Consider the following 57,671-nt stretch of genomic DNA (forward strand, 5'->3'; position numbering starts at 1 on the left):
TTGTGGGGGGGGGGGGGGGGTGGTTTCCTGGGGGGGGGGCAATCGGGGGCCATGCCGGCTCCTACTGGCGGGGGCTTGCCCCGCGAAGATTTACTCGGCGAGTTTGTAAGCGATTATGTAATCACCCATCTTGGTCCCCAGCGAGCCGTGGCCACCGGCGGTCACCAGCACGTATTGCTTGCCGCCCTTGCCGGTATAGGTCATGGGCGTTGCCTGGCCACCGGCCGGCAGGCGCGATTTCCACAGCTCCTTGCCGGTGTTGGTGTCATAGGCACGCAGGTACTGGTCCAGGGTGCCGCTCAGGAAGCCCAGGCCACCGGCGGTGACGATCGAACCGCCCATGCTTGGTACGCCGATCGGCAGACCGATGGGGATGGGCGAGCTGTCACGGCTGGTGCCGTTCTTGTGCTTCCACACCACTTTCTTGGTCAGCAGGTCGATACCGGCCACGTAACCCCAGGATGGCGCCTGGCACGGAACGCCCAGCGGCGACATGAACGGGTGCATGATCACCGCGTACGGCGCGCCGGTGTTCGGCTGCACGCCGCTGGTTTCGCTTTCGCGCTTGCTACCGGCGGCAACGTCGGCGCGTGGCACCATCTTCGACACGAAGGCCATGTAGTTGGGGCTGGTAAACAGCAGCTGGCGCACCGGGTCGACCGAGACGCTGCCCCAGTTGAACACGCCGACGTTACCCGGGTAGACCAGGCTGCCCTGGAGCGACGGCGGGGTGTACTGGCCTTCGTAGCGCAGCTCGCGGAACTGGATGCGGCAGAGCATCTGGTCGAACGGGCTGGCGCCCCACATGGCCTGTTCGGTCAGGTCCGGGCCCAGCAGGTTGAGGTCCGAACGGGCCTGGGTCGGTGCGGTGTGGTCACCTTCGACGGCGCCTTGCGGGGCCGGGATCTCGCGGATCGGCACGATCGGGGTGCCGTCGCGACGGTCGAGGACGTACAGGCTGCCTTGTTTGGTCGGGGCGATCAGCGCAGGTTTGAAACGGTCGTCGGTCTTCATGTCGACCAGAGTCGGCTGGCTGCCGACGTCCATGTCCCACAGGTCGTGGTGGGTGAACTGGTAGTTCCAGCGGACCTTGCCGTTGGCCAGGTCCAGGGCGACGATGCCGGCGCTGAATTTCTCGGCGCCCGGGGTGCGGTCGGCACCCCACTGGTCCGGGGTCTGGTTGCCCAGGGGCAGGTAGACCATGCCGAGCTTTTCATCGACGCTGGCCAGCGACCACATGTTGGCCGAGTTGCGGCTGTAGGTCTTGCCGGGGGCCAGGGGCGCGGTTTCGTCCGGGTTGTTGCTGTCCCAGTTCCACACCAGGTGGCCGTCGTGCACGTCATAGGCGCGGATCACGCCGGACGGCTCGTTGGTCGACTCGTTGTCGGTGACATGGCCGCCGATGATCACCAGGCTACGGGTGATCGCCGCCGGCGAGGTGGAGTAGTAGCCGCCCGCGGTGAACGGGCCGATGCCGGTGGTCAGGTCGATCACACCCTGGTTGCCGAAACCTTCACAGACCTTGCCGGTGTCGGCGTTCAGGGCGATCAGGCGGGCGTCGGCGGTCGGCAGGTACAGGCGACGCGGGCAAGCGCGGGCCACGGCCATGCCGGCATCGGAAATTTTCGGTGCCGGGCTGCCATCCATGCTGACGTAGTTGTTCTCGTCATAATACGAGACGCCACGGCAGGTCATGTGGGCAAAGCCCTTGAAGCCCACGGGGCTCTTGATCTGCGGGTCGAAGCGCCAGATTTCGGCACCGGTGTCCGGGTCCAGGGCCAGCACCTTGCTGTGGGCGGTGCAGGCATAGAGCATGCCGTTGACCTTGAGCGGGGTGTTCTGGTTGGTCAGCTCCACCGGGTCGTTGTCGGTCGGCAGGTCGCCGGTACGGATGCGCCAGGCTTCTTCCAGGCGGTGCACGTTGTGCGGGGTGATCTGGCGCAGCGGCGAATAGCGGTCGCCGTACTCGGTGCGGCCATAGGCCTGCCACTCGCCGTCGGGCATCTGCGGCGCATTGCTGGCGAACTCGGTGGTGTCGCGGCCCAGTTCACCCTTGACCTCGCCCGGGTGGGTGAACTGGCTGGCCACGGCGGTGGCCCCCGACAGCACCACGGCCAGGCTCAGCAGGCCGGTGTTGACCTTCGACGGGTTGCCGAGCAGCGGGCGACGGGCCCAGGGCAACAACAGCACCACGCCCAGGGCGAACCACAGGGCCAGGCGCGGCACCAGTTGCCACCAGTCCAGGCCGACTTCCCACAGTGCCCACAGGGTGCTGCCCAGCAGCACCAGGCCATACAGGCCCAGGGCGTTGCGGCGCAGGGCCAGCAACAGGATGCCGGCCAGGGCGAAGCCGAGTCCGGCGATCAGGTAATACAGCGAGCCGCCGAGTTGGCTCAGCTTGATGCCACCTGCCAGCAGGGCCAGTCCCATCAGCAGCAACAGCACGCCAATCAGGCGCGGCAGCCAGCGGGTTCTACTCAAGGCACCTTCTGTGCTCATCGTGTTGTCTCCGTTAGATCAAAAATTGTCGGTAGTTGGCTTAGAAGCTGCTCTGGATCTTGATCCCGCCGATCAATGCGTCATCGACCTGCTCCACGCCACCGGGATGGCGGATGTACTGCAGGTTCGGGCGCACGGTCAGCCAGTCGGTGACGTGGATGCCGTAGTACAGCTCGGCGCTGTACTCGGTGTCCTGCACCGGCCGGTAGGCGGGATTGTCGTAGTCGTCCAGGCCCTGGGCCTGGTTGAGGGCCTGGGCGTTCTTGCGGTAGGCGGGGTTGACGTGCACGCGGGCGAGGGCGAAACCGATGTCGTCCCTGGCGCGGGCATCGAAGGGCCCCTTGTACACCACACCTGCCTGAACATAGTTGTCGATGGCATTGGTCTTCTTGTCGTGCAACGTGGCGTTGGCAAACACGCTCAGGCCACGGGAATGGTCGGAGGCCAACGACGTCACCTGCTGCTGGGCACCCAGCCACATGCCATGCTTGCTCGAGCTGCTGCGATAGGGTTGGCCGCTCAGTGCCGCCGGTTGGTCGTTGCTGTCCTTGTAGACATCAGTTGCCTTGGCATTACTGTAGTAGTAACCGGCCCGATATTCCCCTTTCAGGCCCGCAACCTGCGGGCTCCAGACCAGCTCGATGGGGAACAGCGCGCCCTGGGTGCCGCTGCCGCTGAGCTTGAAGCCGTTGTCACGGTCAAGGTTCGAAGGGTTCTGCTCGAAGGCACCGATCTGCGCGTAGAGCTCGGGGGTGAGGTTGTACTTGACCCGCAGCGCCCACTGGCTGACCGGCCAGTTGTACCAGATGTCACCGGCCCAGTTGCCCACCTGGGAGCCGCAGAACGCCAGGTTCTGGAAGTCGCAGGGGAAGCTGTTGAAGTCCTCGCCCTGGCCGAAGCGACCGAATTTCACATCCAGGGCACCGTCGAAGTATTTCTGCTTGATCCACATCTGGGTCAGCCGCCAGGTCTGGCCGCGCCCCCAGACTTCCTGGGCCGAAGTGAAACCGCCGACCCGCGGATCGTTGATGCGGTCGTTGCTGATGTTGTTGCCGTGGCGCTCGGTGACGGTCAGCTGGAACTCGGCATCGTGCCAGTCGAGGAGCTTCTGCAGGTCCAGGTGGGTGCCGAAGGTGAACTGGTCGCTGTAGCGCGCCGTCTTGTCGTCGTCATAGCCGCCGTGCAGGTTGGCGCCCATCTCGCCGGTGTAGCCCAGGGTGAAGTCGTAGCCGCGTTCCGCCAGCTCAGTGCGGGTACCGCCCCAGTCGCCGAGCATCCACGGCGAGTCGCTGGCGAACATGGCCGCGGCCTGGGTGCAGGGGGCAAGGCTGGCGATGGCCAGGCCGGAGAACAGGGAAAAGCGGAAACGATGAATCTGAGGCATGAGATAGCGCTATCTTTTGATTATGGAAAAAACGGCAAGTGCGCCGTGCTCTGGTGAACGTCGGCGATAAAGCTACAGGGGAGCTAACTGAAGCGGTTCAGCTTGCGGCGGGGAGGATATAGCTGAATTTGTAAGAAAAAAAGTCAATTCAACAAGAGGCACCGTTGCCGGATCGGTAACAGTGCCAGTGGGAACTACTGTATAAGAGGTGGGAACGGGCTTGCCCCGCGATTGCAGTGTGTCAGTCGCATCGCATCGCGGGGCAAGCCCGCTCCTACAAAGCCAGTTGTTCCCGGGTTGAATCAGAAGCTGGTACGCAGGCCAACCTCGACACTGCGCCCCGGCGCCGGGGCGATATCGCGCAGGATCGAGCTGGCGTAGCGCACGGTCTGGTCGGTGAGGTTCTCGCCGCGGACAAAGGCCAGCCACTGGCTCTGGCCGATGTCGAAGCGGTAGCCAAGGCTGGCGCCCAGGGTGGTATAGCCGTCGGTGCTGGTTTCGTTGGCCGGTTTATGGTGCTGGGCGCTGGCATGCTGCACATCGAAACGGGCCTGCCAGCGGTCCATCTCCCACAGCAGGCCGCTGTTCAGGCGCAGTGGGGCAATGCGTGGCAGGTCTTCGCCGCTGTCCAGGTTTTTGGCCCGGGTGTAGTCGCCGGACAATTCCAGGGCAAAGCTGCCGTAGCGGTTCTGCGCCAGTTGCCAGCGATCCTGGGCCTCGATGCCGTAGAAGCGTGCACGCACGCCACGGTACAGGTACTCGGGCACGTCGGCGGCGTGTTCGTGGTCATGATCGTGGTCGTGGTCTTCATGGCCGTGGTCATGGCCTTCGCGCAGGTTGCCGCTGGCCAGCAGGCCGATGTAGTTGCGGAAATGGCTGTAGAACACCCCGACACTGCCTTTGTGCACGCCGTTGTCGAAGCGCAAGGCCAGGTCGCTGGATATCGCCTTCTCCTTGCTCAGCCCCGGATCGCCGATCTCGAAGGTACCTGTGGCGACATGGACGCCATTGGCATACAGCTCGTAGAAGGTCGGCGCGCGTTCGGTGTAGCCCAGGGTCGCAGCCAGCGACCAGATCGGCGTCAGCTCGAAGACCGCCCCGGACGACAGGCTGGCCGCCGTGAAGCTGCTGGCGCTGTCGGCATGGGCAAAGCGCTCGCTGCCCAGGCTGTCGGGATCGACCCGGGTGTGCTCCAGGCGAGCGCCGAGGCTCAGGTTCAGGCGTTCGCTGGCCTGCCATTGTTCAAGCATGAACAGCGCCAGGCTGTCGGTATCGGTTTGCGGAACGAAGGCTTCCTCGCCCAGGGCAGAAAACTCGCTGCGGCTGACCTGGGCACCGATCACGCCTTCAACTGGCCCCAGGGGTTGGTGCCGGGCCTCGACCCGGGCCTCGTAGCCCTTGTTCTTGAAGGTGGTGTGCACCTCGCCGCCTTCTCGTTCGCGGTGCTGGTAGTCGGTGTAGCCCAGGTCGAACTTCAGTGCACTGAAGGGGCCGTCCAGGTCCTGCAGTTCGGAGGCGAAGCCGTACTGGTCCTGCTGCATGTCCAGGCGCACACCAGGCTCGGCCACCGAACCGTAGTTGGAATCGTAGCGGCTGTAGGAAAGGCCGGTGTAGCCATGGTCCCAGTGGTAGGCCCCACCGATTGCACCGCCATCCTGACGGCCATCGCTGTTCTCCAGGCGATGCTTGCTGCCCGGTTCGTCGGCATCGCGGACCTTGGCGCTGCGGGCGTAACCGGGAATGCGCAGGTCGTTGAACTGCCGACTGTTGGCGTCCAGGTGCAGGGCAAAGCGCCCATCGCCGGCTTCCAGCTTGCCGGCACTGCTGCGGGTGGTGTCGGCGCCGCCATAGCGCAATTCACCGGCGCCATGGATGCCGTCGACGGGCGAAGTGGGAATACGGTTGTCGAAGCTGTTGACCACGCCGCCAATGGCGTTGCCACCGTAGAGCAGGGCAGCGGGGCCGCGAACGATTTCGATACGCTCAACCGTCGCCGGGTCCAGCGGCACGGCGTGGTCATAGGACAGCGACGAGGCATCCAGGGCGCCGACGCCGTTGCGCAGGATGCGAATGCGGTCGCCATCCAGGCCGCGGATCACCGGGCGGCTGGCGCCGGGGCCGAACCAGGTCGAGGCGACCCCGGGCTGGTTGTTCAGGGTCTGGCCGAGGCTGCCTTTTTGTTGCAGGGTCAGGTCGTCGCCTTCGAGCACGCTGGTGGGGGCGGCCAGTTCGCTGTTGCCCAGCGGGTTGGCGGTGATGACCTGGGTGTCCAGCTCCAGTGCCTGGCTCAGCGGCGAGGCGAGCCAGAGGGTGGCGGCGAGGGGAGAGAGTCGCAGGGGCAGGTGACGCATGGGCAGCAAGGTTCCTTGGCAGTGTTCTAGTGTTGATACAATATAACATTGCATTCATCAATTAAACGCCCACCCGCTGGCTAGAGCCTTTGCCCACACTAGAATGTTTGTTATCCGGACCTTGATTGTGAAAAGTCTGAAGACTTGCCACCCGTCACTGGGCTAAGGTGCGCACCTTTGATTCGCTGGAGCACAGGCATGAGTACCGCCAACCCCGATCCGCTGCATGGCGTGACCCTGGAGCAGATCCTCACCGCGCTGGTGGCGCACTACCAATGGGAAGGGCTGGCGCAGCGCATCGACATCCGCTGCTTCAAGAGTGACCCGAGCATCAAGTCGAGCCTGACCTTCCTGCGCCGCACGCCCTGGGCGCGGGAAAAGGTCGAGCGCCTGTACCTCAAGCTGCAGCGCGGTCGCTAGGCCGGTGATGCGCCGCGAAGTGGCCATCGGCCTGGCCGCCTGCCTGGGCTGGAGCGCCCTGGCGATCCAGATGTACCTGGTGTTCTGGGTGCGCTGGCAGGAGCAGGCCAGTCTGTTGGGCGGCCTGGTCAACTTCTTCAGCTATTTCACCGTGTTGAGCAACACCCTGGTGGCCGTGGTGCTGAGTCATGCGGCGTTCGGCCGGGAATCGGCTGCACGACGCTTCTTTCTATCCCCGGCGACCAGCTCGGGCATCGCCGCCAGTATCGTCCTGGTCGGGCTGGCCTATAGCCTGCTGTTGCGCCACCTGTGGCAGCCAGAGGGCTGGCAGTGGCTGGCCGATGAGTTGCTGCACGATGTCATGCCGCTGCTGTTCGTCGTCTACTGGTGGTGCTGCGTGGACAAGGGCAGCTTGCGGCCCCGGCACCTGCTGGCCTGGCTTCTGTATCCGCTGGTGTATTTCGCCTATGCGCTGCTGCGCGGGCACACGATAGGGTTCTATCCCTATCCGTTCATCGATGTGGCAAGCCTGGGCTTTACCCAGGTGCTGATCAATGCCCTGGCGATCCTGCTCGGCTTCATCGCCATCGGCCTGCTGTTGCTCGGCCTGGATCATTGGCAGGGCGGGCGCCTGGCCAAGGCCAGGACGCAACCCTGAAGGTGGCGGATCAGGCGTCGTCGTGCGGGTCGAGGCGCCAGTAGGCGGCGGCCTTGATCAGATCTTCCTGCACGCCCTTGTCCTCGATCAGCAGGCGCTTGGCCTGGCGCGTCAGGGCTTTTTCCAGGGCAACCCAGGTGTAGAGCCGACCTTCGGGCAATGGCAGTGCCTTGAGCACCTCAAGCAGATCCTGCCGATGCCGTTGTACCCAGATCACCTCCACGTGTGCCGAACTCTGCAACGTCTGTTGTTCCCGGACATCTTCGACCTCGATGAGCGCCACCACCTTGCGCGTGGCAGGCAACTCTTCCAGACGCCGGGCAATGGCCGGAATCGCGGTTTCGTCACCGACCAGCAGGTAGCTGTCGAAGATATCCGCAACCACCATCGAACTACGCGGGCCGGCGATGTTCAGCACCTGGCCGACCTGAGCCTGGGCCGCCCAGGTGGAGGCGGGGCCGTCGCCGTGGAGGACGAAGTCGATGTCCAGTTCGCCGGCCACCAGGTCGATCCGCCGTGGCGTGTATTCGCGCATGGTCGGGCGTACGCCGTCGCGGCTGAAGTCGAGGTTGTCCAATGCCGCCTGTTCTTCTGCCGAGCAGGCGAACAGCAGTTTGACGTGGTCGTCGCTGCCCAGGCTGGTGAAGCCCTGCAGTTGCGGCCCGCCCAGGGTGATGCGGCGCATGCGCGGGGTCAGGTCGGTGACCCGCAGCACATCCAGGCGACGGTGTTTGATCTCGTGGTTGACGCGATGAATCGCGCTGGTTTCGCTGACACTCATTCGGGTTTCTCCGTAGGAGCCGTGGCCGGTCCGGCAACGATGGCCTTGGCGGTGGTGTTGAGCAGGTTGCGCACCCGCTCGATTTCTTCCGGGGTCCAGCGGCCGCTGTGCATCTGCAGGGCATGGCGCAGGTTGTGCACCGCTTCGTGGATTTCCTGCGGGCGATCGTGCCCGCGCAGGGAACGTTTGCTGACCTCGATGCGCATGCGCACGCCATCCAGGGCAACGGCCTGCTCATTCAGGTGCTCAAGCCCTGCCGGGGTGACGCTGTAGCGCTTCTTGCTGCCGTGGACCTGGCCAGTAATCAGCTCGCTTTCTTCAAGGAAGGTCAGGGTCGGGTAGATGACCCCGGGGCTTGGGCTGTAGCTGCCATCGAACAGGGTTTCGATCTGGCGGATCAGGTCATAGCCGTGGCAGGGCTGCTCGGCGAGCATCGACAACAGCAGCAGTTTCAGGTCGCCGGGGGCGAACACCCGGGGGCCGCGGTCGCCACGCTCGCGGCTGTGGCGACGCTCGAAACCGTCGTGGCGTTCGCCGTGGTCACGGTGGGGGTGGTGGTCACGCATGGGGAATCTCCGTTGTGTACGATGTATCTTTAGATATTACTCAAGATATATCTTAACGCAAGCATGAGAGTGAGAATAATTCTCATGGCGTGACCGGCGGTAAGTCGAGCCGGGCGCAGCAGGTGCGCCCGGGGACTGTTTCAAGGGGTTATTTCTGCGCGACGTCTGGCGATTTGCACAGGGTGTGGCTGCCCGGCTGCAGGTAGGGCATCAGGATCGGAGCCATGCCCTTGAGCACCTGCACCGGCAGGGCCGAGGTGAACTTGAAGGACTCGGCGGCCTGGCCCGGTACGAAGGCGGTGAGGGTGCCGAAGTGGTTGTCGCCGAGGAAGAACACGAAGGTGGCCGTGCGGTTGATCGCTTTCGACCCGATCAGGCGTCCGCCGGCACCGAAGCTTTCGATCCGGTTGTCGCCGGTGCCGGTCTTGCCGCCCAGCACCATCGGGGTGCCGTCGTTGAGTTTGAAGCTGCCCGATACCCGCCGCGCGGTACCGGCGTCGACCACTTGCGACAGGGCGCCACGCAGGGCCCGGGCGACTTCCACCGAGAGCACCCGCTGGCCCAGGTCGGGGTCGCCGGTCAGGCGCGTCTCGTAAGGGGTGTCGGCAGCAAAGTGCAGGGTGTCGATGCGCAAGGTCGGCAGCTTGATACCGTCGTTCTGGATGATCCCGACCAGCTCGGCCAGGGCCGCCGGGCGATCGCCGGAGCTGCCGATGGCGGTGGCCAGGGACGGTACCAGGTGATCGAAGGGATAGCCGACGCTTTTCCAGCGCTGGTGGATATCGAGAAACGCCTCGATCTCCACCAGGGTACGGATGCGGCTGTCGCGGGCGCCCTTGTGCTTGCTCTTGAACAGCCAGCTGTAGACTTCCTGGCGCTCGAACTGGCTGGCCTGTGCGGCGTCCTGGAAGCTGGCGCTGGGGTGCTTGAGCAGATAGCCCAGCAGCCACAGGTCCAGCGGGTGGACCTTGGCGACGAAGCCCTGGTCGGGCAGGTCGAACTTGCCAGGGCCGTAGGCATAGTACATGTCGTCCAGGCGCTCGTCGGTCACCGTGTCCTGCTTGGTCGGCTTGCGCTTGGTTTCCTCCAGGTTCTTTTTCAGGTGGGCGCGGACGAAGGCGTTGAAGGTGGCCTGGTCGGCTTCGGGGAACAGGTAGCGATGCACGGCAGCCAGGCGGATCGGGGTCACTCGCAGGCTGTCCATGAAGGTATCCAGGCGCTGTTGCGAGGTCTTGTTGCGGTACTTTTTCCAGAACCTGCGCAGGTAGTCGGTGCCTTCCTTGTCGGCGAAGCGGGCCAGGTACTCCTGGCGGCGCGGCTCGCTATCGTCCCTGAGCAGCTTGGCGCTGTTGCCCGGGGCCTGGTAGGTGCTGTAACGCACCAGGTCACGCATCAGGCGGATGAACGGCAGGTTGATCGATTCGCGCAGTGCGTCCTTGAGGGTAGGGATGCGGTTGTTGTCCTCCTTGCGGAAGTTGGCGAACACGTGAATGCCGCCACCGGTGAAGAAGCCTTCGTAGGGGCTGGCCGAGTACTTGCGGTTGAGCGCCGCGTCGAGCATCGCAGTGATGTTGCGGTCCTTGTTCTGGATCAGGTAGTCGATGGCCCAGCGGGTGATGAAGTCCAGCTCTGCCACTTCGACTTTCTTCAGGTCCGCAGCCGGGGTCTCGGCGTACTTGTCGTGCAGTTCGGCGATGATTTGCAGGTAGGTGGTCAGTACCCGCAGCTTGGCAGTGGAGCCCAGCTCCAGCTTGCTGCCTTCGTTGATGTCGAACGGCTGGTCGGTGCTGTCGGTCTGCACCCGTACCCGGGAGCCGTTGGCCGTGCGTTCGAGCAGGGTGAAGCTGTAGCGCACCTGGGTGGTGGTGGTCGGGGTCAGCAGGCGCTCGCCGAACAGGCCGGTCTTGGCGGCGAATTCCGGGTCGGCAAGGTCCTTGAGGTACTGGCTGACCTGCCCCTGCAGGTCGGACTGCAAGGTGCTGGTGGCCGACAGGTCGAGGCGGTCGAGGTCGTACAGCGGCCGGGCCAGGGCTAGCGACAGGCGGCTGCGGGCGACGCTGATGCCCTTGTTGGTGACGATCGGCACGATGGTGGGCTGGGCGACCCAGTCGCGGAAGGTGGCCTTGCTGGCCAAGGCGGCATCGGCTGTCGGCCGATCGACGATGCTGGCGGCGGCCAGGATGCGGATATGGCTGTCAGTCAGATCGGCCAGCTCGTTGCGGCCCTTGGTCAGAAAGTGCGACGGCCGCCGCTGGGCGATCATCAGCGACAGCACCTGGCGCAAGGCCAGGCCGCGTGCGGCCAAGCTCGCCGGGTCGCTGGCAGACGATGCCAGGGCCTGGTTGACCTGGGCGAAGTCGGCGCCGTACCAGACCCGCAGGCCCTCGGCCATGCCATGCACCTCGCCATGGCCGGGCACCGCCGAGAGCGGCACGCTGTTGAGGTAGTCACGCACGATGCGCTGGCGTGCTTCAAGGGTTTGTGGCCCGCCCTGGTAGGCACGCACACTGGCGGAAATCATCTGGCGGATTTTCTCGCTGCCCGAGACGGTCAGGCCTTCGGGGGAGTGCCGGTACTTCTCCAGCTGGGTCGCCAGGGTACTGCCACCGGCCGACTGGCCGGGCAATGCCAGGTACTTGGCCACCTGGCTGTAGGCCGCCTTGGCGAAACGCGGCCAGTCCACGGCGGGGTTGGCGTAGGGGTCGTGGGGATCGAGCAGATCGCGGTTCTCGATGAACAGCAGGCTGTTGACGATGACCGGCGGGATGGCGTCGAAGTCCGGGTACAGGTACTGCGGGTATTGATATTGGTAGAGGATGTCGCCCTTGCAGTCAGTGATCGACAGGCCGGTCTGGATCTTTTCCTTGTAGGGCACGAACAGGCCGTGCTCGGTGTAGTCCATCAACGCCGGCGAGAAACGCACCTGGTCGCTGATCACATAGTCGCGCTTGAGCAGGCGCGGCAGGAACTCGCCCAATGCGCTGTAGCCCAGGCGCTGGTCGAAGGGCCCGTTGCCGGGGTAGATGATCGCGTCGCTGGGGCCCGGTTGCAGGGAATAGGTCAAGGTCGAGGCGAACTGGCTCAGCTCGCGCGATTGCAGGCGCGAGGTCTGCAGTTCCTTGGCGACGGCAAGGCCCAGTGCGATCAGGGCGAGCAGTAGCACCAGCCATACGAGCCGCCACCACAGATGACGTTGGCGGGGGCTTTTTGGCGTAGGCGATTCTTCGAGAGATTCAGGGGGAGCTTCCTTGCTTTCAGGTTCCGATTGCCACAATGCGCCCATATTCTTCAGCCCGGCTACGTATTTTCGTCTTGCTTGCCTGAAGCTTAGACGGTGCCCGGGTTCGGTGAAAAATTTGTGCTGATTGTCAGGCACTTCCTGAAACAGCGTAGGGCATGCGTCTTTGGTTGAGGTTGTAATGCCCTGTTTTGGTGCTATGTTAGCCGCCCTGTTGACTGCAGTGGAGAAAACACGGGGAATGCCCCTCCGTGAATAGGGTTTTTGCCGAGAGTTCTCGCCAAATATCCTGCTCTTTATAGTGAAATGCCCTACAGAGGCCTTCCTATACTGCTCGGCCCTTTCGCTCTGCCTGCGCCCGGTGCTCTGGCAGGCGGGTCCCGCTCACAAGGCGGTGCCCGGCAAGGCAGCGTATTCGCCTATCGGCGGTGCCTGGCCTGCACGAACGGTTTATATCCAATAACAAAATGAGGTTGTATTTCTATGCCAGTCGGCAACCATCCTTCTCACGGTGAGACCGTCCAGGGCGGCCCACTCAAGCGAGAACTCGGCGAACGGCACATTCGCCTGATGGCGCTGGGCGCCTGTATCGGCGTCGGCCTGTTCCTCGGCTCGGCCAAGGCGATCGAAATGGCCGGTCCGGCCATCATGCTGTCCTACATCATCGGCGGCCTGGCGATCCTGGTGATCATGCGCGCCCTCGGTGAAATGGCCGTCCATAATCCCGTTGCAGGCTCCTTCAGCCGTTACGCCCAGGACTACCTCGGCCCGCTGGCGGGCTTCCTCACCGGTTGGAACTACTGGTTCCTGTGGCTGGTGACCTGCGTGGCGGAAATCACTGCGGTGGCCATCTACATGGGCATCTGGTTCCCTGACGTACCACGCTGGATCTGGGCCCTGGCGGCCCTGGGCAGCATGGGCGCGATCAACCTGATCGCGGTCAAGGCCTTCGGTGAGTTCGAGTTCTGGTTCGCCCTGATCAAGATCGTCACCATCATTGCCATGGTCCTGGGTGGTATCGGCATCATCGCCTTCGGCTTCGGCAACGACGGTGTGGCGATGGGCATTTCCAACCTGTGGAGCAATGGCGGCTTCATGCCCAATGGTATGACCGGCGTGCTGATGTCGCTGCAGATGGTGATGTTCGCCTACCTGGGCGTAGAAATGATCGGCCTGACCGCCGGTGAAGCGCGCAACCCGCAAAAAACCATTCCACAGGCCATCGGCTCGGTGTTCTGGCGCATCCTGCTGTTCTATGTCGGTGCGCTGTTCGTGATCCTGTCGATCTACCCCTGGAACGAAATCGGCAGCCAGGGCAGCCCGTTCGTGATGACCTTCGAGCGTCTGGGCATCAAGACCGCCGCCGGCATCATCAACTTCGTGGTGATCACCGCGGCGCTGTCGTCCTGCAACGGCGGCATCTTCAGCACCGGGCGCATGCTCTACAGCCTGGCGCAGAACGGCCAGGCCCCGGCCACCTTCGCTCGTACCTCGAGCAACGGTGTGCCGCGCAATGCGCTGCTGCTGTCCATCGCCGCCTTGCTGCTGGGCGTGCTGGCCAACTACCTGGTACCGGAGAAGGTCTTCGTCTGGGTCACCGCCATTGCCACCTTCGGCGCGATCTGGACCTGGGTGATGATCCTGCTGGCCCAGCTCAAGTTCCGTGCCGGCCTGTCCACCGCCGAGCGCCAGGCGCTCAAGTACCGCATGTGGCTGTGGCCGCTGAGCTCCTACCTGGCGCTGGCGTTCCTGATCCTGGTGGTCGGCCTGATGGCCTACTTCGAGGAAACCCGCGTGGCCCTGTACGTCGGCCCGGCGTTCCTGGTCCTGCTGACCGTGCTGTATTTCGTGTTCAAGCTGTCGCCCAAGGCTGACAACGCCCAACTGGCACGTTCCGCGTCCTGATGTAACAAGCCCGCTCCCGTAGGAGCGGGCTTGCCCCGCGATGAAGCCCGACCGGGCAATACACCTGACGAGTGCTGCGCCCTCGATCGCGGGTCAAGCCCGCTCCCACCGGCCATGGCGACCCTGCTGGCTTGTCGCCCGGTGCATGATGAGACAGTTCAGGCAACTGTCATTTTTATCAGTTTCTCTTCCTGTGTTTCAGACGCATGCTACTAACTCCTTACGTCGTAAAGGAGCACCGTCACATGCCCAAAGCCATGATTGCGACGTTGCTCATCGGCTTCATGAGCGCAGCCCCCGCCAACGCCGGGACTTGCCCTGCTGCAGCCAGTATCAGCCAGGCGCCGAAGGGCCTCGGATTCTCCTACAGCGCCCCTGGCGGCTGGGAGGGCGAAAGCCCTTCGGCGGACGAAGGCGACCTGAAGACCTTTACCTTTGCCAATGCCTCGATCAAGTCGGATGCCGTGGTATGCAAGTACAAAGGCGATAACCAATCCAGCATAAGCTTGACCCTGAAAAAGAGCGTAATGCCGGTTGGCGGCTCCAGTTGGCAAGGGGGGACGTGCGCAGGGTCCGATCCTGCCGAGTGTGCATTCGACTGACCGGTATCGGTGTTGCACACCATCGATGCACAGTGCGCTGCCCGCGATGCTGTCAAAGCGGGTTCAACGCCCGGTTCTCCAGGGCATCGAGCAAGGCCTCGACCAGCCCCTTGGCCATCTCCACCGAATGCAGGGTCGACCACAGGAAACCCTTGGCCGATGTGTCGACGCCGTCGAGAGACTTGTACGCAGTGTCGTAGGCACAACGCAGGTACAGCGAGGCATGCACCAGCGCGTCGTGCGGGGCGATGCCGGCGTTTACGGAAAAGAGTTGCGGGTGGCCGGCGGCGTAGTCGCCGAAGGGTTTGCCGAGGGTGGGGTAGAGTGAGGTGGGTGGATCTGGAACGATCTTTTTCATTCTGACTCCTGTATGCATAGGAGCTGCTCCGTCCGTTTCCACACGTAAGGTGGCAGCTGTACGCGGGGTGGAAAACCGAGGCATACAGGAAACTCGGCAGGCCAATAGCCTCCCGCGCACAGCCGCCATAACGGCAAATCCTGAATGACTCTCGGGTTTCCACACCCGATCGCTGAACCGAAAGCGACCCACGGAGCCTAGAAGGACCGGTTTCCGAGGGCAATCAGAACGGGATCGACAGACGCGGTAGGGTATTTCCTAGGACCAAAATTGACCAGCCTGAAAACATCCGGAAGTAACAATGCGCCCCTCGGTAGGAGCGGGCTTGCCCCGCGATGCGATGTGCCAGACATACCGCTATCGCGGGGCAAGCCCGCTCCTACAGGGGGACCTGCACCGGCATGGGCTTGTTCAAGCGCTTGTTCAGGTCCAGCCAGGCAGCCAGCAACACCATCAACCCCACCCCTGCCAATGCAGTGAGCAACTGCATCGACCAGTGCTCATCGGCCAGGGCATTGGCCATGTCTGCCAGGGGCGCGAGCAGCACGCCAAAACAGAACACCTCCAGCGAATAACGTCCCATCCGGCAGCTTTGTTGCGCCAGCCAGCCCTCTACCCAGGCGCCACGAGGCAACAGCTTGGCCGTGCAGTAGGCCAGGGCGAGGAAGTGCAGCAGCCGCGCCGGTGAAAGGTTGGTCTTGCTGATCGGGTACAACCACTCGGCCAGCTGTTTGGGCATCAGCGCATCGTGCACGGCGGGCCAGCGCCAGGACAGGGCGATGGCGGCGCACACCAGCAGGTAGGCGGCAGCGCCGATGAACAGCGGCTGGCGCCAGGCCGGGCGAGTCTCGGCGGTTTGTGCGCGCTGTGAATGGATCGCCGCCGCTCCACCCAGGATGAACAGCAATTGCCAGGCCAGCGGGTTGAAGAACCACACCCCGCCTTCCTGGGCGGCCAGGTTCCACTGGAACATCGGCGCCAGCAAGTACAGCGCCACCGACAGGCCGACCACGTATTCGACCTTGCGCAGCATCGCCGGCAACACCAGCGGCAGGCCGAGCAGCAACAGGATGTACAGCGGCAGCGGGTCCATCAGGTTGGGTTTGAAGCGCAGCAGCAGTTCGTCCACCAGCGCCTGTTGCGGGTTGCTGAGGAAGTAATAGAGGCCCATCTCCTGGATCATGTCGCGGGTCTCGACATGGTTGTTGGCGACGAAAACGATGCCCATCAACAGCACCAGCAGGAAGATGTGCACCACATACAGCACCCAGGCCCGGCGCAGGATGCGCACACTGGCCACCAGCCAGCCGTCGCGCAAGGCGATCTTGCCGTAGGCGAGCACGGCGGCGTAGCCGGCCAGGAACACGAAGATCTCCGCCGCGTCGCTGAAGCCGATATTGCGCACGGTGAGGTTGGCCAGCGGGTTGCCGGGGATGTGGTCCCAGAAGATGAAGATCAACGCCAGTCCGCGAAAGAAGTCGATGCGATGGTCGCGACCGTTGTTCATGAGCAAAGCCTTGGCCAGGGTGTTTCAGTAGAGGATAGGTGCCCGCAGGCAAAGGTTGCGCGCCGACCGGGCAGGCCGATCGGCGGCGGGGAGGGTTGCAAGTTTTGTCGGCGAATGCAAAGTCAGGGTATTACCGAATGTCTCTGCCTCAGGCCGCCACCTCGGTATTGGGTTCGAAGCTGTCCGCCCGGGCCATCTGCCACATCCGCGAGTAGAACTCGCCACTGATGTTGCCGCTGAGCAATTCGCCGGGCTTGAGGAACACATGCATCTGCGAGAACAGCTTGATCTCCGTGGCCGAGACCCGGCGCACCAGGTGTCTGGCCTCCAGTTGCGAAGGGTGTTCGAGGCCGGCGGCGGCGAGCATTTCGGCCAGTGCCTTGAGGGTGCTGTGGTGGAAGTTGAAGACCCGCTGGGCCTTGTCCGGCACCACCAGGGCGCGCTGGCGCAGGGCATCCTGGGTGGCGACGCCGGTCGGGCATTTGTTGGTGTGGCAGCTCTGCGACTGGATGCAGCCAATGGCGAACATGAAGCCGCGCGCGGCGTTGGCCCAGTCGGCGCCGATGGCCAGCACGCTGGCGATGTCGAAGGCACTGACGATCTTGCCGCTGGCGCCCAGCTTGATCTTGTCGCGCAGGTTCAGGCCCACCAGGGTGTTGTGAACGAACAGCAGGCCTTCGCGCAGGGGCACGCCGATATGGTCGGTGAACTCCACCGGGGCGGCGCCGGTGCCGCCTTCCTTGCCGTCGATGACGATGAAGTCCGGCAGGATCCCGGTTTCCAGCATGGCCTTGGCGATGCCCATGAACTCCCAGGGGTGACCCAGGCAGAACTTGAAGCCCACCGGCTTGCCGCCGGACAGCTCACGCAAGCGGGCGATGAACTGCATCATCTCGATCGGGGTGGAGAAGGCGCTGTGGCGGGAGGGTGAAATACAGTCTTCACCCATGTTCACCCCACGGGTCTCGGCGATTTCGCGGGTGACCTTGTGCTTGGGCAGGATGCCGCCATGGCCCGGCTTGGCGCCCTGGCTCATCTTGATTTCGATCATCCGCACCTGGGGGTCGCGGGCCTGTTCGGCAAAACGCTCGGGGTCGAACTGGCCGTCGGCAGTGCGACAGCCGAAGTAACCGCTGCCCAGCTCCCAGGTCAGGTCTCCGCCGTTTTCGCGGTGATAGGGGCTGATGCTGCCTTCGCCGGTGTCATGGGCAAAGTTGCCCAGTTTGGCGCCCTGGTTCAGGGCGCGGATGGCGTTGGCGCTGAGCGAGCCGAAGCTCATGGCCGAGATGTTGAACACCGACGCCGAATAGGGCTGGCTACACTGCGGGCCGCCGACGGTGACGCGGAACGAGGCTGGGTCGCTCAAGGGCGCCGGGCGCATGGAGTGACCGATGAACTCGAAACCCGACTGGTAGACATCGATCAGGGTGCCGAACGGCTTGTCGGAGGCTTCGTTCTTGGCCCGGGCATAGACCAGCGAGCGCTGCGCCCGGGAGAAGGGCAGGGCGTCGCTGTCGGCTTCGAGCAGGTACTGGCGGATTTCCGGGCGGATGCCTTCGACCAGGTAGCGGATGTTGCCCAGGATCGGGTAGTTGCGCCGTACGGCGTGGCGACTTTGCAACAGGTCGAATACACCGATGAGGCTGAGGATGGCGGTGGTCAGGGTGAACGGCCACAGCCATTCATGGTGAAGGAAAGGCAGGCTCACCAGGGTGAACAGCACACAGGCGGCAAAAAAGGCGTAGCGGCTGAGAAGTGACAGGCTCATGCGGGCTCCTTGCGATGGCGCGGTCAGGCTCAGGGCCTGGGCAATCCTTGACCTTAGCCCGGTTGGGCGCGCTTGCGCCAGTGCGCAAAGATGAAGCTTTGCGCCGGGTCAGCTGAAGAATGATTCATCGGCAAGCCGGGGATTCACCAAAGCCCCGGCTCGCGGATCAGCCGGTCACGCACTTCACCCTGTTCCTGCGGATCGACCTGAGGCTCGTAGTGCAGCTTGCCGGCCACCAGGCTCGCGACCGCCACGCCATCGCGGTAGAGCAGGCGATTGCCGCTCAGGGCCGGCACCTTGGTGCCGGGCAGCAAGGTGCCGACCAGGTTCAACGGGTCGCTGGCGCTGAGGGCGACCAGGGCGCCGTCCGGCGCCCGCCGGCGCACTTCACGCAGCAACGCCACGGCTTCGGGCAAGGCAAACTGTTCGCCGGCCAGGCCGCTGATGAAGCGCCCGCCACGGATTTCGCCGCGGGCTTCCAGGCGATGGTAGCAGCGCAGCAGCTCACGCCAGCCGGGCAGCCAGTCGGCCTCACGTTCCAGCAGTCGCCAGCAGATCACGCCATAGCGGCGCAGCAAGGTACGGGCGATGTGCTCCAGGCTCTCATCGCGGTTGTCGACGGCGCTGGCCTTGCGCAGCAGGGCCCAGCGCCCGGCGTCCTCCATGCCGCCGAACAGCGGCCCGCGCCCACGGCGATGGCTGCGGCCCTGACGCTTGCTGGCCGGGGTGATCAAGGCGCGCAGGCCGGCGAAGCTGTCGGCGCTGACCAGGCCGGCGGCCACCAGCTCCTGCAGGGCGGTTTCCAGTTCGCTGGGCAGCAGGTGGGCGTCTTGCACCAGCTCGTCGAAGAACAAGGCGCCGTGTTCGCCCAGGGCCGTGTGCACGCGCTGCGCCCGGGGGCTCAGGTGTTCGCTGTCCAGGGCCGGGCCGAAGGCGCGCCACAGGTTCAGGCGCGGGCGCGGCAGCAGCACCAGCGGCGTGCTGCGCAGGGTGCTGCTGGCCGCGACGGGGGCCAGGCGCGCCCAGACGTGCTTGCCGGCGCGGCAGCTCTCGTCCAGCCAGCGCGGGCTGTAGTCCTTGATCCGGCTGGGCAGCAGATCGCTTTCCCAGGCACTGGCTGCCGCCGGATAGCCCTCGAACCGCTCCAGCACTTCGCTGACTGCTGCCGGACCTTGCAGGCGTGTGGCGGGCGAAAGGTGCTGCCAGTCGAACAGAAAACGCATGAAGTCCTGCAGGCTGACCGGTTCGATCTCCCGGCGCAGGCGCTTGACCGTGTAGCGGTGGATGCGTGCCAGCAGATGCCGCTCGCACCATTGCAGGTCCTGTTGGCCCGGGCTGAAGTAGCCGCGCATCACGTAGCCTTCCGTCTCCAGGCGAACCAGGGCCTGTTCCAGCGCATTGACCGGCAAGCCCAAGGGCGCGGCGATCTGCGCCAGGGTCAGCGGACCGAAGCCACTCAGGCGCGCCCGCAATACCTCGACCAGCGCCGTGTCACTGTCCACGGAGTGCTCGAACCCCGGCAGCGGGGGAACATCCGGGGACATGTCAGCCTGCGGATAAACCGCCCGTAGCACCATCAGGCGTTCGCGGGCCAGCCACAGGCTGGGCTGTGCAGCAAGGTGCAGGCAAACCGCCCGCCCGGCAGTGGCAAGCTGTGTCAGCCAGGCCTGCCAGTCGTGATGGGCCTGCACTTCTTCCTGGCTGATACAGGCCAGGCTCATCAGTGCCTCATGCATCTCGTCGCAGCGGCTGGGGGCAGGCCAGGCTTCGGCACGTACTGCGCTGATGGCCTCGGGGTCCAGGGCGCCCAGGTCATCACTGCTCTGCACCTCGCTCCAGCGCCGGTTGAGCACGGCCTGGGTGCGGCGTTCTTCCAGCGGCGCATCGTCGAGAAAGGTGTAGGGCCGGGCATTGAGAATGGCCGCAGCCAGGGGCGAAGGGGCTGGCAGGTCGCGGCTGATCAGGCTGACCTGGCCCTGCTCGATACGTCGCAGCAAGGCCAGCCAGCCGTCGCAGTCCATGGCCTGGTGCAGGCAGTCGTCGAGGGTTTGCTCCACCAGTGGATGGTCGGGAATCTGCCGTTCGCCGACGAGGTTTTCCAGACAGGCGATCTGGTCGGGGAACACCGCGGCGATCAGGTCTTCGCTTTTCATGCGCTGGATCTGTGGCGCCACCTTGCGTCCGCCGACATAGCGCGGCAAGGCCAGCGCAGTGCCGGCATTCCAGCGCCAGCGCACGCCGAACAAGGGCGCATCGAGCAGGGCCTGGACCAGGATCGATTCGGCCGTGTTGCTATGCAGATAGCGCCACACCTCGTCCAGGGCGAAGCTGTGGCTGGCCGACAGCGACAGGACGATGGCATCTTCGCTGGCCGCCGCTTGCAGTTCGAAGTTGAAGGTGCGGCAGAAGCGCTTGCGCAGGGCCAGGCCCCAGGCACGGTTGATGCGGCTGCCGAAGGGGGTGTGGATGATCAGCTGGGTGCCGCCGGATTCGTCGAAGAAGCGCTCCATGATCAGGGTCGACTGCGAGGGCAGGGCACCGAGCACCTGGCGGGTACGGCTCAGGTAGTCGAGCAACTGGCCGGCGCTGCCCGGGTCCAGGCCGATCTCTTGTTGCAGCCAGTCGAGCGTCGGCTGCAACCGGCCTGCCGATTCAGCCAGGCGCCGGTCGATCTCGCCTTGCAGGCGGGCCACACCGAAGGACAGTTCATCGCTGCGCCCCGGGGCCTCGCCCAGCCAGAACGGAATGCTCGGCGGCAGGCCCCGGGCGTCCTCGACCCGGACCTTGCCGCTTTCCACCCGCAGGATGCGGTAGGAGGTGTTGCCCAGCTGGAAGATGTCGCCGGCGATGCTCTCCACGGCGAAGTCTTCGTTGACGCTGCCAATGTTCAGGCCCTGGGGTTCGAGCAGCACGGCATAGTCGGCGTTGTCGGGGATGGTGCCGCCGCTGGTCAATGCGGTCAGCTGGCTGCCGCGCCGCCCGCGCAGGCTGGCGTTGACTGCATCGCGGTGCAGGTAGGCGCTGCGCACGCCCTGGCGGCCGTTGAAGCCTTCGGCGAGCATGCGCAGCAAGGCCTGGTAGTGCGCCTGGTCGAGGTCGGCGTAGGGCATGGCCTGGCACAGGCACTCGAACAAGGCCTGCTCCTGCCAGGGCTGGCAGCTGACCTCGGCGACGATCTGCTGGGCCAGCACGTCCAGTGGCGCCCTGGGCACGTGCAGCAGGTCCAGCTCGCCGCGGCGCACGCAGTCGAGCAGCGCCGCGCATTCGATCAGGTCGTCCCGCGACAGGGGAAACAGACGGCCTTTGGGCGTGCCCTCGACCTGGTGGCCGGCGCGCCCGACCCGCTGCAGAAAGGCGGCGATCGAGCCAGGCGTGCCGATCTGGCAGACCAGTTCGACTTCGCCGATGTCGATGCCCAGTTCAAGCGAGGCGGTGGCCACCAGCACCTGCAACTCTCCGCGCTTGAGGCGCTGCTCGGCATCCAGGCGATGTTCCTTGGCCAGGCTGCCGTGGTGCGCGGCGACCGCGTGCAGGCCCAGGCGCTCGCTCAGGTGCCGGGTCAGGCGCTCGGCCAGGCGCCGGGTGTTGACGAACACCAGGGTGGTGCGGTGTTCGCGGGCCAGCGCTGCCAGGCGGTCATAGACCAGCTCCCAGACATCCGTGGCCATCACCGCAGCCAGCGGCACCGGCGGTACCTCCAGGGCCAGGTCGCGGGTGCGGGCATGGCCGATATCGACGATGGCACAGGTGCGTCCGCTGCCCATCAGAAAGTCCGCCACACGCTCCACCGGGCGTTGGGTCGCCGACAAGCCGATGCGCCGCAAGGGGCGGCCACACAGGGCCTGCAAACGCTCCAGGCTCAGCGCCAGGTGGCTGCCGCGCTTGTTGCCGGCCAGGGCATGGATCTCGTCGACGATCACCGTGTGCACGCTTGCAAGGCCCTGGCGCCCGGATTCCGAGCCCAGCAGCACATACAACGACTCCGGCGTGGTCACCAGGATATGCGGCGCCTTGCGGCGCATGGCCGTGCGTTCCTTCTGCGTGGTGTCGCCGCTGCGCACCGCGGTGCGGATGTCCAGCGCCTCGGCGCCGTGCTCGATCAGGGCTTCATTGATACCGGCCAAGGGCGCCTGCAGGTTGATCTGGATGTCGTTGGACAGCGCCTTGAGGGGCGAGACATAGACCACCTGGGTCTGGTCCGGCAGCTCGCCGCCGGCCAGGCCCTGCTCGAACAGTTCATCGAGAATCGCCAGGAAGGCGGTGAGGGTCTTGCCCGAACCGGTCGGTGCGGCCACCAGCAACGACTGGCCACGGCGAATCAACGGCCAGGCCCGGGCCTGGGCGGCCGTCACGGTGGCAAAGCGACGCTGGAACCAGGCGCGTACGGCGGGGTGGAAGGCGTCCAGTGCCGGGTGGTTCAGGGCGGGCAGGTTCATGGGCTGTTTATGCGACCAACGGCGTGGGGTTGCAAGGGGCGTTCGTCAGGCGGTGGTGGCCTCCTGTGGGAGCGGGCTTGCCCCGCGATGCGTTGTGACGGACAGTCCTTGATCGCAGGGCAAGCCCGCTCCCACAAGATTTGAAAGGCCTGCACCAACATGTGATCCTTGCCCGCTTTCCCCGTCACGAGCCTCCCATGAGCAAAACCATCCGCATCGCCGCCGCCCTGCTGATCGATCCGCAAGGTCGCACCCTGCTGGTGCGCAAGCGCGGCACCAAGGCCTTCATGCAACCTGGCGGCAAGATCGAGGCCGCAGAGTCGCCGGTCAGCGCCCTGGCCCGTGAACTGTTCGAAGAACTGGGCCTGGTGATCGATCCGCAGGAGGCACGGCACCTGGGCCAGTTCAGTGCCCCGGCGGCCAACGAGCCGGGTTTCGAGGTCCAGGCCGAGCTGTTCCAGGTGCACACCGTGATGCCGGTCGAGCCCGCCGCGGAAATCGAAGAGGCGGTCTGGGTCTCGGCGCGCAAGCCGCTGAGCCTGGAGCTGGCGCCCTTGACCCGGGACTTGATTCTGCCCCTGTTTCGGACGTTAACTAAGTCCCCCGCCTGATCTCACTTGCAAAGGAATGCTGATGATCCCTGTTCACGAATGGCTGTTGTTTATCGGTGCCGCGCTGCTGATGGTCCTGACCCCGGGACCGAACATGATCTACCTGATCTCCCGCTCGATCTGCCAGGGACGCCTGGCGGGTGTCACCTCGTTACTGGGGGTGGTGGGCGGTTTCCTGGTGCACATGACCGCCGCGGCCGTCGGCCTGACCGCGCTGTTCATGGCCGTGCCCCTGGCCTACGACCTGCTCAAATGGGCCGGCGCCGGCTACCTGTTGTGGCTGGCCTGGCAGGCAGTCAAACCCGGTGCACGCTCACCGTTCGAGCCCCGTGAGCTGGCCCCGGACTCGCCGTCCCGGCTGGTGCTGATGGGTTTTCTGACCAGCTTGCTGAACCCCAAGGTGGCGGTGTTCTACCTGTCGGTGCTGCCGCAGTTCGTCTCCCCGGAAAACGGCTCGGTGCTGCTGCAGAGCCTGGCCCTGGGCCTGACCCAGATCGCCGTGAGCTTTTCCGTCAACCTGCTGATCGCCCTGTTCGCCGCAGGCATCGCCGGCTGGTTCGTGCGTTACCCGCTGTGGATGGTGCTGCAGCGTTATGTCATGGGCTTCGTGCTTGCCGGCCTGGCGCTACGCCTGGTCCAGGAGCAACGCCGGACCATCTGAGGCTCAACGCACCGCGCTGACGCCGTCGAGGGTGGAGAAGGACGTGTCCTTGGCGGTCAGCAGGAAGTCGCGCATGTAGGGCGCATCGAGCATGTCGGTGCGCACCGCCGCGTACAGGGTGGCGAACAGGCCTTTCTCGCCCAGGCGCTTGCCCTTCACATAGCCGCGCGAGCTGTACTCGTGCAGGGCCCAGTGCGGCATGCCGCAGACGCCGCGGCCGCTGGCCACCAGCTGCATCATCATCACCGTCAGCTCCGCCGTGCGCACCTGCGCAGGCTCGACGTCGGCCGGCTCCAGGAAGCGGGTGAAGATGTCCAGGCGATCGCGCTCCACCGGGTAGGTAATCAAGGTTTCGCTGGCCAGGTCGTCGGGCACGATATAGGGCTTGCTGGCCAGAGGGTGCTGGTTGGCCACCGCCAGCATGGCTTCGTAGGTGAACAGCGGCACATAGGTCAGGCCGGGCAACTCCAGCGGGTCGGAGGTCACCACCAGGTCCAGGTCGCCGCGGGCCAGCGCCGGCAGCGGGGCGAAGGCGAAGCCCGAGGCCAGGTCCAGTTCCACCTCTGGCCAGGCGTCGCGGAACTGGTCGATGGTCGGCATCAGCCACTGAAAACAGCTGTGGCATTCGATGGCCATGTGCAGGCGCCCGGCCGTACCGCCGGCGAGGCGGGCGATATCGCGTTCGGCCGTGCGCAGCAGGGGCAGGGTGGCGTCCGCCAGTTGCAGCAATCGCAGGCCGGCACTGGTGAAGCGGATCGGCTTGGTCTTGCGCATGAACAACTGCATGCCCAAGCGTTCTTCCAGTTCCTTGAACTGATGGGACAACGCCGACTGGGTCAGGTGCAGGCGCTCGGCGGCCTCGACCAGACTGTCGGCCTCGCGCAGGGCATGCAGGGTTTTGAGGTGACGGATTTCCAGCACAGCGTTCTCCATGAACAATTCTAAAGACGAACACGAATTTATTGAGTTTGTCTCAAGTTACCCTGGCTGTCGACAATAGCCTCATCTTTTACAAGGAGCTCGATTGTCATGGCACTGGCCCACAACCTCGGTTTTCCGCGCATCGGCGCCGACCGCGAACTGAAAAAAGCCCAGGAAGCCTACTGGAAAGGCGACCTCGACCAGGCCGGTCTGCAGGCGGTAGGCCGTGAACTGCGTGCCCGTCATTGGCAACTGCAAAAAGACGCCGGTATCGAGTTGCTGCCGGTGGGCGATTTTGCCTGGTATGACCAGGTCCTGACTCACTCACTGACCTTCGGCGCGATCCCCGAGCGCTTTGCCAAGGCCCTGGATGCCAACGGCCTGCCTACCCTCGACACCTTGTTCGCCATGGCCCGTGGCGCCACCACCTGCTGTGGCGGTGAGCACGGCCAGGCGCAATATGCGCAAGAGCTGACCAAGTGGTTCGACACCAACTACCACTACCTGGTCCCGGAGTTTTCCGCCGACCAGCGCTTTTTGCTCAGTTGGGAGCAACTGTTCGAGGAAGTCGCCGAAGCCCGCGCCCTCGGCCATGCGGTCAAGCCGGTGCTGATCGGCCCGCTGACCTACCTGTGGTTGGGCAAGGCCAAGGGCGGCGAGTTCGACAAGCTCGACCTGCTGGAGCGCCTGCTGCCGGTCTACGGCGAAATCCTCAGCCGCCTGTCGCGCCAGGGCGTGGAATGGGTGCAGATCGACGAGCCGATCCTCGCCCTGGACCTGCCCCAGGACTGGAAGAACGCCTTCGAGCGTGCCTACCACATCCTCCAGTACTCGCCCTTGAAGAAGCTGGTGGCGACCTATTTCGGTGGCCTGGAAGACAACCTTGGCCTGGCCGTGGGCCTGCCGGTAGACGGCCTGCACATCGACCTGGTACGTGCGCCCGAGCAATTGCCGACCGTGCTCGATCGCCTGCCGACCTACAAGGTGCTGTCCCTGGGCGTGGTCAATGGCCGCAACGTCTGGCGCTGTGACCTGGACCTGGCGCTGGAGCAACTGCAACTGGCCCGCCAGCGCTTCGGCGCCAACCTGTGGGTGGCCGGCTCCTGCTCGCTGCTGCACAGCCCCGTGGACCTGGCGCGGGAAGACAAGCTCGATACCGAGCTGAAGAGCTGGCTGGCGTTCGCCGTGCAAAAGTGCGAAGAGATCGCCGTATTGGGCAAGGCTGTCGACTCCCCGCACCTGCCGCTGGTGCAGAACGCCCTGGCCACAAGCCGCGCCGTGCAGCGCAGCCGCAGCGAGTCGCCGCGCATCCACAAGCCCGAGGTGCAAGCCCGTCTGGCCGCAGTGACTGCCGCCGACCGCCAGCGCCAGTCGGTCTTTGCCCAGCGCATCGAGGCGCAACGCCAGCGCCTGCAGTTGCCTGCGTTCCCGACCACCACCATCGGCTCGTTCCCGCAGACCTCGGCCATTCGTCTGGCACGCCAGGCCTACAAGCAAGGCAAGCTATCGGCCAACGACTACACCGATGCCATGTACAGTGAGATCCGCCACGCCGTGCAGGTACAGGAGCAACTGGGCCTGGACGTGCTGGTGCACGGCGAAGCCGAGCGCAATGACATGGTCGAATACTTTGCCGAGCAACTGGACGGCTACCTGTTCACCCGCTTCGGCTGGGTGCAGAGCTATGGTTCGCGTTGCGTCAAACCAGCAATCATCTTCGGCGACCTGAGCCGTCCGCAACCCATGACCGTGAGCTGGATCGAGTACGCCCAGCGCCAGACCCGCAAAGTCATGAAAGGTATGCTGACGGGCCCTGTGACCATGCTCATGTGGTCCTTCCCGCGCGAAGATGTGTCGCGCCAGACCCAGGCCGAGCAACTGGCCCTGGCCATTCGCGACGAAGTGCAGGACCTGGAGGCGGCGGGTATCAAGATCGTGCAGATCGACGAAGCCGCCTTCCGCGAAGGCCTGCCCCTGCGCCGGGCACACTGGCAGGCTTACCTGGACTGGGCCGTGCAGGCCTTCCGCCTGTGCTCCAGCGGCGTGCGCGATGAAACCCAGATCCACACCCACATGTGCTACAGCGAGTTCAACGACGTGATCCAGGCCATCGCCGCCATGGACGCCGACGTGATCACCCTCGAGACCTCGCGCTCGGACATGGAGTTGCTGGAGGCGTTCGAGGCTTTCGACTACCCCAACGACATCGGTCCGGGAGTCTACGACATCCACTCGCCACGGGTGCCGGACACCGCCGAGATGGTCAAGTTGATGAGCAAGGCGGTGAAGCGCATTCCGGCCGAGCGCTTGTGGGTCAACCCTGACTGTGGCCTGAAGACCCGTGCGTGGCCTGAGACCGAGGCGGCCCTGGTGAACATGGTGGCGGCGGCGCGGCAACTGCGTAGCGCACTGGCCTGAGACAAACGACGGCGAGCTTGTGGGCTCGCCCTCGTTTGAGCCAAGGTCTACAGGTCCGCGAAATACTGGTTTGCCACTTCTGCCCTGATCACCCCGCGCCAGATGTCATCCGGGGGGTTGCCGCCTCCGGTCTGGGTCTGTTGCCATTGCGGGCCCTTGAAGCGATCCTCCACCCGTTTGAGATGAGCGGCACTGAAGCGCTCGAACGGTGTATCAAGGTCGCGGTAGTGGAAGTGCGCATACCACAAGACAGGCTCGCCAGCCGATTTCAGGTCTACAACCTCATACTCCTGGAGATAGTCGCGGGTACGCAGCAACTGGCGGTTGTTCGGTCGCTGGATCCTGATCTGGCCATGAGTGAGGAGGTCGACCAGATAACCTGCATTGGGTTGCTGACTGGCCTTGATCTGAGCAACGAGCAACGCTGTACCTTCCTGACGCAGTAAGGTTGCCTGCTGGCGTAAATCAGCTGTATCGGTGAGTGTGCCGCCTAGCGCCTCGATACGATTGGCACAGCTTTCCAGACTATTGGCCTTGATGGTCATCATGTCGTTGAGTTGATAGGGGCTGCTGGTCGGTTTGATGCTGGTGTGTACATTGCGACGGAAGCTGTCCAGATCCTTGAGCAACGCGGCGGCTGTTTGTTTGAGGTTGCGCAGCTCGTGTGGCCGAGCGGGGGGGGGAGTGATCAAGGGTCTCCAGCGTTCGCCAACCGGCTCGAATTGTCTGACAGCACCGCCGTCCGGGTTGTGCGCGGTGATGCGTGCAGGCGCGCTGCCTGTGGCGGGAGTGAAATCGCCAATATAGAAATTGCCATCCTCTACCTGAAACAGCCGTGGGCTGCTTCGCCCGCGGGAGGGGCGTGGCTGGCCGGGCAATCGCCGAATGTATTTTTCGGTCTGCAGGAGCAACTCATCGAGATTCTCATGTAGCTGCTTCAGGTAGTGCCCGTCGAACAGTTCGGGAAAACTGGCATGGGTGCTTTGCAGTTCCAGTTTGTACTGGCGGTACACGCGCAGGGCACTGTCTTGAATCGCTCGACGCTGTTCGGAGGAGGTGGTCACCTCATACATGTCTGCCAGGGTACCCTGGACTTGCGCCACGTCTTCTTCGATCGCATTCAAGCGCCGCAGGTAAAACTCGGCAATGACTGAAGTGTTGCCGTAGTGTTTTGCCGCAACCATCAGGTGCAAAGTGTTAAAGAGGATGAAAAGCGTGTTGTTCAAGCGCTTTTCCAGGCGTTGGTAGGCGTGTTTGAATATCTCGTGCCTGGCGAACTCCTGCAGATACTCCGCGTTGATGTCGAAATTGTCTCCCAGCCTGGTCAGTCGGTTCTCGAACTGCTGGTTGGCTTCAGCCACTGCCGTTTGGTAATTGTCGGCGTCCTGTATGTGCTCTGCCGCCTTCAGGCGCTCGGTAAAGTCGGACTTTATACTGTTCAGCCGTTGATTGAAGTCGGCAGCGCGCCTGCCTGGCCGAGGCGCAGGAAAGTCCAGGGCCTTGTACCAGTCGACCAATTGCAGCTTGTGTGCGGCCATCTGCGACTTTGCCTGGAGAACCGTCACCGATTCGCTGCGCAACCTGCGCAGCAAAGGCGCCTGATCGACCAGGTCGTCTACCTGGGCCAGTTGCAAGCGGAGGTTCACTGCCTTGTGCACGCTGCCCAGGGATTCGTCCCGGGCCAGTTCGATCAGGTGGTGCAGTCGATCACAGACGACTTTGGCGCTGCGTACTTTTTGTAGCATGCACAGTTGCTTGTCTGTCCGATTGGCGATTTTCAGTAGTTCATCCCAGCTAGTGAACGCGTTTTTTGCCGCATCGATATCGGCCAGGCAGTTTGCTTTCATCTGCGTGCGCAGGGCCACTTGAGCGGCCGGAGCCGCCGCGTCGTATGCGATGAAGCTGGCGTTGGAGCGTTGCAGCGAAGTTTGCAGCCGGTTTTCGTCCTGCAGGCCCCGGGCTTTGAGCATGTGCTGGCGACGATACAAACGGTCCGTCCAGAAGCGCGGCAGCCTTTGGCGAATGGCGGCAGGCCAGTACGGGTCCAACTGCTCGGCCAGGTGACCGAGTGCTTGCCCTCCACCCGAACCGCCGCCGTGCAGATGGACGCCGTACAAGGCGAAGTGGGTATCCCACTGGCCCTGCTCATTCAGGGCGATGTTCCTTTTCCAGGTCTTGCGCGAGGTACCACGTAGACGCCAGGTGTGTTCCGTCTCCAGCCATTCCACCTGGCAAAGGCGGTCTTCGACCAGGATGAAGTCACCCTCGGCATGCCGGTAGACGCCGCGGTACTTGCCCTGCTTTGCGGGGCGCAGATCCTGCAAGTCCAATGGGAACGGGTATTCATAACCTGCGAAGCGCGCCAGGCGTTTGCTGGCGCTGGCCGTGCTCGACTTGGGCCCCGTACCCTGGCCGCCTTGCAGTGAATTCAGCTGGCGAAAACGGGTGAGTCGGCGCGCGGCGCTGCCTTTGACTACCAGGGTGGGCAGCACATCCATGGCCGCATCGATGAAGCACAACAGCGCTTGTTCCAATTCATCCATGGCGCGCCCTACCTGGCCATGTACCAGCGCCGAGGCGGCTCGGGCGCAAGCGTCGAACATGTCGTACACGCTGACTGCGGTACCGATCAGCGGAACGAAGCCGATTGCCATCTTGATGTAGTTGAAGATCATGCCGCTCTGGTAGGCGAAATTCTCCAGCCATAACGTTTCGTTGGAGCGCGAGGTCAACCGATGGGCCTCCAATACCCTGCCTTCCTGGGCATTGAGCAGGGTCTGGGCCAATGAGATGTTCGACAGCCATGCCGAACCCAGGCCGATAATGCCGGAAAAGCGTTTTTCGATGGCCTGGCGCATCCGCGACGCGTGGGAGGTGGGGTCGCCCTGCAAGGCACGACTGGTGAGGTAGTCGATTTCACCGCTCTGTTTGGTCGATTCATACAAGGCTTCGCGCGCTGACTCCAGTGAACTGAATTGGCGAATCAGCTTGCTGGGGTGGTCAGGGCAGTAGAGCACTGTAATGCCACTGGTCTGGTCGTTGATGAAGGTGACACCGGAGAGTGTTGTGGGACCATCGTTTGTGTCTTGTCCGCCCACGGTGAGCCGGGCAGGGATCAAGCGAATGTCATGGCCGCTGACCTGATAGTCGTCGGTGTGGCCGGCGTCGATGGCGATATCGAAGATAACCTTGCCATGTGCGTCCAGGTTGCCATTAGCCCTGGCATGGACGCTGTGCATCTTGAGCATTTGGCGAAAGGGTTCGGTCAGGCACTCGCGGCGAAAGGCGCGGGCAAATTCGCTTTCGTTGGTACCGCGATAGGTGGCCAGTATCCGATCTTCATATTTCTGGGCCAGGTCGAGGTCTTCGGCTAGGTCTTCCAGATAGGTCTTATCGATCGTGCTGTTCAGGGCCTGAGCGATGACCGGGTCTGTGCTGCTCGGCTGCAGCGTCATGAAGTACAGGCGATTCTTCATGGCCGTGTCGATGTTTTCCAGGAACAGATTGTCCAGCGTCAGGGTTTGTCGTGCCGGACTGGCAACCAGGTCTGACTTTGACGGCACGCCACCAGGTGTGCCGCCACCGCTCACGGGGTCCTTGCGCCAGGAGGTGCTGTGCGGAAGGTCGATGGAGATTTCACTGTCGTCATAAGTCGGGATGTCCTGCTTCAGGCGCTGCCTGATGTACTGGCGGCAGAACAGCGGACGATTGGGCAGGTCGCGGGCAATCAGGGCCTGGGCGCTACGCATGGCCTGAAGGTAGTCCTGGGCACTCGACTTGAAGGCGCTACGCTCGGCGTCGGTCAGATTTTCCAGCCAAGGCATGCTCAGGCTGCTGAGGGTGACAGTGGCCCGTTGTTCTTCCAGTAGTCGCAGGGCCAGTTCACGGGCACCATGGCCAGGAACCCGCAAGGAGTGGGCCAGTGCTTCTCCAAGATGCGATAGCGCTTGGTCGCCGACCGTGCTGTCGGCCATAGGCGAAAGTCGTTGCGCCGCAGCCTTGCTGCGCAGCAGATGATGGGTCAGGACCTGGCCCAGGATATCGCCGGCAAGCGGGACCAGGGTGACAGACTGGCTGCCTGGATCGACAACGCCGAGGCAGCGCTCCAGCTCGGCCTGGTTGGCAAGGCGCAGTAGTCCCCCCATTGCGCCCGGCCAGAACAATAACAGGCTGGTAGGGGCTTGCTGATTCTTCAGGGTGATGATGACGCAGTCGCTGATAAGCGTCCTGGTGGTGCTCTCGGTGCCGTCCCGCTGTGTCGTTTCGCTCAGTTCCGGGTGTGCGGCGATGATGTCGGAGCCTGGTTTCGGAAAGGACGACGGTTGGTCGAGCACGCTCTCGATCCACCGGCGTTCCTCATCGTCGATCTGGCCCAGCAGGTTCTGGATCTGGGCGTGGGCGCGCAGTCCCTCATGGTGAGCTGACAGCAACGGTGGGTCGTCATCGGTTTGCGATGCATTGAACGACAGCCAGGCGTTGGCTTGCAGCAGTGGTTCCATGGCTAGGTCGGCTTTGCTGCGAGCCCCTTCCAAAGTGGCCTGCCAGGTCTTGAGGGATTGCAGTTTTTCTTCGTCGAGTGCGTCCAGCAGATTCATTTGTTTCTTGATCTGCTCCGCGCGGACGCTATAGGGCACTTCGATGGACAGATGGCCAAAATCGAAAAATGAGGCCTCTGAAGCGTCGCTGTCCAGTTCCGGTTCAGTTGCCGGCAGGGCATGGAACAGGTTGGCGTTGCGTTGTGCCGCGTCGACCGCGTGAAGCTTGCCAAGGGCAAGCTCTGCATGGGTTTGAATATCAGCGCCCGGATCGAACGCCAGGGCGTCGAGCCGGACCTGGAGCAGGTCGTTGAACAGGGTAGTGAATCCTGCTGCAAGGCTGTCTTGACGGTGGAAGCTGACAATTGCTGTCGCGTCACTGGTGCTGCTGTTATGCAACAAGGCGGCTTCCAGTGCTTGCCCGGTCGCATGGGCGGTAAAGGTCTGCTGACTGCCCGGTATATAGAGCACTCGCAGGGGGGTGTCCTCGATACTGAACACCAACGCACCGGGTATCGCCTTTCCCGCTATGGCGGGGGTTTCGATAAAGAGTTGCTTGCTGCCCAGGCGCAGCCATTCCGGGTCGTTCAGTACGCCGGAAACCAGGCGTTGCTGCTGGGTATCGAGTTCACCGCTTGCCACCACAGCTTCCCAGCGTGCCCTGAAAATACCCAGGTACTGGTCCTGGGCGTGGGTTTGCCGGCTGACGGGCGTACCCTTGGCTCGTGCATTCCAATAACTGTTCCACGCTTGCCGGATAGCCGCCGGGAGATCCAGCTCACCGAGCCGGGCCAGCAACTGAGTGGGCGTCAGGCGCAGCAACGGGCTCTGGGCTTCTGTGCCCACGACTTGGGCGCGGGTGTCCAGGTCGGTCGGGGCCCGGGGATGATGGCGGTTATAGGCGGCAAGGGCGGCGAGGCTGACAAAGGTGTTGCTGGTGTTGAAGCGCAGGCCGGTGGTGCTCGGCTCCGTGCTGAGTTGTTTGCGTAGCAGCGTCTGTATGACCTGATGCGTACTGTTTGCCTCGGCAAGGAGGATGGTGAAGGTGTCGCGATGCTTCCTGTGTCGATTGAGTATGTCCTGAGGTACGCCGTTCAATCGGGCGGCAATGAAACTGACGGGCGCAAAAGAGAGGGTATCCGGGGTTTCGGTGGAATCGCTCATGAAGGTAGTCCGCAATCAAGGTTGTGCCGGTACTGGCATTGCGGATTTGGAAGCAAGTGGCACGGTGCGGTGCGGTACATAACGCTGGCTGCCGTTGGGCGGGGTTCATCAAACTGTCACGCAACTGTGGCAGCGCGCTTGAATGAAAGTCATCAGACTCACGATCTACTGGGGATTTGCATTCTGGTGTTTCACTCATGCGGGCTTTTTTATTGTTCCTGGCGCTGGTCTGCGCCGTGCCTTCCTTTGCCGCGGCACGCTGCGACGTCAATGTGCCTACCGAACGGGTCGAGCTGGCACAGGTCAGCCTGGCCTACCAGAGCATCGGCCGTCGCTCCGATCCTGCGCTGCTGTTGGTGATGGGCCTGGGCGGGCAGTTGATCCACTGGCCTGATGAGGTGGTGGTCGCCCTCTGCCGGCAGGGCTTTCGGGTGATCCGCTACGACAACCGCGATATCGGCCTGTCGGCCTGGAACCAGGCACCGGCCAGTGCCAGCCTGTCCTTCGAACTGCTGCGCTACAAGCTGGGTTTGCAGGTGGCTGCGCCCTACACCCTGACGGACATGGCTGAAGATGGCCTGGGTTTGATGGATGCCCTGCATGTGCAACGTTTTCATGTGCTGGGTGTGAGCATGGGTGGGATGATTGCCCAGCACCTGGCGGCCCTGGCGCCGCAGCGGGTCGAGAGCCTGACCCTGATCATGTCCAGTTCCGGTGCACAGGGGCTGCCGATGCCAAGCGCGGCACTGCTGCAGTTGTTGGCCCGGCGCGAAGCGCCAAACCGCGAAGCGGCCCTCGAACAACAGGCCGATCTGCTGGCGGCGCTGGGGAGTCCGCAGGTCAAGGACGATCGTCAGGAGTTGCTGGAGCAGGCCGCGATTGCCTATGACCGGGCGTTCAACCCTGAAGGCGTCGAGCGCCAGATCATGGCCATTCTTGCCGAGCCGAGTCGGGTCGAGTTGCTCGACAAGCTACGCCTGCCAACCCTGGTGGTACATGGCACCGCCGACCCGTTGTTGCCGGTGATGCATGGGGTGCACCTGGCCGCGCACCTGCGGGACAGTCAATTGAAGCTGATCCCGGGCCTGGCCCATCGCTTCCAGGCGCAGTTCAAGGGCGCGTTGCTGGGCGCGGTGTTGCCGTACCTGGAGACGCAACGGCTGGCTGATACCCCTCTGGCGGTGTACTGATCGCGGGGCAAGCCCGCTCCCACAGTAGGAGCGGGCTTGCCCCGCGATGAGCCTCAATGCAACCTCACCCAGACACTGACCAGCACCGTCGCCGCCATCAGCCAGGCCACCGCCGCCAGCGCCAATGACAGCTCCAGGCGCAGGCGGTCCACCAGCACATACAGCGCTACCAGGTAGACGAAGTAGGGAATGATCGACCACATGCCGAACAGGATGGTGGTCTTCAGGTCGTCCAGCGAGCGCCCCTTGCCGACGATGTAGTGGGCAATCAGGGCGAAGGTCGGGAACAGCGGCACCAGGCCGGCAATGTAGTAGTTGCGGGTCTTGGCCAGGGCGGCAAGGATCACCACCACGGCGGCGCCCAGGCAGGCTTTGAGTATCAGGTCCACGTACTTTTCCGATGTCTTGGCGGGTTATCCGAGGCCGTACTTCTTCACTTTGTCGAACAGGGTGGTCTTGGCCATGCCCAGCTCCTGGCTGGCCTGGCTCAAGTTGCCGCCGGTGCGCTGCAGGGCATCGCTGAGCAGGTTGCGCTCGAAGGCTTCCACGGCCTCGGCAAAGCCCAGGCCCTGGTTGGCACTGGCGCCGCTCTTCTTGAACGCGGGCAGGCCCAGGGCGTAGCGTTCGGCGACATTGCGCAGTTCGCGCACGTTGCCCGGCCAATCGTGGGCCATCAGCCGCGACAGGGTCTGGCTGTCCAGTTGCGGGGTTTCACGGTCGAAGCGCAGCGCCGACAGCTGCAGGAAGTGTTCGAACAGCTGCAGGATGTCTTCGCGGCGCTCGCGCAGCGGCGGCAGTTCCAGGGTCACCACGTTGAGGCGGTAGTACAGGTCGCTGCGAAACTGGCCGCTCTGGCCCAGGGCGTCGAGGTCGGATTTGGTCGCGGCAATCACCCGGCAGTCGACCGGGATGCTCTGGTTCGAGCCCAGGCGCTCCAGGGTCCGTTCCTGCAGGACCCGCAGCAGCTTGATCTGCAGGTTGATCGGCATGCTCTCGACTTCATCGAGGAACAGCGTGCCGCCATTGGCGTGCTCGATCTTGCCGATGCGGCGCTTGCCGGCGCCGGTAAAGGCATTGGCCTCGTGGCCGAAGATCTCGCTTTCGAACAGGTTCTCCGGCAGGCCGCCGCAGTTCAGGGCCACGAACGGTTGCCCCTGGCGCCGGCTGAAGTCGTGCAGGCAGCGGGCGACCAGTTCCTTGCCAGTGCCGGTCTCGCCTTCGATCAGGACGTTGGCCGAGGTATCGGCGACGTTGGCGATCAGCTCGCGCAGGTTCTGCATGGCCGGCGAGCGACCGATGATCCGTCCTTCCAGGGTGCTTTGCCCGGCCAACTGGCGGCGCAGGGCGAAGACTTCCCGGGCCAGGCCGCGTTGCTCCAGGGCACGGCGCACCACTTCGACCAGGCGTTCCGGGGCGAAGGGCTTTTCCATGAAGTCGTAGGCGCCGTTGCGCATCGCCCCCACGGCCATGTCGATATCGCCGTGGCCGGTGATCAGCACCACCGGCAGGCTGTTGTCGCGGGCCTTGAGGCGGCCGAGCAGTTCCAGGCCATCGATGCCGGGCAGGCGAATGTCGCTGACCACGATGCCGGCGAAATCATCACCGACGCGTTGCAAGGCTTCCTCGGCGCTGCCGACACCTTCGCAGGCGATGTCTTCCAGGGCCAGGGCCTGCTGGCAACCGAGCAGCACATGCGGGTCGTCTTCGACGATCAGGACGGTTAGGGGTGCTTGGTTCATAGGGACTCGGCAGATTCGGTGGGGGCATTGACCAGGGGCAGGGCGAGGACGAACGCGGTACCGCCACTGGCGGGATGTTCGACACTCAGGCTGCCCTTGGCGGCGGCGGCGAGGCTGGCGGACAGGGTCAGGCCCAGGCCCAGGCCGTGCTCTCCCGGTTTGGTGGTGAAGAAAGGTTCGAACAGATGCTTGCGCGCTTCGTCGTCGATACCGTGGCCATTGTCGCGTACCCGCAGGCGGTACTTGTCGCCCTGCAGTTCGCCTTCGAGCCACAACTGCGGCGCAGGTTGCGCGGCCATGGCGTCCAGGGCGTTGCCGATCAGGTTGACCAGGATCTGTTCCAGGCGGGTCTGGTCGATGGCCAGCTGCTGATCTTCGTAGTTGCTGTGCAGCTTGAGGTGGCAGCCGGCGACCCGGTTGCCCAGGACCTGCAGGCTGGCCTCGATCGCCTTGGCCAGCGACGCCTGGCCGCTGTCGTCGCCGCGCCGGGCAAAGGAGCGCAGGCTGGCGGTGATCCGGCCCATGCGGTCGATCAGGTCGTTCATGGTGCTCAGGTTGGTGCTGGCGGTCTCCAGGGCGCCGCGCTCGAGAAAGCGCACGGTGTTGCCCGACAGGGTGCGCAGGGCCGCCAGCGGCTGGTTCAGTTCGTGGGCGATGCTGGTCGACATCTGGCCGATGGCCGCCAGCTTGCCGGCCTGCACCAGTTCGTCCTGGGCGTGGCGCAAGGTCTGCTCGGCGTGCCGGCGTTCGCGGATCTGGCCCTTGAGGCGGTCGTTGCTGGCGCGCAGGTCAGCGGTGCGCTCGGCAATCTTGCGCTCCAGTTGGCTGTTGGCTTCTTCCAGGGCTTCACGGGCTGCCAGGCGAGTGGCGATTACCTTGCGCCGTTCGTTCCAGGCAATCAGCAGGATCGCCAGCAAGGCGAAGGCGATGGCCACCAGCACGCCCTGGACCACCGACTCGCGGCGCAGGTCCTGCAAGGGGGTGAGCAGGGTGAAGTGCCAGGGGGTGTCGCTCAGGCGCCGGGTCTGGGCCAGGTAGGCGACTTCGTGGCGACCGTCGCCCAGTTCGGCATTGGCCGGAAAGCTCAGTTTTTCGATACCGTCGGCGAGCTTTTCTCGCGACAGCGGCTGCAATTCGTTCAGCGGCCACCAGTAGTACTGCAGGCTGCGCGCCAGGCGTTCCTTGATCTCCGGGGTCAGCGGGCGCACCGACTTGAGGCGCCGTGCCGGGTCGCTGGAGAGGATGATGATGCCGTTCTCGTCACTGACGAAGGCTTCCAGGCGCGCCCGTTGCCAGCGCTCTTCCATGGCCTCCAGGCGGACCTTGATCACCGCCACGCCGATGATCTTGCCGTGTTCTTCCAGGCCGTGGGCCAGGTAGTAGCCCGGCTCGCCGGTGGTGCTGCCGATGCCGTAGAAACGGCCCGGTTGCCCACGCACGGCGTCCTGGAAATAGGCGCGGAACGACAGGTCTTCACCGAGGAAACTGTCGGCATCGCGCCAGTTGCTGGTGGCCTGGACCCGGCCGGTGGTGTCGAGGACGAAGATGGCCCGGCTGCGGCTGCGGCGGTTCAGGCCTTCGAGGTATTCATTGACCGTCTGGCGGTTTTCGCCGTTGGCGTCGGTCAGCAGGTGGGAGACGCTGTCTTCCAGTTCCAGCAGGCTGGGCAGGTAGGTGTATTTGCTGATTTCACTTTCGACCGCGCGCGCGTGCAGCTCGAGCTGGCGCTCGCCGTTCTCGCTCAAGCTGCGGATGCCGTTGTGTTCGCTGATCATGAAACCGGCCACTCCCAGGCCGATCATCAGCAGGACGATCAAAGGAGGCAGCAACAACTGGCGGATCAGACGGGGTTTCACGGCTAGGGCAGGCTTGGCTGGGCGAAAAAGCGAAGGATCGCATTTCATCACAGTAACCTTGTAACGAACAGCACTGCCTGCCCGGCGTACACCGGGCAAACAGTGACAATTAACAACACTGCCGATCCGGCGTACGCCGAAACAACAGTGTTGTGTCCTCAGTGTTGCAGGATCTTGCTGAGGAAGTGCTGGGTACGCTCGTGGCGTGCGCTCGGGTCACCGAAGAAGTCTTCCTTCTGGCAATCCTCGATGATGCGGCCCTGGTCCATGAAGATCACCCGGTTGGCCACCTTGCGGGCAAAGCCCATCTCGTGGGTCACGCACATCATGGTCATGCCTTCGTGGGCCAGCTCGACCATGACGTCCAGTACCTCGTTGACCATTTCCGGGTCCAGGGCCGAGGTCGGTTCGTCGAACAGCATGACGATCGGGTCCATCGACAGGGCGCGGGCGATGGCCACACGCTGCTGCTGGCCACCGGAGAGCTGGCCGGGATGCTTCTTGGCATGGGCGCTGAGGCCGACGCGGTCGAGCAGGGCCAGGCCCTTCTTGGTCGCTTCGGCTTCGCTGCGGCCCAGGACCTTGCGCTGGGCAATGGTCAGGTTCTCGGTGATCGAGAGGTGCGGGAACAGCTCGAAATGCTGGAACACCATGCCGACCCGCGAGCGCAGCTTGGGCAGGTTGGTCTTGGGATCGGCGATCGAGGTGCCGTCGACCACGATGTCACCTTTCTGGAACGGCTCCAGGGCGTTGACGCACTTGATCAGGGTCGATTTGCCGGAACCGGAAGGGCCGCAGACCACCACCACTTCACCTTTTTTGACTTCGGTGTTGCAGTCGGTCAGAACCTGGAAGTCGCCGTACCACTTGTTGACGTTCTTGATGGAAATCATACGGTTATCCTTTTCTGCAGACGCTTGACCAGCCAGGAAGCGGAGAAGCTGACGAGGAAGTACACGACGCCGGCGAACAGCAGGAACTCATGGGAGCGCCCGATGATGTCGCCGTTGGCACGCGCGGAGTTGAGGAAGTCCACCAGGCCGACGGTGTAGACCAGCGAGGTGTCCTGGAACAGGATGATGCTCTGTTGCAGCAGCAGCGGGGTCATCTTGCGAAACGCCTGGGGCAGGATGATCAGGCGCATGGTCTGGCCGTAGGTCATGCCCAGGGCCTGGGCTGCGCCCATCTGGCCCTTGGAGATCGACTGCACGCCAGCGCGGACGATTTCACAGAAGTAGGCCGCCTCGAACATCATGAACGCCACGACGCAGGAGGTGAAGGCACCGACCGGGGTGTCTTCGCCGGTGATCCAGCGCAGGATGAAGGGCACCGCCAGGTAGAACCAGGTGATGACCAGCAGCAGCGGGATGGAGCGGAAGTAGTTGACGTAGAAGCCGGCGACGTTGGCCAAGAGCTTGCTCGACGACAGGCGCATCAGGGCCAGGAGGGTACCCAGCACGATGCCGCCGACCACGCCCATGACCATCAGTTGCAGGGTCAACAGCATGCCGTCCCAAAGGGCCGGCAGGGCAGGGCCGATGCTTGAGAAATCCAGCTCCATCATTTACCCCCTACGGAAATCAGGCCTGGCACCGAGACTTTCTTCTCGACCATGCGCATGAACAGCATCAGCCCCATGTTCAGGGTGAAGTAGATCAGCGTGGCCAGGGTGAAGGCCTCGAACAGGTTGGCTGAGAATTCGGCGGTCTGCTTGGTCTGGGCCAGCAGTTCCATCAGGCCGATCAGCGAGGCTACCGAGGAGTTCTTGAACACGTTCAAGAATTCCGAGGTGAGCGGCGGAATGATGATCCGGTAGGCTTGCGGCAGCAGCACGTTCCAGTAGATCTGCGGCAGGCTGAAGCCCATGGCGCGGGCGGCCGATTCCTGGCCACGCGGCAGCGCCTGGATACCGGTGCGCACCTGTTCGCAGACACGGGCAGCGGTGAACAGGCCCAGGCAGATGACCACGCTGATCAAGGCCGAGGTGGTCGGGTTGAGATCCTGCTTGAACCATTCCTGCAGGTTTTCCGGCAGCAGGTCGGGCACCAGGAAGTACCAGATGAACAGCTGCACCAGCAGCGGTACGTTGCGGAAGAGTTCCACGTAGCAGGTGGCGATACCCGATACCACGCGGTTCGGGACAGTGCGCATGACGCCGAGTACCGAACCCAGCAGCAGCGCAATGATCCAGGCAGTGATGGCGATGGCGATGGTCCAGCCCAGACCGGTGACGTACCAGTCCAGATAGGTTTCGCTGCCCACGCCGGTGGACTTGAAGAATACGCCCCAGTCCCAGTTGTAATTCATCGGGATTTCCCCTCAGATCGGTTGTTTCACGGGCACCTTCGAGCATCCGAGGGCGACATGCGCCCTCGGATGAAAGGTTAGACACTAACTAGCTGGGGATCAGGACTTCTTTTCGTCTGCAGCTTTGTCGGTTGGCGTGGCGATCAGCGCCTTGAGCTCGTCGCTCATCTGGAACTGCAGGTTCAGGCCTTTTGGCGGGATTGGCTGCATGAACCACTTGTCGTAGATCTTGTTGATCTCGCCCGACTTGTACAGTGCGACGATGGCGTCATCGACGGCTTTCTTGAAGGCAGGGTCGTCCTTGCGCACCATGCAGCCGTAGATCTCGTAGGACTGCGGGGTACCGGTGATGACCCAGTCGGCCGGCTTGCGGGCCTTGGCCATTTCGCCGGCCAGCAGGGCGTCGTCCATCATGAAGGCCACGGCGCGGCCGCTTTCGAGCATGTTGAAGGCTTCGCCGTGGTCTTTTGCCGAGATCACGTTCATCTTCATCTGCTTGTCGGCGTTCATCGCCTTGAGGATGCGCTCGGAGGTGGTGCCGGCGGTGGTCACCACGTTCTTGCCGGCCAGGTCCGGGAAGTCCTTGTAGCTTGGCTGACCATCCTTGACCTTGGTCAGCAGGCGGGTACCCACTTCGAAGATGCCGACCGAGAAGGCAACTTGCTGCTGGCGTTCGACGTTGTTGGTGGTGGAGCCGCATTCAACGTCGACGGTGCCGTTCTGCACCAGCGGGATACGGGTCTGGGAGGTGACCAGGTTGTAGCGGGTCTTCAGGTCCGGGGCGGCGAGCTGCTTCTTCAGGTGCTCGACGATGGCCAGCTGGATGTCGTGGGAATAGCCTACGGGCTCCGGTTTACCAGCCAGGTAGGAGAACGGGATGGAGGAGTCGCGGTGCCCCAGGGTGATGGTGCCCGAGTCCTTGATCTTCTTCAGGGTGCCGGTGAGCTCCTCGGCCATGGCCGGCGAGCTGATCACGGCAGCGGCGATGGCCGCACCCAACAGATGACGAACGATACGCATCAAAATTTCCTCGACGTTGTTTTTTTTATGGAGCCGTTGGCGGGCTCGTCGTTCAGCGAACACTGCAATGAAGCGTTGCGCATTCGGGTACTGAGTGTAGAGCATGACTCGTGCCAAGCCCTGACTTCGATCACGAGGGCCCGGAAAATCAGGGTATTAATCTTTTTTGAAGTTTTGGTGGCGGGGTTATTCGTCCGGCTCGCCGAATGTCAGCGTGTTTGTCGTTCGGAAATCCGAATGTAGCGCCGTTTTTGTGTCGTCAATATTGCCGGCTACGCCAGCTCCCACGGCTGACTCATTGTGGGAGCTGGCGTAGCCGGCGATGGAATCGACGCGGTGCCAGGCGATTCGCGTCGTCAGTAGTGCTGGCGATGCCAGCTTCCACAGGGATCAGTAGGCAATCAGCATCAGGCGGCCTGAACGCGGGCGCGGTTCAGTGCCAGGCGCTGAAGGTAGTCCTTGAGTGCCTGCTGTTCGGCCGCCGTGGTGAACAACCCCAGCTTGCTGCGACGCCATAGGATGTCTTCGGCGCTGCTCGCCCATTCTTCGCTGCACAGGTAGTCCACCTCGCGGGTGAACAGGCCGCCGCCGATCGCTTCGCCCAGGTCTTCAGGGCCCTGCACGCCTTCGAGCAGGCGCCAGACGCGGCTGCCGTAGGTGCGCGCCCAGCGCTTGGCAATCTCTGCCGGCAGCCAGCCACAGCGGGCCAGGATCGCATCGACCAGCGCTTGCGGGGTGGTCATGTCTTCGCCGCCTGGCAACGGTGCAGTGGCGGTCCAGCTGCCGCGCATCTGGGTGAAGAACGGCGCCAGTTCGCCCATCGCCGACTCGGCCAGTTTGCGGTAGGTGGTCAGCTTGCCGCCGAACACCGACAGCAACGGCGCCTCGCCGTTGCTGGCCGAGAGCGCCAGGGTGTAGTCGCGGGTCACGGCCGAGGGGTTGTCGGACTCGTCGTTGCACAGCGGCCGCACGCCGGCAAAAGTGTGCAGGATGTCTGCGCGGCTGAGCTGGTGATTGAAGTGTTCGTTGACGATCTTGAGCAGGTAGTCGGTCTCGGCTTCGGTGATCGCGACCTTGGCCGGGTCGCCGGTGTATTCACGGTCGGTGGTGCCGATCAGGGTGAAGCGTTCCAGGTAGGGAATGGCGAAGACGATCCGCTGGTCTTCGTTCTGCAGGATGTAGGCATGTTCACCTTCATAAAGCTTCGGCACGATCAGGTGGCTGCCCTGGATCAGGCGAATGCCGTAGGGGGCCTTGAGCTGCAGGTCGTCCTCGATGAACTTGGCGACCCATGGGCCCGCTGCGTTGACCAGGGCGCGAGCCTTGATCGACTGCTGGCTGCCGTCGGCATGTTGCAGCTGGACATTCCACAGGCCATCGACCCGGCTGGCGCTCAGGCAGCGGGTGCGGGTGCGGATGTCGGCGCCGTGCTCGCGGGCGGCCATGGCATTGAGCACCACCAGGCGGGCGTCATCCACGGCGCAGTCGGCGTATTCGAAACCGCGGCTGATCGCCGGCTTGAGCGGATTGCCCGGGCCAAAGCGCAGGCTGCGCGAGGCGCCGAGCTGCTTGCGCTTGCCCAGGTGATCGTAGAGGAACAAGCCGGCGCGGATCATCCAGGCCGGACGCAGGTGCGGGCGGTGCGGCAGGACGAAGCGCATCGGTTTGACGATGTGTGGCGCCTTGGCCAGCAGCACTTCGCGCTCGGCCAGGGCTTCGCGCACCAGACGGAATTCGTAATGCTCCAGGTAACGCAGGCCACCGTGGATCAGCTTGCTGCTGGCCGAGGAGGTGTGGCTGGCCAGGTCGTCCTTTTCGCAAAGGAACACCGACAGGCCGCGTCCGGCTGCATCGGCGGCAATGCCGACGCCATTGATGCCACCGCCAATCACGGCGAGGTCGTAGATATCGGCCAGGGCGGGCGATGACAGGCTGGAGTGCGGCACGGAGGGCATCCTCAAAGGCGTTCTAATAGCGAAATTGAACATCAATGTTCATATTCGAAAATACTAGCGCAAGAGAATGCCTGCTGCCAGTCACTTTCCATAGAAAATACTGATCAGATGACAATTAAATGAAAAATAACGAACATGACGGCTGCCACCCCAGCGGTGGCAGCGCTGCTGGCCTCAGACCACTTCCAGGCGAATCTTGAACTGGTTGAGCAACTGGGTGAGGGCGGGCACTGGCGCCTGGTCGGTGACCAGGCAATCGATCAGGCTGATCGAGCCCAGGCGCACCATGGCGTTGCGCCCGAACTTGCTGGAGTCGGCGGCGAGGATCACCTGGCGGGCATTGGCGATGATCGCCTGGGAGACCCGCACTTCCTGGTAGTCGAAATCGAGCAGGCTGCCGTCTTCGTCGATGCCGCTGATGCCGACCAGGGCGAAGTCGACCTTGAACTGGTTGATGAAGTCGACACTGGCCTGGCCGACCACGCCGCCGTCGCGGCGCACATTGCCGCCGGCCAGCAGCACTTCGAAGTCATCCTTGGCGCTGAGGATCGAGGCCACATGCAGGTTGTTGGTGATGATCTTCAGGTGATTGTGGTTGAGCAGGGCGCGGGCGATGGATTCGGTGGTGGTGCCGATATTGATGAACAACGAGGCATGGTCGGGAATCTGTGAGGCGATGGCCTCGGCGATACGCTGCTTTTCATCGCGCATCTGGTCGGCGCGCATGGCGTAGGCGGTGTTCTCGATGCTGGAGTCATAGGCCGCGCCGCCATGGTAGCGACGTAGCAGGTTCACTTCCGCAAGCTGATTGATGTCGCGGCGGATGGTCTGCGGTGTAACGACGAACAGCTGCGCCATTTCTTCGATACTGACGTAGCCACGTTCACGGACCAGTTCGAGGATTTGTTGTTGGCGAGGGGGCAGATTCATGGGCGGTCCTTCTGGGCTGCCGGGCAAATTTCTCCATGATGCCGGAGGAATTGGCTGACGACCAGTCACCGAATCAATCCCGGGGCAAGCCCGCCCCCGTAGGAGCGGGCTTGCCCCGCGAAGGGGCTACGAAGGTCTACTCCTCGTGCGGCTCCCAATCCCGGGTGCGGTCCACCGCCTTCAGCCAGCCGGCATACAGCTTCTCTTTCTCCGCATCATCCAGTTGCGGGCTGAACTCGCGTTCGATCACCGCCTTGCCACGCAGCTCGTCCAGGCCACTCCAGAAACCGCAGGCCAGGCCTGCCAGGTAGGCGGCGCCCAGGGCGGTGGTCTCGCGCATTTGCGGGCGCTCGACGCAGGTACCGAGAATGTCGGCCTGGAACTGCATGAGGAAGTTGTTGGCCACGGCACCACCGTCCACGCGCAGCTCGCTCAGGCGCTGGCCGCAGTCCTGCTGCATGGCGTCGAGCACGTCGCGGGTCTGGTAGGCGATCGACTCCAGGGCGGCGCGGATGATGTGGTCGACTTTCACCCCGCGGGTCAGGCCGAACAGCGCGCCACGGGCGTAAGGGTCCCAGTAGGGGGCGCCCAGGCCGGTGAAGGCCGGCACCAGGTAGACGCCATTGCTGTCCTTGACCTTGCTGGCGAAGTACTCGGTGTCGTGGGCGTCGTTGACGATCTTCAGTTCGTCGCGCAGCCACTGTACGGTGGAACCACCGTTGAACACCGCGCCTTCCAGGGCGTAGGCCACTTCGCCACGGGGGCCGCAGGCGATGGTGGTGAGCAAGCCGTGGGACGATTTCACCGCCTTGTCGCCGGTGTTCATCAAAAGGAAACAGCCGGTGCCGTAGGTGTTCTTGGCCTGGCCGGGCTCGACGCACATCTGGCCGAACAGTGCGGCCTGCTGGTCGCCGGCGATACCGGCAATGGCAATGCCGCTCTTGCTGTGGCCATAGACTTCCGAGGAGCTGCGCACCTCGGGCAGCATCGCCCGCGGGATGTCCAGCACCTGGAGCATCTTCTCGTCCCACTGCAGGGTGTGGATGTTGAAGAGCATGGTGCGCGAGGCGTTGGTGTAGTCGGTGACGTGCACCTTGCCGCCGGAGAATTTCCAGATCAGCCAGCTGTCGACGGTGCCGAACAGCAATTCGCCGCGTTCGGCGCGCTCGCGGGCGCCTTCGACGTTGTCCAGGATCCACTTGAGCTTGGTGCCGGAGAAGTACGGGTCGGTGACCAGGCCGGTGGTCTCGCGGATGTAGTCCTGCAGGCCGTCACGCTTGAGCTGCTCGCAGATCTCGGTGCTGCGCCGGCACTGCCAGACGATGGCGTTGTACACCGGGCGACCGGTTTCCTTGTCCCAGACCACGGTGGTTTCGCGCTGGTTGGTGATACCGATGGCCGCGACCTGGTCGTGGCTGATGCCGGCCTGGGCCAGGGCCTCGACCATGGTCGCGCTCTGGGTGGCGAAGATTTCCATCGGGTCGTGTTCGACCCAGCCGGCTTGTGGGTAGTGCTGGGCGAACTCACGCTGCGAGGTGCCAACCACGTTGGCATCGCGGTCGAAAATGATGGCCCGCGAACTGGTCGTGCCCTGGTCCAGGGCAATGATGTAGTTCTTGTGCTGGGTGTCTGTCATGTCGTTGGCCTTGCGCTCAATAGGGTGGTTATCAGGGCGGGGCGAGCCAAGCTCGCCGACCAAGCATCAGGAGGCCTGGGTATTGCCCTGAGGGTTGGCGTCGGTCCGGGCGGTTTCGCTCTGGGCAACCGGCAGGTTGCGGGCGATCACGCCGCGATACAGGGCGGCACCAAGGCTCGCTCCTATGATCGGCGCAAAAATCGGAATCAGGAAATAGGGAACATCACGACCGCCAGTAAAGGCGACTTCGCCCCATCCGGCGAGGAATGTCATCAACTTGGGCCCGAAGTCGCGGGCCGGGTTCATGGCAAAGCCGGTCAGCGGGCCCATGGCGCTACCGATCACGGCGATCAGCAGGCCGATCAGCAGGGGGGCCATGGCGCCCCGGGGCAGGCCGTTGTTGTCGTCGGTCAGGGCCATGATCACCGCCATCAGTACGGCGGTAATGATCACTTCGACCAGAAAGGCCTGGCCGGTGGACAGGGCAGGGTGCGGGTAGGTGGAGAACACCGAGGCCAGCTCCAGGCTGGCCTGGCTGCCGCGAATCATGGCGTGGGCCTGTTCGTAATCGAAGAACAGGTTGCTGTACAGCGTGTAGACCAGGGCCGCCGCGCAGAAGGCGCCGGCGACCTGGGCGACGATGTAGAACGGCAGCTTGTGCTTCTCGAATCCGGCGAACAGGCACAGGGCGATGCTCACGGCCGGGTTCAGGTGCGCGCCGGACACCCCGGCGGTCAGGTAGATCGCCATGCTTACGCCGACGCCCCAGATGATGCTGATTTCCCACAGGCCGAAGCTGGCGCCCGCGACCTTGAGCGCCGCCACGCAACCGGTGCCGAAGAAGATCAGCAGCGCGGTGCCGAGAAACTCGGCCATGCATTGGCTTGAAAGTGTTGGTTGTCGTAGAGCCGTCGTCATTCGTTACCTCGGTTCTTGTTGTTGTGAGGCGCAGTGAGCGCTCGACAAACGCCCGACCAAAATCCCCATTTCGGTCGGGCAGGCTGCAGGGAATGCACCGATACGGGGCATGGCTATATTCAGAATCGAAAAAATATAGACAAGAAACGCTTATGTCAAAGGTCGAAAGTGAACCGTCATTCACAAACTGACTGTTGGCAATCCTGTCGATACCGGAATTTCCCACACCGAAGTGACGGGCTCGTCTGTGACGGCTGTGGCTGGCGCGGGGGTTTTGTCCTAAAGTACCGGGCGAAAATGGCATTCACCTTCTGTCTGGAGTTCTGCATGACCCCCGCACTGGATCTGCTGAAAAAGGTTCGCGCCGAACATCGTGTCCACAGTTACGAACATGACCCCAAGTCGGCTTCCTATGGGCTGGAAGCTGCCGAAAAACTGGGGTTGGAGCCGGCGCGGGTATTCAAGACCTTGCTCGCCAGCAGTGAAAAGGGCGAACTGTTGGTGGCGGTGGTACCGGTGGTCGGTAGCCTGGACCTGAAGGGGCTCGCCCATGCCGCCGGGGTGAAGAAGTGCGAAATGGCCGACCCGGCAGCGGCCCAGCGTTCGACGGGCTACCTGGTGGGTGGGATCAGCCCGCTGGGGCAGAAAAAGCGCCTGCGCACCTTTATCGATCAGTCTGCCCAGTCATTTGAAACCATCCATGTCAGCGCTGGTCGGCGTGGGCTGGAGGTGGAGTTGTCGGCGGCGGTGCTGGCCGAACATACCCAGGCGAAATTTGCCGAGATTGGTCGCGGCTGACTCAACGCATCGCGGGGCAAGCCCGCTCCTACACACCGTAGGAGCGGGCTTGCCCCGCGAAAGGAATCACACCGCCGAACTGTAGCGCCGAACCCCGTTCTCCGGCACCGGCAGCTGCGCCGCCACGCTACCGGGCACGGCAAACAGCACCAGGTGATCGGCCGCCACTTCGATGCCCACCTCGGCCCCGACCTGGTGGTCGATATGGCTGGGGAAGATCGCTTCGAGCTGGCTGCCGGTCGGCAGTTGCAGGCGATACAGGGTCGAGGCGCCGAGGAAGCTCTTGCCGACGATCTGTACCTTCAGTGCGCTGTGCGGCGCATGGAGGATGTCGTCCGGACGCAGCAGGACGTCGACCGCGCTGCCCGGGGTGAAGGTGTAAGCGCGATTGCCGCGCAATTCACCCAATTCGGTACGCACGGACTCCGGGCTGGTCAGCTGGCCACGAATGAAGTAGCCCTGGCCGATGAAGCTGGCCACGAAGGGGGTCAGGGGTTCGTGATAGAGGTTGTAGGGCGTGTCCCACTGCTCCAGGCGACCTTCCTTGAAGACGCCGACATGGTCACTGACCGCGAAGGCTTCTTCCTGGTCGTGGGTGACCAGGATGGCGCTGGTGCCGCGGCTTTTGAGAATGTCGCGAACCTCATGGCTGAGGCGGCGGCGCAGTTCCACGTCGAGGTTGGAGAAGGGCTCGTCGAGCAGCAGCAATTGCGGCTCGGGGGCCAGGGCGCGGGCCAGGGCCACGCGTTGTTGCTGACCGCCGGAAAGCTCGTGTGGGTAGCGTTTGCCGAGCCCGTCGAGCTTCACCAGCTCGAGCATTTCCTTGACCACCTGCTGCTGGTTGGGGTGCTTGCCGATACCGAAGGCGATGTTCTCGGCCACTGTCAGGTGCGGGAACAGCGCGTAGTCCTGGAACACCATGCCGATCCGGCGCTTTTCCGGCGCCAGGGTGAAGCCAGCCTTGGAGATGACTTCACCGGCCAGCTGGATCTCACCCTCGTGCACGGGCTCGAAGCCTGCGATGGCGCGCAGGGTGGTGGTCTTGCCGCACCCCGATGAGCCGAGCAGGCAACCGATGTCGCCGGCGTTGAGGTGCAGGTTGAGGTTCTGGACGATGCGCTGCTCGCCATAGCCACAGGCGAGGTTGCGCAGGTTAAGCAGTAAAGGTTGACTCATGCGTGGTGATAGGCCGGTTCAACAAGAAATTCGAGAAGCGCCTTCTGTGCATGCAAGCGGTTTTCGGCCTGGTCCCAGGCGACCGAGCGTGGGTCGTCGAGCAGGTCCAGGCTGATTTCCTCGCCACGGTGGGCGGGCAGGCAGTGCATGAACAGGGCATCGGGTGCTGCCAGGTCGAGCAGTTCGCGGGTTACCTGGTAAGGCGCGAACAAGGCCAGGCGCCGTGCAGTTTCCTCTTCCTGACCCATGGAAGTCCAGACATCGGTGCTCACCAGGTGCGCGCCCTGCACGGCATCCTTGGGTTCACGGAAGATCTGCACGCGCTCGCCAGCCTTGGCCAGGAACTCGGCATTGGGCTCGTATTCGGCCGGGCAGGCGATGCGCAGCTGGAAGTCGAACTGGATGGCCGCCTCGATGTAGCTGTTGCACATGTTGTTGCCGTCACCGATCCAGGCCACGGTCTTGCCCTGGATGGCGCCGCGGTGTTCGAGGAAGGTCTGCATGTCGGCCAGCAGCTGGCAGGGGTGCAGGTCGTCGGACAGGCCGTTGATCACCGGTACCCGGGAGTTGGCGGCGAACTCGGTCAGGGTGCTGTGGGCGAAGGTCCGGATCATCACCGCATCGAGCATGCGCGACATGACGATGGCGCAGTCGCCGATCGGCTCGCCACGGCCCAGTTGGGTGTCGCGCGGGGACAGGAAGATGGCCTGGCCGCCGAGCTGGATCATGCCGGCTTCGAACGACAGCCGGGTACGGGTCGAGGATTTCTCGAAGATCATCCCCAGCACGCGGTTCTTCAGGGGTTCGAACAGTACGCCGCGGTTACGCAGGTCCTTCAGCTCGATGCCTCGACGGATCACGCTCAGCAGTTCGTCGGCTGTGAAGTCCATCAGGGAGAGAAAGTGCCTAGCGCTCATGTTTGACTACCTTATTTGCAACAGACCGCAGGTCAACGATGCCGGTTTTTCGAAACAACGGAGGTGACCTGCGGCGAAAGCCGCACGGGGCGACGAAATAGGGGAAGACGCAATACTATAATTAAATGTCGCGTCATACCAAGTGGGGCGTGCACTGCCTTTATTGTGGGCAATGCCGCAACCCATTGGGCGGATGCTTTTTTTATGCCAGCACAAGGGTTTTACACTGCCCGCTGGCGGCTTGGCAAACCCTGGCGCATCGTTACGCCTGATGCCGCAAGATTCACGGGGCGAAACTCGCTGGTGGCACTGCGTGTCCGGGCTCATAGTCAGGCCCATCACCAGACACCCGGAAGAGGTGGCCATGAACAAGACCTTGCATCACCGTGCCTGTCACCTGTGCGAAGCCATCTGTGGCCTGACCATCGAAGTCACCGAAGCGCCCGGCGCCGCGCCGCGCATCAGCTCGATCAAGGGCGACCCCCAGGACAGCTTCAGCCGTGGTCACATCTGCCCCAAGGCCGTGGCCCTGCAGGACATCCAGAACGATCCCGATCGCCTGCGCGTACCGCATCGGCGGGTGGGCGACAGCTGGGAGCCGATCGGCTGGGACGAAGCTTTCGAGTTCGCCGCGCAAAAGCTCTGGGCCATCCAGCAGGCCCACGGCCAGAACGCCGTGGCGGTCTATCAGGGTAACCCCAGCGTGCATAACTACGGGCTGATGACCCACAGCAACTACTTCCTCGGCTTGCTCAAGACCCGCAATCGTTTCTCCGCCACCTCGGTTGACCAGCTGCCACAGCACCTGACCAGCTACCTGATGTATGGCCATGGCTTGCTGCTGCCGATCCCGGACATCGACCACACCGACTTCATGCTGATCCTGGGCGGTAACCCCCTGGCTTCCAATGGCAGCATCATGACCGTGCCGGATGTAGAGAAGCGTCTGAAGGCGATCCAGGCCCGAGGTGGCAAGCTGGTGGTGGTTGATCCACGGCGCAGCGAAACCGCAGCCATGGCCGACCAGCATGTGTTCGTGCGCCCCGGTGGCGATGCGGCGCTGCTGTGTGGCCTGCTCAATACCCTGTTCAGCGAGGGCCTGGAGCGACCGTCGAGCTTGCCGGTCGACGGGCTCGACCAGGTGCGTGAGGCGATTGCACCGTTCAGCGCCGAAGCGATGGCGCCACTGTGTGGCGTCGAAGCGCAGGTCATCCGCCAGTTGGCGCGCGACTTCGCCGCCGCCGACAAAGCCGTGTGCTATGGGCGCATGGGCGTCTCGACCCAGGCCTTCGGTACCCTGTGCCATTGGCTGGTGCAGTTGATCAACCTGGTCAGCGGCAACCTCGACCGGGTCGGTGGCGCCTTGTGTACCCAGCCTGCGGTGGACCTGGTGGCCAGTACCTCCGGTGGGCATTTCAATGCCTGGCAGAGCCGGGTGTCCGGTTTGCCGGAATACGGGGGCGAGTTGCCGGTGGCAGCGCTGGCCGAGGAAATGCTCAGCGAAGGGGAAGGGCAGGTGCGCGCACTGGTGACGGTGGCGGGTAACCCGGTGCTGTCCACCCCCAACGGCAGGCAACTGGAGCGTGCGCTGGAGGGCCTGGAGTTCATGCTCAGCATCGACCTCTATATCAACGAGACCACCCGCTATGCGGACCTGATCCTGCCGTCCACCTCGGCCCTGGAAAACGATCACTACGACACTACTTTCAACCTGTTGGCCGTACGCAATGTCAGCCGCTTCAACCGGGCGATCCTGCCCAAGCCGCAAGGGGCCTTGCACGATTGGGAAATCTTCGTCGGCCTGGCCAGGGCCTTTGCCGCGCTTGCCGACAAGCCGTTGAAACCGACCTTGCCGCCGGCGCAGCTGATCGACATCGGCTTGCGCCAGGGGCGCTATGGCGAAGGTTCGCCGTTCAACCTGTCGATCGCGACGCTGGACCAACACCCCCACGGCATCGACTTGGGGCCCTTGCAGCCGAACCTTGCCGGGCGCCTGAAGACCGTCAACCAACGCATCCAGGCCGCGCCGCCGGAGATTCTCATCGACCTGCAGCGGTTTGCCGGGCAACAACCGATTGGATCGGATCAACTGTTGCTGATCGGGCGCCGGCATGTGCGCAGCAACAACTCCTGGATGCACAATTACCACCGTCTGGTGAAGGGCAAGCCGCGCCATCACTTGCTCATGCACCCGGACGATCTGGCCGGTCGCCACTTGAGCGACGGGCAGCGGGTGCGGGTCAGCTCCCGGGTGGGCAGTATCGAGGTCGAGGTGCAGGCGTGCAGCGACATGATGCCGGGGGTGGTCAGCCTGCCCCATGGCTTTGGCCATGGCCGCGCCGGTGTGCGCATGGACATCGCCCGCAACCAGCCCGGGGCCAGCGCCAATGACCTCACCGATGAGCGCTGGCGCGATGCGGTATCGGGCAACGCGGCGCTCAATGGCGTGCCGGTGCAGGTGGTTGCGGCCTGATATCGGCAAGGCCGAGCGTCGCGCTCGGCTTTCCGATACAATGCGTCACCGTGCCGACAAACAGGTCGGAAAGTTCAGCCGCGAGGTGCTTCATGGATATCATCGAAACAATCAAAGAGCAGATTGCCAACAACACCATTCTGCTTTACATGAAAGGCTCGCCGAATGCACCGCAGTGCGGTTTTTCGGCCAAGGCGGCGCAAGCCGTGATGGGTTGTGGTGAGAAGTTCGCTTACGTGGATATCCTGCAGAACCCGGAAATCCGTGCCAACCTGCCAAAGTACGCCAACTGGCCGACCTTCCCGCAACTGTGGGTGGCCGGTGAGCTGGTTGGCGGTTCCGACATCATGACTGAGATGTTCGCCAACGGCGAACTGCAGACCCTGATCAAGGACGCTGCGGCCAAGGCCAAGGCAGCCGAGGCCTGATCCCAGGCCCGCTGACAAAGAGCCCCGCACTGCGGGGCTTTTTTTTTTGGCTGTAGGAGCGGGCTTGCCCCGCGATACGATGTGACTGATTCACCGCAATCGCGGGGCAAGCCCGCTCCCACCGATCGCAACCAGGCACAAAAAAGCCCGCATCGCTGCGGGCTTTTTGCTGCTGGAAGCAGATGCGATTACTCGCCCATCTGCGACTGCAGGTAGTTTTCCAGGCCGACCTTGTCGATCAGGCTCAGCTGGGTTTCCAGCCAGTCGATGTGTTCTTCCTCGGACTCGAGGATGTCTTCGAGCATTTCACGGCTGCCGAAGTCGCCAACGGTTTCACAGTGGGCGATGGCGGCCTTGAGGTCGGTCAGGCCTTTTTGCTCGATCTTGAGGTCGCACTCGAGCATTTCCTTGGTGTGTTCACCAATCAGCAGCTTGCCCAGGTCCTGGACGTTGGGGATGCCTTCGAGGAACAGAATACGCTTGATCAATTTGTCAGCGTGCTTCATTTCATCGATGGATTCCTTGTACTCGTGCTTGCCGAGCTTATCCAGACCCCAGTCTTCGTACATGCGCGCATGCAGGAAGTATTGGTTGATTGCGACCAGCTCGTTTCCGAGGATCTTGTTGAGATGCTGGATGACGCTAACGTCGCCTTTCATGATGGGGTCCTGCCCTGTTAGTGTGCCTATAAGGACAAGTTTGAGCTCGCTAACTTCGCCTGTCAAACCTAAGTTATTGAATAATAAGTAAAAATTAATCGGAATAAGAATGTTTTCATTCCGCGTTTTAACCCTAACTTATTGAATTACAGGCATAAAAAAACCGGACACGAGGTCCGGTTCTTCGAATGGGCTGTATTTACGCTGCGGTAAATTCCACAGGGTAGGGCAGGATGGCCTGGCTGACCTGCAGTTCGGTCAGGGTTTCGCGCACTACCTGTTTGGCCAGGCAGGCACACTTGCCACACTGGCTCGCCACGTTGGTGGCGGCTCTGACTTCCTTGTAGCTGCAGCATCCTTCATAGATCGCATCGCGGATCTGTCCGTCGGTTACACCAACACAAAGACACACATACATAGGGCAGACCATCACTGGTAAAGGCTCAATGCGAAGAAGCTTAATGTTAATGAGAATGCTTGTCAAAGCACATCATCCTGATGCCCGTGCCAGGGCGACCGGCGGTCGTTTCGAGGATCGGCAATGCTGAAATTCGGCGAGCGGCTTCAGGCGGTGTATCATGGCCGGCCTTTTGTCTGCCAGGCCGGCCAAGCCTGCCTGTGCAGCCTCACTCAATCCATCAGGAGATAGCGAATGAGCGTACTCGTTGGCAAACAAGCCCCGGACTTCACCGTTCCAGCCGTGCTGGGCAATGGCGAAATCGTAGACAGCTTCAACCTGGCTTCGGCCATCAAGGGCAAGTACGGCCTGGTGTTCTTCTACCCGCTGGACTTCACCTTCGTCTGCCCGTCCGAGCTGATCGCCCTGGACCACCGCATGTCCGAGTTCCGCGACCGCAACGTTGAAGTGATCGCTGTTTCGATCGACTCGCACTTCACCCACAACGCCTGGCGCAACACCCCGATCAATGCCGGTGGCATCGGTCACGTCTCGTACATCATGGCTGCTGACATGAAGCACGATATCGCCAAGGCCTACGACGTCGAGTCCGAAGGCGGCGTTGCCTTCCGTGGCGCGTTCCTGATCGACGACAAGGGCGTTGTCCGCTCGCAGATCGTCAACGACCTGCCGCTGGGCCGTAACATGGACGAGCTGCTGCGTCTGGTCGACGCCCTGCAATTCCATGAAGAGCACGGCGAAGTCTGCCCTGCCAACTGGAAAAAAGGCGACAAGGGCATGACCGCTTCGCCAGAAGGCGTTGCTGCCTACCTGAGCGAGAACGCTGGCAAGCTGTAAGCGCCACGCGTAAAAAAACCGGCCCTGGTGGCCGGTTTTTTTATGCCTGCGACTTCAGTCGTTGAAGTCGTGCCAGCCGCCCATTTCCTTCCAGCGGTTGACGATGCCGCAGAACAGCTCGGCAGTCTTCTCGGTGTCGTAGCGCGCCGAGTGGGCCTCACGACCGTCGAAGTCGATGTCGGCGCTCTGGCAGGCCCGGGCCAGCACGGTCTGGCCGTAGGCAAGTCCGGCCAGGGTCGCGGTGTCGAAGCTGGAGAACGGATGAAACGGATTGCGTTTCATGTCGTTGCGCGCCACGGCCGCATTGAGGAAGCCCAGGTCGAAGCTGCTGTTGTGACCGACCAGGATGGCCCGTTTGCAGCCATTGGCCTTGAGCGACTTGCGCACGCCACGGAAGATGTCGGTCAGTGCCGACTCTTCGCTGACGGCCATGCGCAGCGGGTGATCCAGCTTGATCCCGGTGAATTCCAGGGCCGCCTGCTCGATGTTGGCCCCTTCGAACGGCTCGACGCGGAAGAAATAGGTATGTTCCGGGAACAGGAAGCCTTTTTCGTCCATGCCGATGGTGACGGCGGCGATTTCCAGCAGGGCATCGGTGGCGCTGTTGAAGCCACCGGTTTCCACATCCACTACAACCGGCAGGTAGCCGCGAAAGCGTTCAGCCATCGGGTGGCGTGGGCCACCGCTTGGACCGTCCTGGTCGTCGTACAGGTCTTCACTCACGCGTTTTCCTCCAGCAGGCGCCAGCGCAGTTGCTCACCGGCGCGCAGCGGGACGACGGTTTGCTCGCCGAACGGCAGGCTGCTTGGGGCGGTCCAGCTTTCACGAACCAGGGTGATGGTATCGGTGTTGCGCGGCAGGCCGTAGAAGTCCGGGCCGTGCTTGCTGGCGAAGGCTTCGAGCTTGTCCAGGGCGTTGCGTTGCTCGAACGCCTCGGCGTACATCTCGATAGCGGCATAGGCGGTGTAGCAGCCGGCGCAGCCACAGGCCGCTTCCTTGGCGTGACGGGCGTGCGGGGCCGAGTCGGTGCCGAGGAAGAACTTGCTGCTGCCGCTGGTGGCGGCGTCCAGCAGGGCCACCTGGTGGGTGTTGCGCTTGAGGATCGGCAGGCAGTAGTAGTGCGGACGAATACCGCCAACCAGCATGTGGTTGCGGTTGTACAGCAGGTGCTGGGCGGTGATGGTCGCGCCGACGTTGGCCGGGGCCTCGTTGACGAACTGCACGGCATCGCTGGTGGTGATGTGTTCGAAGACCACCTTCAGGGTCGGGAAGCGCTCGACCACACGGCGCAGGTGCTCGTCGATGAACAGCTTCTCGCGGTCGAACACGTCGATCTCGCTGCGGGTCACTTCACCGTGTACCAGCAGTGGCATGCCGACTTCGGCCATGGCTTCGAGCACCGGGAAGATGTTGTCGATGCTGGTGACGCCGGAATCGGAGTTGGTGGTCGCGCCGGCCGGGTAGAGCTTGGCGGCATGCACGAAACCGGTGGCCTTGGCCGCACGGATTTCCTCGGGCTGGGTGCGGTCGGTGAGGTACAGCACCATCAGCGGTTCAAAGCGGCTGCCGGCCGGGCGCGCGGCCAGGATGCGCTCGCGATAGGCGCCGGCTTCGGCCGCGTCGCGCACCGGAGGTACCAGGTTGGGCATGATGATTGCGCGGGCAAAGGTGCGCGCAACGTCGCCGACGGTATGGGGCAGTACGGCACCATCGCGAAGATGGATGTGCCAGTCATCGGGACGCAGGAGGGTCAGGCGGTCGGACATTGGGGATTCCAGGCGGGTCGAACTCAATATGAATGCTACCGGAAAAGCCGGTTCCGAGCACTCGCTATCAAGTTTTGCCCCGACCGACCGATAGCCTGCGGGTATACCGAAAATCTGTGGAGCCGCCCGTGCGCCAGCGTTATCTAGCCCTGCTCAGTGTGTTTGCCAGCCTGCCCGCCATGGCGCTCACGTTCCAGACGCGTCTGGAGAATATCGAGTGGAAAGTCGAAGGCGATCAGTTCGAGTGCCGTCTGGTCCAGCCGGTCACCGATTTCGGCAGTGGCGTGTTCGTGCGCCGCGCAGGCGAGCAGGCTACGTTCCAGCTGCGTTCGAGCGTCAATGTACTGGGCACGGGCTCGGCGTCCTTGCTGGCGGCGGCTGCGCCCTGGCAGCCCGGTCGTGGCGACATCAACCTGGGATCGGTGCGTATGGCGCGCAGCGGCGTGCTCTTTACCAGCACCCAGGGCCAGGCCAGCCGCCTGATCAATGGCTTGCTCGACGGGCGCAGCACCGTCGTGCGCAACTATGCCGGTGAAGCGGGGCGGGCGATGGAAGTTCGCCTGCTACCGGTCAAGTTCAGCCAGGCCTATGGCGAATACCAGCTGTGTGCGGCCAAGCTGCTGCCGATGAACTATGACCAGATTCGCCAGGCGCGGGTCGGGTTCCCCGGGGGCGGTATCGACCTGGATGCCGATGCCAGGGCGCGCCTGGACGTGATCCTGGACTTCATCAAGGCTGATCCGACGGTCAACCACATCGACATCGACGGCCACTCCGACAACAGTGGCAACCGCCTGACCAACCGCGACCTGTCCCGGCGCCGGGCCCTGGCGGTCATGGACTACTTCAAGGCCCACGGTATTCCGGAGGACCAGATCACCGTGCGCTTCCACGGCGAGCGCTACCCGTTGACGGCCAACAACTCGGCGGCCAACCGCGCGCGCAATCGCCGGGTCAATATCCAGCTGGACCGTGTGACACCGGTGGAGAAGCCGGTAGAGCAAGCCGCCGACTCGGCACCGGCCACCCCTGCCGCCGCACCGGCTGCGCAAACCGAAGCCGGCAAGCCGGTGGTCAAGTCCTGAGCTGCGACCTTCCGTCGCGCTCTCGACAGTTCCTGTCGCTTTGTCGTCACAAGCTGTCGCCCCACTGTAATTTTTGCCGCAAGGCCGGTAGAATCAACGGCTTTCCGTACAACCCCGTGGAGTGATGGCATGGCGGACGTAAAAAAGGTCGTACTGGCGTATTCCGGCGGCCTTGATACTTCGGTGATTCTCAAGTGGCTGCAGGATACCTACAACTGTGAAGTGGTGACGTTCACCGCCGATCTGGGTCAGGGCGAGGAGGTCGAGCCGGCCCGCGCCAAGGCTCAGGCCATGGGCGTGAAGGAAATCTACATCGATGACCTGCGCGAAGAATTCGTCCGAGACTTCGTGTTCCCGATGTTCCGCGCCAACACCGTCTACGAAGGCGAGTACCTGCTGGGTACTTCCATCGCTCGTCCGCTGATCGCCAAGCGCCTGATCGAAATCGCCAACGAAACCGGCGCCGACGCCATTTCCCATGGCGCTACCGGCAAGGGTAACGACCAGGTGCGTTTCGAACTGGGTGCCTACGCACTCAAGCCAGGGGTCAAGGTCATCGCGCCGTGGCGTGAGTGGGACCTGCTGTCCCGCGAGAAGCTCATGGACTACGCTGAGAAGCACGGTATCCCGATCGAGCGTCACGGCAAGAAGAAATCGCCTTATTCGATGGACGCCAACCTGCTGCACATCTCCTACGAGGGTGGCGTGCTGGAGGATACCTGGACCGAACACGAAGAAGACATGTGGAAGTGGACCAAGTCGCCAGAAGCTGCGCCGGAC

Annotated in this window: 43 protein-coding genes (1 of these 43 running past the window's edge); 14 read left to right on the forward strand and 29 right to left on the reverse strand. The window is 63.3% G+C overall.

Translation table 11 applies throughout. From position 1 onward, the window contains the following. Nucleotides 1-90: 90 nt before the first annotated feature. The 3 genes from M2D63_RS20490 to M2D63_RS20500 all read right to left on the reverse strand — a co-directional run bounded on the left by M2D63_RS20490 (nucleotide 91) and on the right by M2D63_RS20500 (nucleotide 6,234). Nucleotides 91-2,499: a glucose/quinate/shikimate family membrane-bound PQQ-dependent dehydrogenase gene (locus M2D63_RS20490; RefSeq protein ID WP_285864829.1), complete on the reverse strand. Its 2,409-nt coding sequence runs from the start codon at nucleotides 2,497-2,499 to the stop codon at nucleotides 91-93. Between the two features lie 40 nt (nucleotides 2,500-2,539). Next, entirely contained in the window at nucleotides 2,540-3,883 is a 1,344-nt protein-coding gene (locus M2D63_RS20495) for a carbohydrate porin (protein ID WP_285864830.1), read from the reverse strand. 302 nt (nucleotides 3,884-4,185) lie between these two features. Next, nucleotides 4,186-6,234 carry a TonB-dependent receptor gene (locus M2D63_RS20500; RefSeq protein WP_285864831.1) on the reverse strand — a complete coding sequence of 683 codons (2,049 nt, stop codon included), beginning with the start codon at nucleotides 6,232-6,234 and terminating at the stop codon, nucleotides 4,186-4,188. A 198-nt stretch (nucleotides 6,235-6,432) separates the two neighbouring features. On the opposite strand from M2D63_RS20500, the gene M2D63_RS20505 reads away from it, so the two are divergent. Continuing rightward, nucleotides 6,433-6,654, forward strand: a complete 222-nt coding sequence (locus M2D63_RS20505; protein WP_285864832.1) for a VF530 family protein — start codon at nucleotides 6,433-6,435, stop codon at nucleotides 6,652-6,654. Nucleotides 6,655-6,661: 7 nt separating this feature from the next. After that, nucleotides 6,662-7,312: a Pr6Pr family membrane protein gene (locus tag M2D63_RS20510; RefSeq protein WP_285864833.1), complete on the forward strand. Its 651-nt coding sequence runs from the start codon at nucleotides 6,662-6,664 to the stop codon at nucleotides 7,310-7,312. 10 nt (nucleotides 7,313-7,322) lie between these two features. On the opposite strand, the gene M2D63_RS20515 is transcribed toward M2D63_RS20510, so the two are convergent. The 3 genes from M2D63_RS20515 to M2D63_RS20525 all read right to left on the reverse strand — a co-directional run bounded on the left by M2D63_RS20515 (nucleotide 7,323) and on the right by M2D63_RS20525 (nucleotide 11,942). Beyond that, nucleotides 7,323-8,093 (reverse strand): siderophore-interacting protein, encoded by a 771-nt coding sequence (locus M2D63_RS20515; protein WP_285864834.1) that lies wholly within the window; start codon nucleotides 8,091-8,093, stop codon nucleotides 7,323-7,325. Next, on the reverse strand, nucleotides 8,090-8,659 hold the full coding sequence (locus M2D63_RS20520) for a PadR family transcriptional regulator (protein WP_285864835.1): 570 nt from the start codon (nucleotides 8,657-8,659) through the stop codon (nucleotides 8,090-8,092). Before M2D63_RS20520 ends, M2D63_RS20515 begins: the two co-directional genes overlap by 4 nt. A gap of 148 nt (nucleotides 8,660-8,807) precedes the next feature. After that, a complete protein-coding gene (locus M2D63_RS20525) occupies nucleotides 8,808-11,942 on the reverse strand; it encodes a transglycosylase domain-containing protein (protein WP_285864836.1) in 3,135 nt (1,044 codons plus the stop codon). Between the two features lie 438 nt (nucleotides 11,943-12,380). Between M2D63_RS20525 and M2D63_RS20530 the strand changes: the two genes are divergently transcribed. Beyond that, nucleotides 12,381-13,802: an amino acid permease gene (locus M2D63_RS20530; protein ID WP_285864837.1), complete on the forward strand. Its 1,422-nt coding sequence runs from the start codon at nucleotides 12,381-12,383 to the stop codon at nucleotides 13,800-13,802. A gap of 245 nt (nucleotides 13,803-14,047) precedes the next feature. Further along, nucleotides 14,048-14,404 (forward strand): DUF3757 domain-containing protein, encoded by a 357-nt coding sequence (locus M2D63_RS20535; protein ID WP_285864838.1) that lies wholly within the window; start codon nucleotides 14,048-14,050, stop codon nucleotides 14,402-14,404. A gap of 52 nt (nucleotides 14,405-14,456) precedes the next feature. Here the strand turns inward: M2D63_RS20535 and M2D63_RS20540 are convergent, their stop codons facing one another. From M2D63_RS20540 to M2D63_RS20555, 4 genes are all read right to left on the reverse strand, one after another. Beyond that, entirely contained in the window at nucleotides 14,457-14,762 is a 306-nt protein-coding gene (locus M2D63_RS20540) for a DUF3077 domain-containing protein (RefSeq protein WP_285864839.1), read from the reverse strand. A 379-nt stretch (nucleotides 14,763-15,141) separates the two neighbouring features. Further along, nucleotides 15,142-16,269 carry an OpgC domain-containing protein gene (locus M2D63_RS20545; protein ID WP_285864840.1) on the reverse strand — a complete coding sequence of 376 codons (1,128 nt, stop codon included), beginning with the start codon at nucleotides 16,267-16,269 and terminating at the stop codon, nucleotides 15,142-15,144. Between the two features lie 148 nt (nucleotides 16,270-16,417). Then, a complete protein-coding gene (locus tag M2D63_RS20550; RefSeq protein WP_285864841.1) occupies nucleotides 16,418-18,037 on the reverse strand; it encodes an FMN-binding glutamate synthase family protein in 1,620 nt (539 codons plus the stop codon). Between the two features lie 143 nt (nucleotides 18,038-18,180). Beyond that, nucleotides 18,181-22,473, reverse strand: coding sequence for a DEAD/DEAH box helicase (locus M2D63_RS20555; RefSeq protein ID WP_285864842.1), 4,293 nt, complete (start codon nucleotides 22,471-22,473; stop codon nucleotides 18,181-18,183). 197 nt (nucleotides 22,474-22,670) lie between these two features. Here M2D63_RS20555 and M2D63_RS20560 point away from each other — a divergent pair, with 197 nt between their 5' ends. Continuing rightward, the gene (locus tag M2D63_RS20560) at nucleotides 22,671-23,084 is read left to right on the forward strand and encodes an NUDIX domain-containing protein (RefSeq protein WP_285864843.1); all 414 of its coding nucleotides are present in this window, start codon (nucleotides 22,671-22,673) and stop codon (nucleotides 23,082-23,084) included. 22 nt (nucleotides 23,085-23,106) lie between these two features. Next, complete coding sequence (locus tag M2D63_RS20565) at nucleotides 23,107-23,745, forward strand: LysE family translocator (RefSeq protein ID WP_285864844.1); 639 nt, start codon at nucleotides 23,107-23,109, stop codon at nucleotides 23,743-23,745. A gap of 3 nt (nucleotides 23,746-23,748) precedes the next feature. Here M2D63_RS20565 and metR read toward each other — a convergent pair whose 3' ends face one another. After that, entirely contained in the window at nucleotides 23,749-24,666 is a 918-nt protein-coding gene (gene metR, locus M2D63_RS20570) for a transcriptional regulator MetR (protein ID WP_285864880.1), read from the reverse strand. Nucleotides 24,667-24,774: 108 nt separating this feature from the next. On the opposite strand from metR, the gene metE reads away from it, so the two are divergent. After that, nucleotides 24,775-27,084 (forward strand): 5-methyltetrahydropteroyltriglutamate--homocysteine S-methyltransferase, encoded by a 2,310-nt coding sequence (metE, locus tag M2D63_RS20575; RefSeq protein ID WP_285864845.1) that lies wholly within the window; start codon nucleotides 24,775-24,777, stop codon nucleotides 27,082-27,084. A 47-nt stretch (nucleotides 27,085-27,131) separates the two neighbouring features. Here metE and M2D63_RS20580 read toward each other — a convergent pair whose 3' ends face one another. Next, nucleotides 27,132-32,783 (reverse strand): dermonecrotic toxin domain-containing protein, encoded by a 5,652-nt coding sequence (locus M2D63_RS20580; RefSeq protein WP_285864846.1) that lies wholly within the window; start codon nucleotides 32,781-32,783, stop codon nucleotides 27,132-27,134. A gap of 197 nt (nucleotides 32,784-32,980) precedes the next feature. Between M2D63_RS20580 and M2D63_RS20585 the strand changes: the two genes are divergently transcribed. Beyond that, a complete protein-coding gene (locus tag M2D63_RS20585; protein WP_285864847.1) occupies nucleotides 32,981-33,973 on the forward strand; it encodes an alpha/beta fold hydrolase in 993 nt (330 codons plus the stop codon). 53 nt (nucleotides 33,974-34,026) lie between these two features. Here M2D63_RS20585 and M2D63_RS20590 read toward each other — a convergent pair whose 3' ends face one another. The 11 genes from M2D63_RS20590 to M2D63_RS20640 all read right to left on the reverse strand — a co-directional run bounded on the left by M2D63_RS20590 (nucleotide 34,027) and on the right by M2D63_RS20640 (nucleotide 46,334). Continuing rightward, nucleotides 34,027-34,353 carry a GlpM family protein gene (locus M2D63_RS20590; protein ID WP_285864881.1) on the reverse strand — a complete coding sequence of 109 codons (327 nt, stop codon included), beginning with the start codon at nucleotides 34,351-34,353 and terminating at the stop codon, nucleotides 34,027-34,029. Nucleotides 34,354-34,386: 33 nt separating this feature from the next. Continuing rightward, a complete protein-coding gene (locus tag M2D63_RS20595) occupies nucleotides 34,387-35,712 on the reverse strand; it encodes a sigma-54 dependent transcriptional regulator (RefSeq protein WP_285864848.1) in 1,326 nt (441 codons plus the stop codon). Beyond that, nucleotides 35,709-37,616, reverse strand: a complete 1,908-nt coding sequence (locus M2D63_RS20600; protein WP_285864849.1) for an ATP-binding protein — start codon at nucleotides 37,614-37,616, stop codon at nucleotides 35,709-35,711. The genes M2D63_RS20595 and M2D63_RS20600 overlap by 4 nt, the downstream gene beginning before the upstream one ends. Before the next feature lie 110 nt (nucleotides 37,617-37,726). Next, nucleotides 37,727-38,461, reverse strand: coding sequence for an amino acid ABC transporter ATP-binding protein (locus tag M2D63_RS20605; protein WP_285864850.1), 735 nt, complete (start codon nucleotides 38,459-38,461; stop codon nucleotides 37,727-37,729). Continuing rightward, nucleotides 38,458-39,129 (reverse strand): amino acid ABC transporter permease, encoded by a 672-nt coding sequence (locus M2D63_RS20610; protein ID WP_285864851.1) that lies wholly within the window; start codon nucleotides 39,127-39,129, stop codon nucleotides 38,458-38,460. The genes M2D63_RS20605 and M2D63_RS20610 overlap by 4 nt, the downstream gene beginning before the upstream one ends. After that, nucleotides 39,129-39,875: an amino acid ABC transporter permease gene (locus M2D63_RS20615; protein WP_285864852.1), complete on the reverse strand. Its 747-nt coding sequence runs from the start codon at nucleotides 39,873-39,875 to the stop codon at nucleotides 39,129-39,131. The genes M2D63_RS20610 and M2D63_RS20615 overlap by 1 nt, the downstream gene beginning before the upstream one ends. A 99-nt stretch (nucleotides 39,876-39,974) precedes the next feature. Beyond that, on the reverse strand, nucleotides 39,975-40,895 hold the full coding sequence (locus tag M2D63_RS20620) for a glutamate/aspartate ABC transporter substrate-binding protein (protein ID WP_285864853.1): 921 nt from the start codon (nucleotides 40,893-40,895) through the stop codon (nucleotides 39,975-39,977). Between the two features lie 407 nt (nucleotides 40,896-41,302). Next, nucleotides 41,303-42,841, reverse strand: a complete 1,539-nt coding sequence (gene glpD / locus M2D63_RS20625; protein WP_285864854.1) for a glycerol-3-phosphate dehydrogenase — start codon at nucleotides 42,839-42,841, stop codon at nucleotides 41,303-41,305. A 183-nt stretch (nucleotides 42,842-43,024) separates the two neighbouring features. Further along, nucleotides 43,025-43,780 (reverse strand): DeoR/GlpR family transcriptional regulator, encoded by a 756-nt coding sequence (locus tag M2D63_RS20630; RefSeq protein WP_285864855.1) that lies wholly within the window; start codon nucleotides 43,778-43,780, stop codon nucleotides 43,025-43,027. A gap of 136 nt (nucleotides 43,781-43,916) precedes the next feature. Beyond that, on the reverse strand, nucleotides 43,917-45,416 hold the full coding sequence (gene glpK, locus M2D63_RS20635; RefSeq protein WP_285864856.1) for a glycerol kinase GlpK: 1,500 nt from the start codon (nucleotides 45,414-45,416) through the stop codon (nucleotides 43,917-43,919). Nucleotides 45,417-45,482: 66 nt separating this feature from the next. Next, on the reverse strand, nucleotides 45,483-46,334 hold the full coding sequence (locus tag M2D63_RS20640; protein ID WP_285864858.1) for an MIP/aquaporin family protein: 852 nt from the start codon (nucleotides 46,332-46,334) through the stop codon (nucleotides 45,483-45,485). Between the two features lie 327 nt (nucleotides 46,335-46,661). Here M2D63_RS20640 and ybaK point away from each other — a divergent pair, with 327 nt between their 5' ends. After that, nucleotides 46,662-47,132 (forward strand): Cys-tRNA(Pro) deacylase, encoded by a 471-nt coding sequence (gene ybaK, locus M2D63_RS20645; RefSeq protein ID WP_285864859.1) that lies wholly within the window; start codon nucleotides 46,662-46,664, stop codon nucleotides 47,130-47,132. A gap of 66 nt (nucleotides 47,133-47,198) precedes the next feature. On the opposite strand, the gene M2D63_RS20650 is transcribed toward ybaK, so the two are convergent. Together M2D63_RS20650 and argF are read right to left on the reverse strand one after the other, a co-directional pair. Next, on the reverse strand, nucleotides 47,199-48,308 hold the full coding sequence (locus M2D63_RS20650) for an ABC transporter ATP-binding protein (protein WP_285864860.1): 1,110 nt from the start codon (nucleotides 48,306-48,308) through the stop codon (nucleotides 47,199-47,201). Then, nucleotides 48,305-49,225: an ornithine carbamoyltransferase gene (argF, locus tag M2D63_RS20655; RefSeq protein ID WP_285864861.1), complete on the reverse strand. Its 921-nt coding sequence runs from the start codon at nucleotides 49,223-49,225 to the stop codon at nucleotides 48,305-48,307. The genes M2D63_RS20650 and argF overlap by 4 nt, the downstream gene beginning before the upstream one ends. A 364-nt stretch (nucleotides 49,226-49,589) precedes the next feature. Between argF and M2D63_RS20660 the strand changes: the two genes are divergently transcribed. Next, nucleotides 49,590-51,698 (forward strand): molybdopterin oxidoreductase family protein, encoded by a 2,109-nt coding sequence (locus M2D63_RS20660; protein ID WP_285864862.1) that lies wholly within the window; start codon nucleotides 49,590-49,592, stop codon nucleotides 51,696-51,698. A gap of 92 nt (nucleotides 51,699-51,790) precedes the next feature. Beyond that, nucleotides 51,791-52,126, forward strand: coding sequence for a Grx4 family monothiol glutaredoxin (grxD, locus tag M2D63_RS20665; protein WP_285864863.1), 336 nt, complete (start codon nucleotides 51,791-51,793; stop codon nucleotides 52,124-52,126). A gap of 188 nt (nucleotides 52,127-52,314) precedes the next feature. On the opposite strand, the gene bfr is transcribed toward grxD, so the two are convergent. Next, a complete protein-coding gene (gene bfr, locus M2D63_RS20670) occupies nucleotides 52,315-52,785 on the reverse strand; it encodes a bacterioferritin (protein WP_285864864.1) in 471 nt (156 codons plus the stop codon). A gap of 199 nt (nucleotides 52,786-52,984) precedes the next feature. Further along, nucleotides 52,985-53,203: a bacterioferritin-associated ferredoxin gene (locus M2D63_RS20675; RefSeq protein ID WP_285864882.1), complete on the reverse strand. Its 219-nt coding sequence runs from the start codon at nucleotides 53,201-53,203 to the stop codon at nucleotides 52,985-52,987. A gap of 234 nt (nucleotides 53,204-53,437) precedes the next feature. On the opposite strand from M2D63_RS20675, the gene M2D63_RS20680 reads away from it, so the two are divergent. Continuing rightward, nucleotides 53,438-54,040, forward strand: coding sequence for a peroxiredoxin (locus tag M2D63_RS20680; protein WP_285864865.1), 603 nt, complete (start codon nucleotides 53,438-53,440; stop codon nucleotides 54,038-54,040). 54 nt (nucleotides 54,041-54,094) lie between these two features. Here M2D63_RS20680 and rnt read toward each other — a convergent pair whose 3' ends face one another. Together rnt and pyrC are read right to left on the reverse strand one after the other, a co-directional pair. Next, nucleotides 54,095-54,763: a ribonuclease T gene (rnt, locus tag M2D63_RS20685; RefSeq protein ID WP_285864866.1), complete on the reverse strand. Its 669-nt coding sequence runs from the start codon at nucleotides 54,761-54,763 to the stop codon at nucleotides 54,095-54,097. Next, a complete protein-coding gene (gene pyrC, locus M2D63_RS20690) occupies nucleotides 54,760-55,806 on the reverse strand; it encodes a dihydroorotase (RefSeq protein ID WP_285864867.1) in 1,047 nt (348 codons plus the stop codon). Before pyrC ends, rnt begins: the two co-directional genes overlap by 4 nt. Before the next feature lie 128 nt (nucleotides 55,807-55,934). Here pyrC and M2D63_RS20695 point away from each other — a divergent pair, with 128 nt between their 5' ends. After that, complete coding sequence (locus tag M2D63_RS20695; RefSeq protein ID WP_285864868.1) at nucleotides 55,935-56,891, forward strand: OmpA family protein; 957 nt, start codon at nucleotides 55,935-55,937, stop codon at nucleotides 56,889-56,891. Between the two features lie 129 nt (nucleotides 56,892-57,020). Further along, nucleotides 57,021-57,671, forward strand: partial view of an argininosuccinate synthase gene (locus M2D63_RS20700; RefSeq protein WP_285864869.1) — the 5' portion only. The gene runs 567 nt beyond the window's last position; only the first 651 of its 1,218 coding nucleotides appear in the window; it begins with the start codon at nucleotides 57,021-57,023; its stop codon lies beyond the right edge, outside the window.

Source organism: Pseudomonas sp. BJa5 (assembly GCF_030272875.2).
Taxonomy (GTDB): domain Bacteria; phylum Pseudomonadota; class Gammaproteobacteria; order Pseudomonadales; family Pseudomonadaceae; genus Aquipseudomonas.

What these genes read in the sequence shown, in the direction of transcription:
- M2D63_RS20520 (WP_285864835.1), bottom strand. Translation starts at nt 8,659, where the DNA reads ATGCGTGACCACCACCCCCACCGTGACCACGGCGAACGCCACGACGGT.
- M2D63_RS20525 (WP_285864836.1), bottom strand. Translation starts at nt 11,942, where the DNA reads ATGGGCGCATTGTGGCAATCGGAACCTGAAAGCAAGGAAGCTCCCCCT.
- M2D63_RS20565 (WP_285864844.1), top strand. Translation starts at nt 23,107, where the DNA reads ATGATCCCTGTTCACGAATGGCTGTTGTTTATCGGTGCCGCGCTGCTG.
- M2D63_RS20615 (WP_285864852.1), bottom strand. Translation starts at nt 39,875, where the DNA reads ATGAATTACAACTGGGACTGGGGCGTATTCTTCAAGTCCACCGGCGTG.
- M2D63_RS20560 (WP_285864843.1), top strand. Translation starts at nt 22,671, where the DNA reads ATGAGCAAAACCATCCGCATCGCCGCCGCCCTGCTGATCGATCCGCAA.
- M2D63_RS20595 (WP_285864848.1), bottom strand. Translation starts at nt 35,712, where the DNA reads ATGAACCAAGCACCCCTAACCGTCCTGATCGTCGAAGACGACCCGCAT.
- pyrC (WP_285864867.1), bottom strand. Translation starts at nt 55,806, where the DNA reads ATGTCCGACCGCCTGACCCTCCTGCGTCCCGATGACTGGCACATCCAT.
- M2D63_RS20510 (WP_285864833.1), top strand. Translation starts at nt 6,662, where the DNA reads ATGCGCCGCGAAGTGGCCATCGGCCTGGCCGCCTGCCTGGGCTGGAGC.
- M2D63_RS20630 (WP_285864855.1), bottom strand. Translation starts at nt 43,780, where the DNA reads ATGAATCTGCCCCCTCGCCAACAACAAATCCTCGAACTGGTCCGTGAA.
- M2D63_RS20490 (WP_285864829.1), bottom strand. Translation starts at nt 2,499, where the DNA reads ATGAGCACAGAAGGTGCCTTGAGTAGAACCCGCTGGCTGCCGCGCCTG.
- M2D63_RS20640 (WP_285864858.1), bottom strand. Translation starts at nt 46,334, where the DNA reads ATGACGACGGCTCTACGACAACCAACACTTTCAAGCCAATGCATGGCC.
- M2D63_RS20610 (WP_285864851.1), bottom strand. Translation starts at nt 39,129, where the DNA reads ATGGAGCTGGATTTCTCAAGCATCGGCCCTGCCCTGCCGGCCCTTTGG.
- M2D63_RS20675 (WP_285864882.1), bottom strand. Translation starts at nt 53,203, where the DNA reads ATGTATGTGTGTCTTTGTGTTGGTGTAACCGACGGACAGATCCGCGAT.
- M2D63_RS20620 (WP_285864853.1), bottom strand. Translation starts at nt 40,895, where the DNA reads ATGCGTATCGTTCGTCATCTGTTGGGTGCGGCCATCGCCGCTGCCGTG.
- M2D63_RS20540 (WP_285864839.1), bottom strand. Translation starts at nt 14,762, where the DNA reads ATGAAAAAGATCGTTCCAGATCCACCCACCTCACTCTACCCCACCCTC.
- M2D63_RS20600 (WP_285864849.1), bottom strand. Translation starts at nt 37,616, where the DNA reads ATGAAATGCGATCCTTCGCTTTTTCGCCCAGCCAAGCCTGCCCTAGCC.
- M2D63_RS20515 (WP_285864834.1), bottom strand. Translation starts at nt 8,093, where the DNA reads ATGAGTGTCAGCGAAACCAGCGCGATTCATCGCGTCAACCACGAGATC.
- M2D63_RS20680 (WP_285864865.1), top strand. Translation starts at nt 53,438, where the DNA reads ATGAGCGTACTCGTTGGCAAACAAGCCCCGGACTTCACCGTTCCAGCC.
- M2D63_RS20585 (WP_285864847.1), top strand. Translation starts at nt 32,981, where the DNA reads ATGCGGGCTTTTTTATTGTTCCTGGCGCTGGTCTGCGCCGTGCCTTCC.
- M2D63_RS20650 (WP_285864860.1), bottom strand. Translation starts at nt 48,308, where the DNA reads ATGAGTCAACCTTTACTGCTTAACCTGCGCAACCTCGCCTGTGGCTAT.
- metE (WP_285864845.1), top strand. Translation starts at nt 24,775, where the DNA reads ATGGCACTGGCCCACAACCTCGGTTTTCCGCGCATCGGCGCCGACCGC.
- M2D63_RS20605 (WP_285864850.1), bottom strand. Translation starts at nt 38,461, where the DNA reads ATGATTTCCATCAAGAACGTCAACAAGTGGTACGGCGACTTCCAGGTT.
- M2D63_RS20535 (WP_285864838.1), top strand. Translation starts at nt 14,048, where the DNA reads ATGCCCAAAGCCATGATTGCGACGTTGCTCATCGGCTTCATGAGCGCA.
- grxD (WP_285864863.1), top strand. Translation starts at nt 51,791, where the DNA reads ATGGATATCATCGAAACAATCAAAGAGCAGATTGCCAACAACACCATT.
- M2D63_RS20500 (WP_285864831.1), bottom strand. Translation starts at nt 6,234, where the DNA reads ATGCGTCACCTGCCCCTGCGACTCTCTCCCCTCGCCGCCACCCTCTGG.
- M2D63_RS20550 (WP_285864841.1), bottom strand. Translation starts at nt 18,037, where the DNA reads ATGAGCCTGTCACTTCTCAGCCGCTACGCCTTTTTTGCCGCCTGTGTG.
- M2D63_RS20580 (WP_285864846.1), bottom strand. Translation starts at nt 32,783, where the DNA reads ATGAGCGATTCCACCGAAACCCCGGATACCCTCTCTTTTGCGCCCGTC.
- M2D63_RS20505 (WP_285864832.1), top strand. Translation starts at nt 6,433, where the DNA reads ATGAGTACCGCCAACCCCGATCCGCTGCATGGCGTGACCCTGGAGCAG.
- M2D63_RS20530 (WP_285864837.1), top strand. Translation starts at nt 12,381, where the DNA reads ATGCCAGTCGGCAACCATCCTTCTCACGGTGAGACCGTCCAGGGCGGC.
- M2D63_RS20555 (WP_285864842.1), bottom strand. Translation starts at nt 22,473, where the DNA reads ATGAACCTGCCCGCCCTGAACCACCCGGCACTGGACGCCTTCCACCCC.
- ybaK (WP_285864859.1), top strand. Translation starts at nt 46,662, where the DNA reads ATGACCCCCGCACTGGATCTGCTGAAAAAGGTTCGCGCCGAACATCGT.
- M2D63_RS20495 (WP_285864830.1), bottom strand. Translation starts at nt 3,883, where the DNA reads ATGCCTCAGATTCATCGTTTCCGCTTTTCCCTGTTCTCCGGCCTGGCC.
- glpK (WP_285864856.1), bottom strand. Translation starts at nt 45,416, where the DNA reads ATGACAGACACCCAGCACAAGAACTACATCATTGCCCTGGACCAGGGC.
- M2D63_RS20545 (WP_285864840.1), bottom strand. Translation starts at nt 16,269, where the DNA reads ATGAACAACGGTCGCGACCATCGCATCGACTTCTTTCGCGGACTGGCG.
- bfr (WP_285864864.1), bottom strand. Translation starts at nt 52,785, where the DNA reads ATGAAAGGCGACGTTAGCGTCATCCAGCATCTCAACAAGATCCTCGGA.
- M2D63_RS20660 (WP_285864862.1), top strand. Translation starts at nt 49,590, where the DNA reads ATGAACAAGACCTTGCATCACCGTGCCTGTCACCTGTGCGAAGCCATC.
- argF (WP_285864861.1), bottom strand. Translation starts at nt 49,225, where the DNA reads ATGAGCGCTAGGCACTTTCTCTCCCTGATGGACTTCACAGCCGACGAA.